Source organism: Paenibacillus sp. PL91 (assembly GCF_012935325.2).
Taxonomy (GTDB): Bacteria; Bacillota; Bacilli; order Paenibacillales; family Paenibacillaceae; genus Pristimantibacillus.
In genome coordinates, this window is record NZ_JABBYG020000005.1 from 1 (window position 1) to 57,671 (window position 57,671).

A 57,671-nucleotide genomic window follows, 5' to 3' on the forward strand; every position below is an offset into this window, starting at 1 on the left:
AGGCCCGTTGGTCAAGTGGTTAAGACACCTCCCTTTCACGGAGGTAACAGGGGTTCGAGTCCCCTACGGGTCACCATATTTTTTCTTTAACGACGCGGGGTGGAGCAGCCCGGTAGCTCGTCGGGCTCATAACCCGAAGGCCGCAGGTTCAAATCCTGCCCCCGCAACCAATTAAAATAATGATGTACACATGAATATGCCGTTGTAGCTCAACTGGTAGAGCAACTGACTTGTAATCAGTAGGTTGGGGGTTCAAGTCCTCTCGACGGCACCATTTTTTCCAAGATGCAGCTTGGCCTAGCCAAATCAGCATCGCAAACTGCTTTAATCGCTGGACATCATCGATATGCCGTTGTAGCTCAACTGGTAGAGCAACTGACTTGTAATCAGTAGGTTGGGGGTTCAAGTCCTCTCGACGGCACCATTTTTCCCAAGATGCAGCTTGGCTTAGCCAAACGAGCATCACAAACCACCTTAATTGGTGGACATCATCGATGTGCCGTTGTAGCTCAACTGGTAGAGCAACTGACTTGTAATCAGTAGGTTGGGGGTTCAAGTCCTCTCGACGGCACCATTTTTTTCGGGACGTAGCTCAGCTTGGTAGAGCACCTGGTTTGGGACCAGGGGGTCGCATGTTCAAATCGTGTCGTCCCGACCATTTTAAATCAATGAAATACATATAAAACCGCTATCCACAAGGTCTAATTGACTTTTGTGAATAGCGGTTTTTTTATGCCCCTATAGGGAAATATAAACGCAATATGTCGTCTCAGCGTCATATATCAATTGAACAAGGAGGGCATTGCTGTTGAGGTTTACTACGAAGTTCATGGCACTGTTCGCAGTGCTAGCATGGAGCTTATTAACTCCTTCTGCTGCTTTTGGGCAACCCGGTGCGTATCATTTTGGTTTTAAGAAAAGCGTGGACGGCCGATTGCCATCTATAGACGAGGAAGGCTTCAAACCTATTATTACGAAGCATGGCGCGTTGTTTCTTGGAGATACAAATCAAAAGGAGCTCTTTTTAACATTCGACAACGGGTATGAGAACGGCTATACTCCGCGAATTCTTGATGTACTGAAGGAGAAAAACGTCCCGGCTGTTTTTTTCGTAACGGGACATTATGTAAAGGATCAACCAGAGCTTCTAAAGCGAATGGTCATGGAAGGGCATATCATTGGCAATCACTCTTGGAGCCATCCGGATATGTCCCAGCTGTCGGAGGGAAGCATTAAGACGGAGCTCGACAAGGTGAAGGATCAGGTAGAAGTTCTCACGGGACAGAAGGAAATGAAATATCTTCGGCCGCCGAGAGGCATTTTTAACGAAAGAGTGCTTGCGGCAAGCAAACAATTCGGCTACATAAACGTATTCTGGTCGGTGGCTTACAAGGACTGGGATGTGAATGCGCAGCGGGGCTCCCAATTCGCTTATAACGAGGTGGTCAAGCAGCTGCATCCTGGCGCGATCATCTTGCTGCATTCGGTTTCCAAAGACAATACAGAGGCGCTCGGACGAATCATTGATGAAGCTAGGCGCCAGGGCTACGAGTTCAAGAGCCTAGACCAGCTTGGCACAGGCAGCCAATAAGGAAAAAAGCTTTAGTCCCTTCTAAGGGCTAAAGCTTTTTTGTTGTTCTGACAGCATTCGGGGAGCGGTGTACCTTTAAAAAACTGCCCTCCTTCTGTGGTTTACCGCATGTCTACCTTTTGTCATTTGAATTATAATGAACTAGAGTATGTCTAAGCTCGGTTACACCATGAAAGGGGTTGACGATGATCCATAACAATATGCGCAAAAAAATGATTCAGAAGCTTTTTTATTCCCTTTCATTGAAGCATAGAATTTGGCTGGCTTTTGTCATTTTAATCATGTTCGGCATTACGGCAACGGGCAGCATTGCGTATTTGATCGCATCGAAGGAAATTCAAAGCAATGCGCTTAAATCAAGCCAAGACACCGTGAACCAATCTGCCCAAATCGTAAACGAAAGGCTCAAAAACATCGGTATTGCGGTAAGGGCGCTCATGTTTAGCGATCCCTTCAAGCAGGTGATGACAGATGCGCAAAATAATGACCGCAGCCGTTATTATAAGACTTGGACGGCGCTGCAGGCGGTTTTCTCGCAGGTGAAATTCAACGACTCGATGATCGACAGTATTTTGATCGCTTCACCAATTGGAGATTATTATCATACCTCGAACGTTCGAAATACGTCGCAATCGTTTTATGAGTCTGATCTATATGACCATTTTAAGGAATTGAAACATGGCTTCTGGACGAAAGGGCATGAGGATTCTTTTTTTATGGATAAGCAGCCGGTCATTTCTCTAGTCGTTGAGGGCGTAAATGATATGGGTGAAATCGCATCGGACGTTTACGTCGTTATTAATATTAAGGAAGATGATTTGCTTGATTTGTTTATGGAAAATCTCTCGACCACGGATAAGCAATATTACTTTATTGATTCGGTTGGCGAAGCGATCAATCTGGCCCATTCCGCTAACGATCATACATTAACGAAGCAACCTGAATTTGTTCGGCAGTTGAATGAAGAGATGACGGGTTCTTTTTTTTATCGGGATAGCAGAAAGGAATTTTTGGTCAATTATTCTAGGCTGGAAGTAAAAGAGGATTGGATGATAGTCGGCATTCAATCGAGAAACGATCTGCTTGCGAAGCTGAACGGGATCAAGAAGGCGACCTCATACGTCATTCTTGGCTTTATGGTGCTGTCGTTATTCATTGCGAGCCACTTGAGCTATTTACTGCTTAGGCCGCTGTTTAGACTGCAGAAGCTGATGAAGCGTGTGGAGGAAAATGACCTTAGCGTACGTTTTGAAAGCGATTACAGGGATGAGGTTTCCCAGGTTGGCTTTCGGTTTAACCGCATGCTGGATGAAATCAAGCAGCTGATCAATGACGTGAAGCTGCGTGAGAAGGAAAAGCGAAAAGCCGAGATTAAAGCGCTCTCTGCCCAGATGGACCCTCATTTTTTCTACAATACGTTAAACACGATCTATTGCAAATCCGTGCTTGGCGAAAACAAAGATGCGAGTGAAATGATATTGGCTCTGTCGCAAATGTTCCAGCTTAGCTTAAGCGGTGGACGCGATTTGATTACGCTGCATGATGAATTGGATCATGTCCGCAAATATTTAGCCATTCAGCAATTGTCTTATGAGGATTTATTCGTCTGCCATATCGATGTGCAGCCTGAAGTGCTTGCGTGTATGATTCCGAAAATTATCGTTCAGCCGCTCGTCGAAAATAGTATTTTGCACGGCTTTCAAGACCGGATGTCAGGTGGGGAAATCCATATTTATGCCCGGGTCGAAGAAAATTGGCTCTATGTGAAGGTGGAGGACAACGGAACGGGACTGCAGCCAGAGAGCATCAAAGCGGATATCGCGAATCCGACGACTCTCAAAGAGGGTTATGCGCTGCGAAACGTATACCATCGATTGCAGTTATATTACGGGGATCGTCAGCGCATGGAAATAAGCAGCAGCGATGAAGGCGGAGCATGTATTGAACTTTGGATTCCAAGGTTAGGCGAAGGGGATGACTCAAATGAAGCAGCCGGTTAAATTGTGCATAGTCGATGATATTCGCAGCGTGGTGGATATGATCAGGCGTAAAATCCCATGGGAGCAGCACGGCATTGAGGTCGTAGGCAGCGCTATGAACGGAGAGGAAGGCTTAGACGTTATTCGGCAGACGATGCCCGATATTATTTTGACCGATATCCGCATGCCGAAAATGGATGGGCTGGAGATGACGCGAACCATATTGGAAATGCTGCCCCATAGCAAAATCATTATATTAAGTGCTTACACCGACTTTGAATACGCAAAGAAGGCGATCCAATACGGGGCGCTTGATTATGTCAAAAAGCCTTTTTCTATCGACGATATCGAAAAGGTCGTAGTAAAGGCCAAGGAAGCGTGGGAGAACGAAAAACGAGATCGGACCCATGTGATGGAGTTGGAAAAAAAGATGAAGGAGAGTCTTCCCGCGCTAAGGCAGGAATATATGTCTCTGCTTGTCCATCATCAGACAGACGAAGCGGATATCGCGCAGTGGTGGGGTTTTCTGGATCTCCCGCCTCTGGAAGCTCCATTTGCGGTTATGGTTATTCAGATTGATCAATTTACGGATAAGTTTGGCGACTTGGTCGTAAAAGAGCTGGAGCTTGCTAGGTTTTCCTTGCAAAACATCGTTGAGGAAACGATCAAGTCCCATACTACCGCAGTGGTTTTTCGAGAGGCGTTTAATCGATACGTATGTCTGCTGCATGTGAAATCCAAGGAGCGTCTAATCCAGATCGCGGATGCTTGCTGCGAAAATATTGCGAGCTTTACGAAGTTTACGATATCCATCGGTATCGGGCAAGAGGCAAATCAGGTCCGTGAGCTGCCTAAGAGCTATCAGCAAGCGCTTAGCGCGTTATCTTACCATTTCTATACGGGCGGAAACGGGGCATTCAGCTCTACTTTCGGCACGCAGGCTAGCTCTGCCGGATGGGTCTATTCGGTGGAAAGCGAAAATGAGTTTCTGTTCGGATTTCGCTCGGGCAATCGGGATAAAACTTTGCAGTGGCTGGACACGGTGTTCGGGGAAATGCAGAGCTTGGCGGTTTTGCCCGAACCAAGTGACGTAGAGCATCTCTTTCACGGTCTCTCGCTGCGGATGCTCAATGTTTTGCTGGAGAAGCTTCCCCGCGAGCAAATAGTGGAGTTTGAATCAAAGGTGAAGGAGGCAAGAAGCGAAAGCCGTGCTTCGCTGCTGGAATACCGGAAGTGGCTGTCCGAATTATGCGATATTGGCTGCCGGCTGATCGATAAAGAACGAGCAAGCGAATCTCAGAAAATCATTTATCGTTCCATTGACTATATCAAAGCGAACCTGAGCCAGGATCTGACGCTAGAGCATTGCGCAAGGCAAGCGAATTTGAGCTGGGGCTACTATTCAAATTTATTTAAAAAGGTGTCCGGAACGACCTTCCAGCAATTTGTAACGCAAGCGAAAATCGAGAGAGCAAAATCGATGCTGATCGATGATTATCAGGTACAAGAGATCGCCCAGGAGCTTGGCTACGAGCATCGTCGTTATTTTAGCGAGGTATTTAAAAAGCAAACCGGCCTGACGCCTACCGAATTTAAAGAAATCTCGATTGGAAGAAGCGCTCAGCCTTGAAGAAGGCGAGCAAAGAAACATGAAATATCTGCCCCTAATCGCAAGCTGGCCACATTACCTATCCGAGCGGGTTCTTTTATAGTTAAAGAGCAAGAAATAAAGATACTTCAAAAGGGAGGATTACGAATGTATAAAAAAATCGGAACGGTCGTGCTAAGCGTGTTTCTCGCTGTTGCTTTAGCGGCATGCGGCAGCGCGAACAACAAACAAACAGGAGCGGAATCCGGCGCCTCGAACAAACCTGCTGAATCGGATGCCGCCTCAGCCCCAGCTGATAAGGAGAAAAAAACAAAAATCGTCTATTGGACGGGGGATCGCCATGATATGGATTACATCAAAGAGGTCGTGCAAGCGTTTAACGAATCCAATCCCGATAATATCGAAGTAGAGATGGTCGTTAAAACCGATGATTATAATCAAGCGATCGATCTGGCCTTCGCATCCGGCCAAGCGCCGGATGTGCTTAGGGTGAAGGAGAATACAATCCAGCCCTATGTGACCAAAGGTTATTTAGCTCCGATTGACGACTTAATGACTGCGCAGATGAAGCAGCAATTTCCGCTTATTCAAGATTTTAACCAGATCGACGGCAAGGTCTATAGCCTTCCGAATTACGGTTCCACTTTAAGGCTAGTTTACAACAAAGAATTGTTCGAGAAAGCCGGAATTGCCGCTCCTCCTAAGAGCCTAACTGAAATGGTAGATGCAGCAAAAAAAATAACGGCAGTAGGCAAAGCGGACGGAGCTTACGGATTTGCATTAAATTTCAAAAGTCCGGAAAGCGCTCTCGGCCGTTCTGCCCGCGTCATTGCTGAAGTAAGCGGTTTTGGCGGTTTCGGGTATGATTTCAAAACAGCAAGATTTGATTTCAGCGGCTTCAAGGACATTATTGGGGCCTATAAGCAAATGTATGACGACGGCAGCACGCTGCCAGGCATGGAATCATTGGATATTGATCCGCTCCGCGCGCAATTCGCAGAAGGCAAGATCGGGATGTATATTTCCTTCTCCTCTGAGCCGGGCGTTTACAAAAATCAGTTCCCGGCTAAAATCGATTGGGCTGCAGCTCCTGTTCCAACGATCGATGGCACGATTAAAGGTGCAAGTTCATTCCTTGGCGGCCAATGGCTCGCTATAAACAGTTCTTCCAAAAATCAAGAGGCAGCTTGGAAGTTTATGGCGTATATGTATGCCGATCATATTTTGAAAGCGTACCATGAAAAAGGCTTTGGCATATCAATGGTTCCTTCCGTAGCAGCTGTTGCAAGCAAACCTGATATTAATGGGATCGAAGGCTTCTTGCCAACGGAGAATGACAGAACATGGCCGCTCGCGCCGACAGTTACGGTCGAAGGCATCAAACACAGCGACGCGTTTTTTAAATACATGTTGGGTGAAGGTGATTTGGATGCCATCATCAAGGACTTGAATATTAGATACAACGCGGCGCTTGATAAAGCGATTGCGAGCGGTGAGGCAAAGGCTGAGCCTAACCCGAATTTTGATCCTATGAAGCTTGGCGAAAAGTAGTTGCTTGATTAAAAGCGGGACTTGGAGGGTGGAGCTGAGACTCCGCCCTTTGTTTTTCTCCAAATGACAGATTGTACAGGAGTGGAAACGATGAATAAAGCGCGTCAGATTGGATTTTCCTACGTTTTCCTATTTCCGAGCCTTCTACTCACGCTCGTGCTCGGCATTTATCCGCTTGGCTGGGCCATTCGATATATGTTTTATGATTACAAAGGCTTCGGGGAAGCAAAATTCACCGGGCTATATAACTTTCGGAGACTGTTAGGCGATACCCAATATTGGGATTCCGTCTTGAATACGTTTGTTTATGCGGGCGGCAAGCTCATTATAACGATTCCGCTTTGCTTGGCGCTTGCCGTTATCCTAAACCAAAAGCTCAAGGGACGTAATTTCCTGCGGGCAATCTATTTTATGCCGACCATCATAAGCTCGGCCGTTATGGCCGTCGTATTTTTTATTATTTTCAACTCCTATAACGGCATTTTAAATCAATACCTGCTTAAGTTTCATATCATTTCCGAAAGAATCGATTGGCTTGGTCCGAAGCACGCCATGATGACGACGATTATAGTCGCCATATGGGGGGCCGTGGGAAATTATATGCTGTTATTTCTGGCAGGCCTTCAAAATATCCCGAATGACGTTTACGAAAGCGCCTCGCTTGACGGTGCCAATAAACGCCAGCAATTTTGGTATTTGACGATACCGATGCTTGGGCCTGTACTGCAAATCGTCATCATGCTTGCCATCATTAACTCGCTCAAAGGCTACGAGACCATTATGGTACTGACTGAGGGTGGGCCTATCGGCAAAACGGAAGTGATGTACTTGTACGTCTATAAGCTGTTCTTTCCAACGCCATCATCAGGGATCGTCGTCGACCAGCAGTTCGGTTATGGCAGCGCCGTAGGCTTCACTACAGCTGTTATTGTCGGCATCATCACGCTTTTATACCACCTATTGGCCAAACGAATGAATAAAATGCAATAAAGGAGGACGCTATGAAGACAGAAGCTATGCCTTATGTTCAGAAATACAATAAGCGAAAAAAGCTTCGAGTGGGCGGCTGGGGCTCACGAGCTCTGCTTTGGATCTTCTTGCTGGCAACAGCGCTCCTTATCGTATTTCCAATCGTCGTCACCTTGTTCGGATCATTCATGTCCAACGCGGAGCTTACGACTGGAGGAGCGATCTTGCCATCTGTGTGGCACATTGACAATTATAAGGAAGCTTGGGTTCAAGCCAATTTTTCGCGATTTACGTGGAACAGCCTCATGCTAAGCGGGACGACGACGATCGGAACGCTTATCGTAGCTTCAATGGCAGCTTATGTAGTGGAGCGGATGACATTTCCGGGAAAGGCGCTATTCGTGGCCTTGCAAGCTTCGACGATGTTTATTTCCATTGGCGCTGTCGTTATTAGGCCGCAATATGAGCTAATGATTAAGCTGCACCTGCACACCTCGTTATGGGGAGTTATCCTCATATTGATCAGCGGGCACGCCTATATTTTCTTTATTTTGCTCAGCTTCCTAAAGGGGATTTCCAGGGAGTTAGATGAGGCGGCACGGATAGACGGCTGCTCGAATGCAGCGATTTTTTGGAAAATTATTTTACCCCTGCTTAGACCGGGACTGGGCGTAGGCGCGCTATTCACGTTTTGCGGCGCTTGGAATGAATATTTGCGCCCGCTTGTCTTCACGATGAACACCCCCGACCTGCAAACGTTAACGGTAGGCTTGTCTTATCTGCGATACGGGGCGTCGGCCGCTGTTCAGACGCATTACATGCTGGCGGGTGCTTGCTTGTCCATACTGCCGCTGCTTGTCGTTTATATGATTGCTAACAAATCGTTTATGCAGATGACGGCGGGATCGCTCAAAGGTTAGGGAAAGAGGTTTGAGATATGGACATTAATCGGTTGAATCGACTTCGAACAAACGCCTGTTTGCCGGATTTTGCGGATGCGATGCTGCTGCTGCGCCGGGAAGCAGAAGAGGCTTCTCGGATAGCGTATGCCATTGGCCCAAAAGAGCATGGCGAATGGACGCATCAGTACCATTGTCACGATGACGGGGCGATGCTCATTTTCGATTGGCATAAGCCCTTGTCTCATCGGTGTCCGGTTTGCGGTAAAACTTGGACGGGAGAGCCATACGATTCGGCATGGACTTCAATAGTCCACACGCATATCGGACGAGCGGTTTACAATATGGCCTTGCTGCATATGATCGAGCCTGATAGAAAGCGGTTAGGGCAGATCAAATCTTTTTTGACCGCATATGCAACCTATTACGAGAGATATCCGGTTCACGGCAGCATTCCATACAACGGGCCAGGAAAGCTTTTTGCTCAAACGCTTGATGAGGCGCATTGGATAATGGATTTGTCGGTGGGCTTTCATTTCATCAGCGAGTACTTGTCTCCGGAGGAAAACACTTATATTCGGAGTGGTCTGTTGGAGCCCTGCGTCAGGTTCCTAATTGCGCATAAAGAAAAGCAGATTCATAATCATTCCGTGCTTATTACCTCTGCAATCGCGTCAATCGGCATATTGCTGAATGATGAAGCCATTATCCGCTGCGGCCTTGAAGGCGAGTATGGCTTATATGATCAAATCAGCCGGGGCCGCTTTGAGGATGGCTTATGGTACGAAGGCAACGTCCATTATCATTTTTATGCGTTCCAATCGCTGCTCCATTTTGCGCTGGTGGCAGAAGGTACGGCTTGGGAGCTTTGGCAGGCGGCAGGCTTGAAATCGATGTTTGATTACCCGCTGCATTTGATTTTGCCAAATGGGAGTATGCCCTCGCTGAACGATGCGGGCAGCAGGGCTGGCATTCATACGTACGCCCCCTATTATGAAATCGCGCTCGACATATTCGGTGACGAGATTTACCGTTCGCTGCTCAATACGGCTTATGGCACGGAATGGGCAGAAACGCCGTTCTCGGAAGCGAAGACTGTTCCCAGATGCTCAACAAACGCACTTCTATTTGGCAGAGAGCTTACGCCTATTGAGGGAAAGCGAGGCGATCGGTTATGGAAGGCCGCTCATCGCAATATTTCTTTGCCGGTAAGCGGGATCACGAAGCTGGTTAATCGCAAGCGCTGGCAGGCCATAATCAAGCATAGCAAATTTGGCGGCGAGCATGACCATATGGACCGATTAGGGTTGTCCGTCGTTTGCGGGAACACTCCGCTGCTTGTTGATCCTGGGACTACCGCCTATGGCGTTCCAGCCCATTACGGCTGGTTCAAGCATACATTCTCGCATAATACGGTAATCCTGAACGGGGCCGACCAGCCGCCCGCTGACGCGAGGATCATCCGTTTTGAAGAGCAGCCGTGGGGAGCATGGGCAGAAACGGCGGTGGATTGGCTGGGCGAGCAATACGAAATGAAGGATCGTATTCATTTGCCGCCGGAGCTTTGCCCTTGGGATCTGGAGGCCTACGAAGGGGCGGTTATCCACCGGATCAATGCGCTAACGGATGATTTTCTGCTGGACATGGTAAGGGTCACGGTACCTGGGCGCAGAGAGATATGCTTAGCCAATCATTTTAGCGGCATTCTGGCAGAAAGCGGAACAGCCAATTGGCAGCCGACCGATGACAGGCTAAGCGGGCTCGACCAGAAATGGCTGAAGCAAAAACGGAAGCTTGGCGTCGATGCGACAAATTCGTTTCATTATCGGATGGAGGAGGGCAGCTTGCGGCAGTTCATATGGAGCTCACACAAATGCGACATCTATACGGCTTTAACGCCCGACAATCCGCCGGAGCGAGACCGAACGTCCATCATCATGCGGGCGGATATTGATCAACGTATTGTATTTGTGCAAGCGCTGCTATATGATTCAGACCATAAGCCTGCTTTGGAAGCTATGGATCTTTTAACTGTAAGTATGCTGCCTGATCATGAATATCGCATCGTGATAGCGGCAGTTGGAGACAAGCAGGAGTACTCGCTCATTTGGCACGAAAGTGGAGCTAAGCTTGTTAAATGTTATTGAAAGAAAGGGAGGAAGGATAATGAGCAACATTGGGGAATGGGAAAACGCGGAGCCGGGAGTAACCCGTAAAATCTTGCAGCCTGGGAAGAGCCTTATGCTAATGGAAGTCCACTTTGAACAGGGGGCTGAAGGCTATGAGCACGCTCACCCGCACGAGCAGCTAAGTTATTGCCTAAAAGGTGCTATCGAATTTACGATTGACGGCGAGAAGCGGATTGTACGGCAAGGGGAATCTATCGTTATTCCGAGCGGAGCACGGCACGGGGTAAGAGCCTTGGAGGCTTCGGCTCTGCTGGACGCCTTTACGCCTCTGCGCGAGGACTTGATTAAATAATGCGAACTTAAATGGTTAATGGTGTAAAATGGAGCTATTCCAACGGTAGAAATGAACCGTGGGAGTAGCTCTTTTGTGTCTATTCTTCTTCTAAAGCGGCCTGGTATGGGCAGACTAAGTGTAAATTGTACCCAAATAGGATAATAAATACGTATAACCACCCGATAAATCGAAACGGAATTTAAAAAAGGAGCGCTGGATATGAAAAATTTGGCTTTAATGCGCGATCCGAAGCAGCGGAAATTATTGTTTAGCGCGGGCCTTAGCTGGCTGTTCGATGCCATGGAGGTCGGGATGATCTCGTTCATTGTGACCGCGCTCGCTGTGGAATGGAAGCTTGGCGCAGAGCAGGTTGGATTGCTGATGGCGATCAATTCGATAGGTATGGCGGTTGGTGCGGCGATATCCGGCTTGATGGCGGATCGTTACGGAAGACGTGCGATTTTGCTCTGGACGCTGCTCATTTTCTCGTTTGCAAGCGGGTTGTCAGCTTTAGCGACGGGCTTCGTCGTCCTATGCATACTGCGATTCGTTGCAGGGTTTGGGCTTGGCGGGGAGCTGCCTGTCGCTTCAACGCTAGTATCGGAGTCGGTGCCTGCGAAGGAAAGAGGACGAGCCGTCGTGCTCTTGGAGAGCTTCTGGGCATGCGGCTGGATCGTAGCGGCACTAATCGCCTTCTTTATCATACCTGAGTATGGCTGGAGGATGGCTTTTCTAATTGGCGTAGTGCCAGCTTTGTATGCCTTATATTTGAGAAGAGCCATTCAAGATTCTCCTCGCTTCACAGCACAGCGAGGGCGTAATCTATCATTCAGCGGTCGGATAAAATCATTATGGTCAGCGAAGCATCGAAGCGCAACGATTACGCTTTGGGTGCTATGGTTTACGGTCGTCTTTTCGTATTACGGCATGTTCCTTTGGCTGCCTTCGGTCATGGTGCTAAAAGGCTTTGATCTTGTGAAAAGCTTTCAATATGTCCTTATTATGACGCTTGCCCAGCTTCCGGGCTACTTCACTGCGGCTTATTTCATCGAAAAATTCGGGCGCAAGTTTGTGCTCGTTGCCTACTTGATGCTGACCGCTGGAAGCGCGCTATGGTTCGGCAATGCTGAAACGGAGGGCGCGCTGATCGCGGCCGGCATATGCCTCTCCTTCTTTAACCTGGGAGCATGGGGAGGGATGTATGCCTACACGCCTGAGCTTTATCCGACAGCCGTCCGCGGTACTGGAGTTGGATTTGCGGCTTCGTTCGGTCGGATCGGCGGAATAATCGGACCTTATCTTGTGGGCATGCTGGTCGCGCAGGAAATTGCGATTGCTAAAGTATTTATGATATTTTTTGTCACGATCATCATTGGAGCGCTGGCCGTGCTGTTTTTTGGCAAAGAAACGAAAGGGACGGACCCGGACAAAGAGTTCGGCAACACCGTCACTTAAAGCACCGGAAATTGGATAGAAAAACCCGCCTTGCCGCATAAGCTGCAGGGCGGGTTTTGCTCGTTAAGCACCGCTTACTTGTTTGGAGAAGAACGTTTTAAGCGCCTTATAAACCTCGCCTTTCTCCTTAATGACGGAGTACATAAATTTTTTGTGGCTAATATGCTTATACGCCGACATCAACGTGCTGCTTCGATTGTATTGGTTGACCTCGCCGTATCCGAACATATTGCTTCGCTCCATAAGCTGGCCGATCAGCTTCACGCAGCGCTCGTTATCTGAGGTCAGATTGTCGCCATCCGAGAAGTGGAACGGGTAAATGTTCCAATTGGAAGTTGGGTAGCGGCTGTCGATAACCTCGATCGCCTTCTGATAAGCAGAGGAGCAAATGGTGCCACCGCTTTCACCGCGGTTGAAAAACTCCTCCTCCGTGACCTCCTTGGCTTCCGTATGATGCGCGATAAACACGATCTCTACATGCTCATACTTGCGGCGCAGAAAGCGAGTCATCCAGAAGAAAAAACTGCGTGCGCAATATTTTTCAAAGGACCCCATGCTTCCTGACGTGTCCATGAGTGCAAGAATAACGGCATTGGATTGAGGCTTTACGATTTCATTCCACGTTTTATAACGAAGATCGTCAGGCGAGATGCCGCCAATGCCGGATTTGCCTGCGTTGGCGTTGCGCCGCAGGTTTTCGATCAACGTACGCTTTTTATCAATGTTGGACATAATGCCTTTTTTGCGGATATCGTGAAAAACAATTTCTGTCGTTTGTAGTTGATCCTTTTGCTTCTGCTCCAGATTAGGAAGCTCCAGTTCCTCAAAAAGCATATCCTCCAGCTGGTCGATGCTTATCTCGGTATCGACGACGTCCTCGCCTGGCTGATCGCCCGCGTCTTGGCCTTTACCCGGTCCCTTGGCTGCTTGCGGATCGACCCCCAGCACGTCGCCAACCTGTGAATCTCCATCGCCTTGTCCGACGTGCTGCTTCTTGTTGTAGTTGTATATAAAGTGGGATTCGTCGAGACTTTTAATGGGGACTTTGATTGTACGCCTGCCATCAGACAAAACGATGCTTTCGTCGGAAACCAGATCGGGAAGGTTTTGCTTAATTGCTTCGTGTACCTTTTCCTGATGTCGCGCTTGATCCTCATAGCCTTTGCGGTGGAGCGACCAATCCTCACGGGATACAACAAACAGCGGCTCTGACTCCATTTCCCTCACCTCATTCCATTAAATTCATGCTTCGGCAAACAAGATACCTGAAATAATGATTCCTTATTTCTTGTCTGTTACTCAATATATTCAAGAGCGGAGCGGTTATGTGAAGGAAAATTAGTCCATTTCTAGCAATCTACCGAATAGCTTGGTCCGCTCTACTTGACATTATGTCAAACAAATCAGCTGATTTTTAACCATTATGTATAATGTAATTTTTCGTGTGTGTTATATAATATGACATATATTCAACCGAACATATCTCATACCTAACATGAAAAGTGCCGTAAACGACGAGGAGGGATTTCATGGATCTATCCGAAGCTGCTAAACAGGCCGAAATCATTGTCGATCAAGTCTCCATGCATTTTGGCAAAAAAGGTCATGAGGTTACCGCGCTTGAACAGGTCAGCTTCAAAATCTATCAAAATGAGTTCGTTTCGCTCCTCGGCCCCTCCGGCTGCGGAAAGTCCACGCTGCTTCGTTTAATGGCCGATTTGCTTGAGCCAACCGATGGCCGCATTACGATTCAAAATGAGCATCCTCGTGAAGTTCGCCTCCGCCGAAAGTTCGGCATCGTCTTTCAAAATCCCACCTTGTTCGAATGGAGAACGGTTAAAGAAAATATTGAGCTTCCGCTTGAAGTGCTCGGGCAAAAAAAGTCGCAAAGCCATGCACTAACGGAGCAGCTTATCGAAATGGTTGGGCTCTCCGCCTTCAAAAATTACTACCCTTGGCAGTTAAGCGGCGGCATGCAGCAGCGAGTAGCCATTGCGCGAGCGCTTTCCTTAGACCCGCCTATTTTATTTATGGATGAGCCCTTCTCCGCGCTCGATGAATTTACGAAGGAGAAACTGCAGCTGGAGCTGCTGGACATTAAGCATAAAACGAACAAAACGATCGTGTTCGTTACGCACAGCATCCCTGAAGCCGTATTTCTGTCGAATCGCGTCATCATGCTCTCCGCGCATCCTGGAAGGGTCCATTCCATTATGGATATCGCGAGAGAGGAGGGCGATTCCATTCATTTTCGCGAAACGGAGCGCTTCCACGAAATGACGCGCAAGGTTAGAAATTGCTTTTACGAGGAGAGTGGCTTCCTTGATGAGCAGAAGGTTTAAAAGCTATGGCCAAGGCGCCGCGATTGCATTATGGGCGGCAATGGTTCTCCTATTATGGGAGGCTTCGGCATGGTTCATTGCGAATGTAGCCCCTATCATTAATCCCGCCTCTAAGCTGCCATACCTGCATCTTGTCATCGGCAATCTAATCGAACATTTTCCAACCTTGCTGGAGCAGGGTGCGATTACATTCGGCAATTCCATTACCGGCTTCCTAATTGGCTCGGCAATCGGCTTCCTTCTTGCCATTCTCATGAGCCTGTCACGAACTGTTGAACACACGTTGTCACCATATATGGTAGCTTCGCAAATGATTCCGATCATCGGTCTTGCACCCATTATTTACGGCATTATTCATGATGCAGCACTGTCACGGATTCTGATGGCAGGCTATGTCACCTTTTTCCCGGTTACGATTCAAGCACTGCGGGGGCTGCAAAGCATAAAATCCGAGCAGCTTGAGCTGATGCATGCCTACGCCGCTTCCACATGGACCTTATATATGAAGCTGAAGCTGATAGCTGCACTGCCAGGCGTTTTTGCGGGCCTAAAGCTATCCGCACCGCTTGCGATAACGGCGTCGATCATCGTAGAGCTAATGGGAGCGCCGGACGGAATCGGCGTTCTAATGGTCAGCTCGCTGTATTACGGCACGTCGCAGGTCTATATGTTCTGGTCAACGGTTCTCGTCAGTATGGCAATCGGCCTGAGCTTGTTTCTAATCATCAGCATGCTGGAGAGGTGGTTGACGCCATGGCAGCCGGAGTTTCGAGCGAAGGGGAGGGATGAAGAATGAAGGAATTGCTTGCGCCTCGCTCCGTTGACAGCCTTCCTTCCAAGCCTTCGACTTTCAAAATGAAAACAAGCTTTAATCGCAAGCGTCCCTCTTATTTGCTGCCGCTCGGGCTTGGCGTGCTATTTCTCGTCGTTTGGCAGCTTGAAGGCTTTCATCGGCTGTTTTCGCTAGAGCAATACCAGCTCCCGATTCCTTCATCGATTGCGGCTTCCATTCAGGAAAATATTGACGTGCTGTGGAGCTATTCCATGTATACGGGAAACGAGATGCTGGGCGGCTGCCTGATCGGATCGCTGCTAGGTTTCCTTGCTGCGGCCGCCGCCTCATGGTTTCCAAGGCTCGGAAGAGGTGGCATTACGCTTATGGCTTCCCTAAACGCCGTGCCCATCGTTGCGCTGGCGCCCGTGATGAATAATTGGTTCGGGGATGGCGTTGCCTCCAAAATGGCGATCGTGTCTATCATGACCATGGCGACGATGGCCGTTGCCGCCTTCAAAGGGCTGCGGTCGATCGATCCGACGTCCATAGAGCTTATGCATGCCTATGCAGCCGGAAAGCTGCAGGTCTTTATGAAGCTTCGCCTTCGGGCTGCGCTTCCGCATCTATTTACCGCTTTGAAAATCAATATGTCTACGAGCATTATCGGAGCGATCGTTGGGGAGTTTTTTATATCGTCCCGCGGTCTTGGATATTTGCTCTCCGACCAAATCAAGCTTGCGAACATGCCGCTTGCTTGGTCCTGCATCGTCATTGCGGCAGTGCTCGGCATTGTGTTGTACTATCTCGTTCAGCTCGTGGAACGGCTTGTTATTCCATGGCATGCAGCACAGCGAAAGCGGCAGAGGTAGCCGGAAAAGCTTGCTCGACTATGACGCGGCATCACGGGCTGAAAGCAGCTTATTTAAATATAGAGAATTGAAAATGGAGAGGAATGGTCTGCATGACAAGGAAAAGCCGTATGCTGCAACCCGTTTTTACCGCAATGCTCGCGATTTTGCTGCTTTCCGTTGCTGCTTGCGGCAACAATGCGAATGAGCCTGCTTCGGCAACAAATGAGCCGGCATCTGCCACAAACGAATCGTCTGCGACGGAGAAGCCTGCCGCTGAACCGCTCAAAAAAGTGAAAATCCAGCTGAAGTGGGTGCCCCAAGCGCAGTTTGCCGGTATTTTTGTCGCGAAGGCAAAGGGCTTCTACGAGGAGGAGGGGCTGGATGTCGAGATTATACCGGGCGGTCCGGACGTCGTGATCGAGCAGCAGGTCGTCAATGGCGCTGCAGATATAGGCGTTACGAGCTTCGACAGCCTGCTGGTGAACCGCGATAACGGGCTGCCGCTCGTATCGGTCGCGCAGGTGCTCCAAAAAAGCTCTTATCGCTTCGTAGCAAGCAAGGAGTCCGGCATTGACGAGCCGGCGAAGATGAAGGGCAAAAAGGTCGGCATGTGGACGGGCAGCCAGCAATTCCAAGTGCTTGCGTTCATGGAGAAAAACGGGCTTGATCCAAAGAAGGACGTTGAGCTGGTGAAGCAAGGCTTCACGATGGACCAATTTTTTAATAAACAGCTGGATGTTGCCGTCTCTACCATTTATAACGAATACCATGTCGTGCTTGAAAGCGGCGTGAAGGAAGAAGATTTATATGTTTATGATTTCGAGGATGCCGGCGTCGGGATGCTGGAGGATACGCTGATCGTGAAGGACGAGTGGCTAAAAGGCAACCGCGAGCTGGCTGTCAAAGCGATCAAAGCGACGATGAAGGGCTGGAATTACGCGATTGCGAATCAAGCGGAATCGGTCGATATCGTTATGAGCGCCGTAACGGAGGGAAGCACGACGAAGGAGCATCAGACGACGATGCTGATGGAGATGGCGAAGCTTGTGAAGCCGGAAGGGTTCTCGGAGGCGCAGGTAGGGTCGTTTGTCGATGACGCGGTGCAGCGGACCGTCGATATTGCGCTCAAATACGAGCTGATTAAGAAGGCGCCTGACCTGGCGGCGGCTGTCGACAAAACAATTTTGGAAGATGCGGCCAAGTAGGCGCATACGCTAGTCTATAACGATCGCGGATGGTCTCATCCGCGGTCATTACGACTATATGAGCGGCAGTCGCGAAGGAGGAGAAGCAGTCTATGGGCGTAAACGAGGCAGCAATGAATACGGAAGCGAAGGAAGAGCTGCTTGAGAAGGACCGCAAATATTTATGGCATCATATTTCTCCCCATAATGACAATCCGATGGTTATCGTATCGGGAGAAGGCAGCTGGATTACCGATATGGACGGCAATCGTTATTTGGACGGCATGTCAGGCTTATGGTGTGTCAATGTGGGTCACGGACGAGCGGAAATAGCCGATGCGGCAGCCGAACAAATGAAAAAGATTGCCTATTCCACGCTCATTCAGTCGCATGTCCCTGCGATAGAGCTGGCCGCCAAGCTGAATGAATGGCTGGAGGGCGAGTACCGCATCTTCTTCTCGAACTCGGGCTCGGATGCGAATGAGGTTGCTTTCAAAATCGGCCGCCAATATCACCATCAGCGGGGAAAGCCTTCCAAGCATAAGTTTATTTCGCGTCACCGCGCTTATCACGGCAATTCCATGGGCGCGCTAGGCGCAACGGGGCAAGCGCAGCGCAAGCTAAAGTACGAGCCGCTTGGCGTCGGCTTCACCCATGTGCCTCCCCCTTATTGCTACCGTTGTCCCTTTGGCCAAACGAAGGGTGCCTGCGAGACGCAATGCGCCAAAGCCTACGAGGATGCGATCATATGGGAGGGGCCGGATTCGGTCGCCGGCATTATCGTCGAGCCGGTCATAACGGGCGGCGGGATGATCGTGCCTCCGCAGGATTATTTGGCGAAGCTGCGCGCGATTTGCGATAAGCATGACGTGCTGCTCATCGTCGACGAGGTCATTTGCGGCTTCGGCCGTTCAGGTGAGAAATTCGGTCATCTCAACTTCGGTGTCCGTCCGGATATTGTGACGATGGCGAAAGGGATGACCAGCGCTTATTCCCCATTATCGGCAACGGCCGTATCGGCTGAAATGTACGAGAGCTTCAAAGAGAGCGGCCCGGATAGCCACTTCCGGCATGTGAACACCTTCGGCGGGAACCCGGTTTCCTGCGCGGTGGCGCTGAAAAATATTGAAATACTAGAGCGGGAAAACCTGGTAAGCCGCTCAGCCTATATTGGCAAAGAGCTTCTAAATCGGATCCATTCGCTTAAGGCGCATCCGAATGTAGGTGAAATAAGAATATTTGGCTCGGCGATCGGCATTGAGCTGGTGGAGGATAAGAAGACGAAGGAGCCGGCTTCTGCGGCGAGAGTAACGTCTATTTTATCAGGCTGCAAGCAAAAGGGCCTTCTCATTGGCAAAAATGGCGATACGGTACCGGGCTTTATGAATATTTTGACGATTAGTCCTCCTCTATCGACGACGGATGATGAAATCGTGTTCATTGCCGAGACGCTGCTGGAGGTTTTCGGGAACTGATGAGAGGAGCAGAAGACGATGAAGGAGACAACGGCAGCAGGCATTAATGCCAAGCGGCTGCATGAACGCATTTCTGAGCTGGCGCAAATCGGGAAAATCGGAGATACGGGCGTATGCCGCCTAGCGCTGTCGAAGGAAGACCTGGCAGGCGTGGAGCTTGCACGGAGCTGGATGATTGAAGCGGGAATGGAGACCCGCATTGATCCGTTCGGCAATTTGATAGGCGTGCTGTCAGGAATGGATTCCGCTGCGCCGGTCTTAATGCTTGGCTCTCATATTGACTCGCAGCCATATGGCGGAAGGTATGACGGCGTTATTGGCGTGCTGGGAGCAATTGAGGCGGTTCAGACGATGGTTGAAGCGGGCTTTCGGCCAGCCAGCAATATCGAGGTTGTCGCTTTTTGCGATGAAGAGGGCTGCAGGTTCAATAAAGGATTATTCGGCGTCCGTGGGATGACGGGGAAGCTTGAGGAAGGCGAGCTGGAGAGGACGGATAAGAACGGGATCACACGCAGGGAAGCGCTGCTGGAATTTGGATGCGATCCTGCTGCGTTCGATAGCTATACGTTCCAAGAAGGACGGATTGGCGCATTTTTGGAGCTGCATATTGAGCAAGGCCCGGTGCTCGAAGCGCAGGGCGAGCCAATCGGCATCGTCAGCGGCATATCAGGACCCGTCTGGTGGACGGTTGAAATGACAGGCTTCGCAGGGCATGCAGGCTCCGTTCCGATGCCGATGCGTCAGGATGCGCTGGTCGGCTGTGCGAAGGTCATCGTCGGTCTTAATGAATTGGCATCCCAGGAGGAAGGGGCGCCAACGGTCGGTACGGTTGGCTCTTTGTCGGTGTTTCCGGACTCCCGGAACATTATTCCAGAGAAGGTGAGCTTCACGGTCGATTTCCGGGATATCGATCTCGCCCGGAGAAACGCGCTGGAGGAGCAGCTGCTCGCGCTCATAAACGGTGCATGTCTCGACCATGGCTTAACGTATACGATTCGCGAGGATACGAGGAGCGATCCGCGCTATTGCGCGAGCGAGCTGAGAGCGATTATGCGGGAGCAGGCATCGGAGATGGGACTCGCGCCGCCAGAGCTAATGAGCGGTCCCTTTCATGATTCGCTTACGATGTCCTATGTATGCGATTATGGCATGATTTTTGTCCGCTGCAAGGATGGGATCAGCCACAATCCGAAAGAGTACGCCACACCCGAGGATATCGAGCTTGGCGTGGAGCTGCTTTACCGAACAGCTAGACAAATGAGCTTGCAGAAAGGGGAGGAGGGAAGTTGACAATCGTCAGGATTGGCTTGATCCAAGCCTCAAATGATTTGCACGGCGACGAGCCGGTAGAAGCCCATAAGCGCCTAGCCATTGAGAAGCATATTGGGCTTATTCGCGAGGCAGCGGCTAAGGGCGCTCAAATGATTTCGTTGCAGGAAATCTTTTATGGGCCTTATTTCTGCTCCGAGCAGAAGACGAAGTGGTATGCGGCTGCGGAGGAAGTGCCAAACGGGCTAACAACGAAGCTGTTTCAAGAGCTGGCAAAGGAGCTTGGCGTCGTCATCGTTCTTCCGATCTATGAGCGGGAAGGGATCGCCACCTATTACAACACGGCAGCTGTTATTGATGCGGACGGCGCATACCTCGGGAAGTACCGCAAGCATCATATTCCGCATGTAGCGGCTGGCGAGGGCACGAGCGGCTTCTGGGAGAAGTATTATTTTAAGCCGGGCAATATGGGTTATCCCGTCTTTGACACGGCTTTTGCCAAGGTTGGCGTATACATCTGTTATGATCGGCACTTTCCGGAAGGCGCGCGAGCGCTTGGATTAAACGGTGCTGAGATCGTGTTCAACCCTTCCGCTACGGTTGCAGGCACATCGGAGTATTTGTGGAAGCTGGAGCAGCCGGCGCATGCGGTGGCAAACGGTTATTACGTAGCAGCGATCAACCGGGTCGGAATAGAAGCGCCTTGGAATATGGGCGAGTTCTACGGGCAATCGTATTTGGTCGATCCGCGCGGGTCTATCGTTGCCATCGGCAGCAGGGATCAAGACGAGGTCATCATTGGCGAGATGGATAAGGAGCTCATTCGCGAGGTGAGGGACGTATGGCAATTTTACCGCGACCGCAGGCCGGAGACGTATGACAAAATCGTGAGCCTATAAGGAGGGTATGGACATGAGCATGACGGTCAATGCGGCGTTTATTCCGGTTGATTCGCTAAGGCGCAATTTTGCCGAGGCGAAGGCGGGGATGCGCCCGAAGGAAGCGATTGAGGAATCAAATCGATGTCTGTACTGCTACGATGCGCCTTGCATCCAGGCATGCCCGACCGGCATCAACATCCCTTCTTTTATTAAAAAAATCGCATCCGGCAATATGAAAGGGTCGGCGCGCGCCATTATGGAGGCGAATCCGGTTGGCGCTACCTGCTCGAGAGTTTGCCCAACGGAGGAGCTGTGCGAGGGCGCTTGCGTGTTGAATCGCTCGTCCAAGCCGATCATGATCGGGAATCTGCAGCGCTATGCGACGGATTGGGCGATCAAGAACGAGCAAAGCCTTTTCAAGGCCGGTCAAAGCAACGGCAAGTCTGTCGCGATAATCGGCGGCGGTCCAGCCGGCCTGTCCGCAGCGCGCGAGCTTGCGAGATTTGGCTTCGCCGTCACCATATTCGAAGCGAAGGAGCAGGCAGGAGGGCTCGATACGTATGGCATCGTATCGTTCCGTTTGCCGCAAAGCATATCGCTTTGGGAAGTCGAGCAGGTGAGGAATTTGGGCGTCGACATCCGGACGAATACGAGGGTTGGCGTTGATGTCCAAGTGAATGACCTGCTTGAGCAGTATGATGCGATTGTGCTGGCGATCGGCATGTCTAAGGTGCCGGATCTCGGCATCGAGGGCGAGCATTTAACAGGCGTATACGATGCGATCGATTTTGTGGAAGCGACCAAATCGGAGCTTTCGACTGCTTTCATCGGCAAGCGCATTGCCGTCATCGGAGCGGGCAATACCGCAATTGACGCCGCAACCTGTTCGGTGAGACTCGGAGCGGCAAACGTGAAGATGGTCTACCGCAGGACGAGAGAGGAAATGACCGCTTACGATTTTGAGTTTGAATTCGCGAAGCAGGATGGCGTGGAGTTTGTTTGGCTGAGCGCGCCAAGCAAAATTATCGGTGATGCGGACGGCAATGTCAAAGCGCTCGAATGCATGGAGATGAGGCTTGAAGCAGCAGTCGTTGGCGGCAGGAAAAGGCCGGTTCCCGTAGAAGGCGCAACCTTCGAGCTAGAGGTGGATGCGGTCATTAAGGCGATTGGGCAGACGCGGTACATGCCTTTGATCGAGCAGCTTGGCGTCGACCATAAGCGCGGCATCGTAACGGTGAATACCGAGACGTATCAGACCTCCAATTCCCGTATTTATGCGGCAGGAGACGTTATTTTTGGCGAAGGGCAAGGCGAGGCGATGGTCGTATCCGCAGCGCAGCAAGGGAAGCTGGCCGCCTTTTCCATTTTCAATACGCTAATCGCGAGGAGGGAACGTTATGGCTGATCTAAGGATTCAATTGGCAGGCATATCTTCGCCAAATCCATTCTGGCTCGCATCCGCGCCGCCAACGAATACCGGCTACCAGGTGCAGCGTGCATTTGAAGCGGGCTGGGGCGGGGCTGTATGGAAGACGCTTGGCGATCCGATCATCAACACGTCATCCCGTTTTGCCGCTGTTCATTTCAACGGACAGCGCGTGGCGGGCTTCAACAATATCGAGCTGATATCCGATCGACCGCTTGAGATCAACCTGAAGGAAATTTATGAAACGAAAAAAAGGTTTCCCGGCCATGCGGTCGTCGTTTCGCTGATGGTCGAGCCAAGGCGCGAGAAATGGCATGAAATTGTGAAAAAGGTCGAGGATATCGGCGTAGACGGGCTGGAGCTGAACTTCGGCTGTCCGCACGGCATGGCCGAACGGGGAATGGGGGCAGCGTCGGGACAGCAGCCGGATCTGGTCGAGATGCAGACGATGTGGGTCAAGGAGGTTGCGCGAACGCCGGTCATCGTCAAGCTTACGCCGAATATTACCGACATCACGGCAACAGCCAAAGCCGCTGTCCGCGGCGGAGCGGATGCGATATCGCTCATCAATACGATCAATTCGCTTGCGGGCGTAGATATCGACACCTGGAATACGATTCCGCATGTCGGCGGAAAAGGGGCGCATGGCGGCTATTGCGGTCCAGCCGTTAAGCCGATCGCGCTTAATATGGTTGCCGAATGCGCGCGCAATCCGCTGGTCGGCGTTCCGATCTCCGGCATTGGCGGCATATCGAGCTGGCGCGATGCGGTTGAGTTTTTGCTGATGGGCGCGACGGGGGTGCAGGTGTGCACGGCGGCGATGCATCATGGCTTCAGCATTGTAGAGGATATGATCGACGGCTTGAACAATTACTTGGACGATAAGGGATTAAAATCCGTCAATCAGCTGATTGGCAAATCGGTAGAGCGTTATTCGGACTGGGGCAATCTCGACCTGAATTATGCGGTCGTCGCGCGAATTGAGCAGGAGACGTGCATTGTGTGCAACAAATGCCATATTGCATGCGAGGATACCTCGCATCAGTGCATTGAGCGGCATACGGACGAAAATGGCGCGGCTTACCTTAAAGTTCGAGAGGAGGATTGCGTAGGCTGCAATCTTTGCTCCATCGTCTGTCCGGTGGAGGGCGCGATATCGATGATCGAGGTACCCGCCACGGAGCTGCCTCTTAGCTGGAATCAGCGGCAGGCGGCAATCGCGGCGCTAGGAAAAGGCAATGGAGATGGCGATGCCGATACGAAGGAGGCGGTGTAGCATGACGGCGAGGCTAATTAAAAATGGGACGGTCGTTACGGCGGCTGACACGTATGCAGCCGATGTGCTTATTAAGGAGGGCATCATCGCCAAAATTGGGTTGGACTTAACCGACGAGGCGGATGAGATAATCGATGCGTCAGGCAAATATGTGTTTCCCGGCGGCATTGATCCGCATACTCATCTCGAAATGCCGTTTGGAGGGACGGTTACGGCCGATGATTTTGCAACCGGCACAAGAGCGGCGGCATTCGGCGGTACGACAACAATCGTCGATTTCTGCTTAACGACGAAGGGGAAGCCGCTGAGTGAATCGATTAAGACGTGGCATAACAAGGCGAATGGAAAAGCGGTTATCGATTACGGCTTCCATCTGATGATCGGGGAAATAAACGATGAAGTGCTGGCTGAGCTTCCGGCGATTGTCAAGGAAGAGGGCATTACGTCCTTAAAGGTATTCATGGCTTACAAAAATGTATTTCAAGCGGATGACGGCACGTTGTTTCGGACGCTGCTCGCTGCCAAGGAGCTTGGCGCGATGGTCATGGTGCATGCCGAAAATGGCGACGTTATCGATTTTCTCATTCAGAAGGCGCTCGCGGAAGGGAATACCGACCCGATATATCACGCGCTTACAAGGCCTTCCATTATTGAAGGGGAAGCGACCGGACGTGCGGCGAAGCTGGCTGAGCTCGCCGGTGCAAGGCTGTACGTTGTGCATGTGACCTGCGCAGAGGCAGTGCAGCAAATTGCGGAAGCAAGAAATAAAGGCGTCGATATTTGGGGCGAGACCTGCCCGCAATATTTGGTGCTCGATCAGTCTTATTTGGAGAAGCCGGATTTTGAAGGAGCCAAATATGTATGGTCGCCGCCGCTTCGCGAAGCGTTCCATCAGGAGGTGCTGTGGAATGCGCTGAAGAGCGGTCAATTGCAGACGCTTGGCTCGGATCATTGCTCCTTTAATTTTGACGGGCAAAAGGATCTTGGTCTTGGCGATTTCAGCAAAATTCCAAATGGCGGCCCTGTCATTGAGGACCGCTTCTCTCTCTTTTATTCGGAAGGCGTTAATAAAGGTCGAATTACGCTCCATCAATTCGTTGATATCGTATCGACGCGTAATGCGAAGCTGTTCGGCTTGTTCCCGCGAAAGGGGACGATTGCCGTTGGCAGCGACGCGGATATCGTCATCTTCGATCCGTTAGCAGGGCGTACGCTCTCCGCGAAGACGCACCATATGAACGTGGATTACAATCCCTTTGAAGGGATGCAGGTGACCGGCGAGCCGATAAGCGTCCTGTCGCGCGGCGAATTCGTCATTCAGGACCGGCAGTTTGTCGGCGCAATGGGAGCAGGACGTTACTTGAAGCGAGCTCCGTATGCTGCGGCACACGCAGCTGCATCCGTATCAAAAGAAGAGATAAAGCGATAGCGCTGAAGGAGGCGAATGGCATGTCCGCTTATGAGCAATATGCAAAAGAGAAAAACAAAATCGATGCGTATATCAACCAGCAATATGTCATTTCTGGCGTTACAGAAGGCTTAAGCGGTGATTTGCTGGAGTTTAAGCATCCCGGCGGGGACCAAGCGACGCTGCTCGTGAAGACGGCGGATGCCCGGAAATATTTTGTCAATGTGCTCCTCAAGCAGTCTCCCAGCGCCTAATCGATTGGGCCGTGCACATATTCGTAAGCCCGGAGCGCGAGCTCGATCGTTAGCCGTTTGTCTTGCTCCATGAAATGATCTCCAAGCAGCGCAGCGAGCTTGTCCAGTCGATGGTAGAGTGTCTGCCTTGCGATGAATAACGCTTTCGCCGTCTCATGCTTGGAGCCGGACAGCTTCAAATAGACGTTTAACGTCTGCAGCAAATGGCCGTTTTTCTCCTGATCGCTGGCGACCACAGGGCCGATATATTCTTCCATTAAAGCGGGAAGGGCATCTGCTTTTTTGAGCGTGTAAATGATTTTGTGCAAATGCAAATCACCGTAGAACGGGGACGGAAGCGGTCCAATATCCTTCTGGATCGCAAGCGTTTCCTTGGCTGTCTCGTAGCTTTCCTGCACATTCGTCAACTGCTTGATATAGCTGCCGATGCCCATATGCGATGAGAAAAAGGACGTTTCATGTTGCTGCTCCGTCTTTTGCAGCCTCTGGATGGCTCGCATGAGGCGCTCCTTGAATGTGATGGCGCTCAGCTGGTCAAGCACGATGAATACAATATGTTCATGCAGCAGCAGAGGAAGGAGAAGGAGCCCTTCTCCTTCAAAAATAGCGCGTGCGACCATATTTTTCTGAATAAGCAGATTGTCATCGTCCTTATTGGTCCAAGTCTTGGATGGATTACTAAAATCAAAAAGGCAAACCGTTACGCCCGTTAGCTTGGCAGCTGGCCGAAGCGAGCGAATGTAGTCTTGCACCTCATTTGCCGAATGCTTGCCGCTCAGCCAATCCACCGACCAGAGGTCCTCCTTGTGGCGGCGCCGCTCCTCCATATACTTGGTACGCATCATTTCCTGGGCAATGGCCGTTGCTGCGCGATCCAACGCTAAAATTTGAAACTCGCTCAGCTCCAGCTTGCCTTGCAGCAGCAAATCGGCGAATAGGTGGTCAAGCGCTAATATCGGTCGATGGGCGATCATTCGCTTCTGCTGCGGCTCGGCGAACATTTTGCCATAAATCCATTGCTCATAGAAGCTGTCGGCTTTGGCTCTTGGCATATGTGGAATAAAATGCGGCTCAGCGCCTAGCGGGAAAAAGGCAACCTGCGCGCCTGTTGTTTGATGAAGCAGGCGAAGAAGAGACATCATGCCCTTGCCGGAGAGCAGCAGCTGATTAAGCTCTGTAGATAAAATCTCAAGTTCGGATACCATGCGATGATGCTGGTGAATGAAGTGGGCGTGAAGATCCTGCGTAATATCGATATAACGGACCTCTTCGTGGAAAAAAATGAGGGGAAAGCTCTCGCGCTTCGCGAGCTCCTTCATCTTATCAAACGGCTGCTTGGTGTAGAGGCCAAGCTCAATGCACAGGCCTGATGCGCCGCTGTCGATAAGCTGCTGGAGAAACAATAAGCTAAGCGCTTCATCATCATGCCAGCCGATGCCGGTGCACAGGATAAGCTCATGACCGTTTAATAGATGGCCGACTTGGGTTACTTCCATAATATGAACCCATTTTACGATGCGGTTCAGCGCCTCCTCGCTGGCGAAGGCTTCCGCTTTTTGAAACAGGGGACGCTCCAAAATTTCCTTTACCGTCAGCTGCAGCACCGTCTTCACCATAGGCAGTCACCGTCCATTTCGGATTTTAACGCTTTTAGACGATTATACAAGATTTCCAAAATGATTGATTGGAAAATTATGCGGGCAGATGTGGTCGGTCCCGCGCCGGTTGCCTTTTTCCATTCGCAGGCTGGAAGGATTCCTACTACGGGGAACTTGCATGCGAATGGCAAGGAGGGCATTGCAGTTTATACAAAGAAGATGATTACGTCTAGATACTTTTAGCAAAACAAGGAGGCGAAGCGTGATGGAGATCGGAGTGCCAAAAGAAATGAAAAGCCAAGAAAACCGTATCGCCATTACACCGGGCGGCGTCCATGAGCTTATGCGGCACGGTCATCAGGTGTTTGTGGAGAGCGGAGCGGGTGCCGGCTCGGGGATAACGGACGAGCAATTCGAAGCGGCTGGAGCAGTTGTTGTCCCATACCCGGAGGACGCTTGGAGCAAGCAGCTGGTGCTGAAGGTAAAGGAGCCACTTAAGGAGGAATTTTGTTATTTTCATGAAAAGCTGCATTTGTTTACGTACCTGCATCTGGCTGCCGAGCCGGAGCTGACGGAAGCGCTAATCCGGCATAAGGTAACGGCGATTGCATATGAGACGGTGCAATTAGCCGGCGGACAGCTGCCGCTGCTGACGCCGATGAGCGACATTGCCGGAAGAATGGCGGCGCAGCTCGGCGCTCAGTTTCTGGAGAAGACAAATGGCGGAAAAGGGCTGCTGCTGGGAGGCGTGCCCGGCGTCCGAAAAGGGCGTGTAGCGATCATTGGAGGCGGTGTAGTAGGAACTGGGGCAGCACAAATCGCGATTGGGCTTGGCGCTGACGTTACGATTCTCGATACGGACGCGGGCAGGCTGCGCTACTTGGATGAACGGTTTGGCGGGAGGGCGCATACGCTCGCTTCGACGAAGCTGCAGCTTGCGGAAGCCGTTGCCGCCTCAGATCTCGTCATCGGAGCTGTGCTTATTCCAGGCGCGCGGGCGCCGAAGCTGGTTGCGGAGGATGCCGTTCGGGCGATGGGAAGCGGTTCGGTCATTCTCGATGTGGCGATTGATCAAGGCGGCATCTTTGAAACGATAGACCGGATTACGACGCATGCGGCGCCGGTGTTCGAGAAGCACGGCATACTGCATTATGCCGTAGCCAATATGCCTGGAGCGGTGCCGGAGACAGCGACTGCGGCGCTTACGAACGCAACGGTTCCCTATGTGCTTGCGCTTGCGAATCTGGGTCTTAAGGATGCGGTGAACGCTTATCCCGCACTGCGCAGCGGCATTAATACGCTGTCTGGCTGCGTGACGCACGCTGCGGTGGCCAAAGCGCATGACATGAGGCATACGGAGCTGAACGAGTGCTTGCAGTCCATATCCGCTTAACAGAAGTGTCCTCTTAGCAGCTGCAATTGCAGCTGCTAAGAGGACACTTTTTTCATGTTAGGATAGGGAAAATGATTTTTAGCCTTAGTATGGTGCTCTTGCCGCTATAAAACTTGATTCACACGACTCAGCTTGCGGAATAGCACTAGCGAGGTAGCGGCACAGAGCAGCGCGCATAGGCCGATGAACAAATAGCCGGCTTGCAGCCCTGCGACGAGGCTTGCTTGTGCATCTCCGCTGCCGGCAAACAGCCGCTTCGTCCAGTCTGTAATAGCGCCTATCAATAGGTTGCCGATCACGCTGGCAATGCCCATCAACGTGACGGTAAACGTGATGGCGGTATCGGCGTTGTTAGGATAGCGTTTAGCAAGCAGCGCCATTACAGTTGGATAGATGGGTGCGATACCGACGCCGGCTAGTGCAAATAGAAAGGCGCCCGGCTCGCCTATCACAATCGCTGCTATCGAGCACAGGCCGGAGAAAGACGATAGTAGGATAAGTGATTTCGTATAGCCGATTTTGTCGGTGACAGGCCCAAGGACAAGCCGCGCAAGCATAAAGCAGAAGAAAAACGCAGAAAGCATTTTGGCCGACGCATCGCCGCTCCAGCCGTAGGCCTTCTCCAGAAAGTTTACGAGCCAGCCGCCAACGGCAAGCTCCGATATCACTCCGAAAGACAGCACAGCGACGATGAGCCAAGCCACTTTATCGCGTGCAAATTCCTTCAACGAGATGCGTTTCTCATGTCTTTCTTCATCGCCTGCATACCGTGCGAGCAGTCCAGGAAGCATTGGCAGGATCGAAAGAGCAAGCATCAGCATATACATCCCGCGCCAGCCGAGTGCGGAGCCGAATATGTCTACTCCCATCAATGATGCAGCGATGATTGGCGCGAAGGTCGAGCTCAGTCCATAAAAGAAGTGTGCGAGATTCATCATCGTGCCCGTGTTTTTAATGAAGATGCGAGCAGCCAGTATGGCGAGACCGATTTCGAGTATCCCGTTGCCGACATACATGAGGAAATATGCGGAAGAAAGAGTCGTATAGCTGGCTGCAAAATAGATGCACACACCCGATAACGCCATGGAGCCGAAGGCTAGTGCGAGCGTCAGCTTCATGCCTGCCTTGCGAGTAAGCCAGCCGGTAAAGCTGCACGCAAGCAAATAGCCGAGAGAGTTAAAGGCAAGCAGAATGCCGACCTGCAGCTCGTCAAGCTTTAAATCAGCCTGCATCCTTGGGAGAGCAGGCCCTTTAATATTTTCCGAGAAGCCAAAAACGAGAAAACCGCCAAAAACGACGATGAGCAGCAGGATGTAGTTTTTGGATAAAGTGGAAGTTAGGCGAGACACGGTTTGTTGACCTCCAAAATAGCGATTATAATGATAGAAGCAATTGATAGACGATAAAGCTGTTTTTAACTTTAACGCCATTCCTCGTGCAGCGCAAGGCTAGAGGCAGGGTGCATGCAGTAAACGATGCGTTGTGCCGGCACGAATGGTAATATAAATGATAGAATGATAGGCTGGCTTTTTTGATGAGCTAGGAAGGGATGTTTGGGACGAATGAAGCTATTTCATACCGCGGACTGGCATTTAGGCAAGCTTGTTCAAGGCGTATATATGACGGAAGACCAGCGTTATGTGCTGCAGCAGCTGCTGCAAGCAATTGAAACGGAGCGGCCGGATGCCGTTATTATTGCAGGGGATCTTTATGATCGTGCCGTGCCGCCTACAGAAGCGGTTGAGCTGCTCGACGAGCTGCTAGCACGTATCGTCATTGATCTAAATACGCCGGTGCTGGCGATTTCAGGCAATCATGACAGCCCCGACCGCATTAATTTCGGTACAAAATTGATGGAAAAGAGAGGCCTTTATCTCGTTGGACAGCTGAAGCAGGGGTTAAAGCCTGTCGTGCTGCACGATACATATGGGGAAGTGCATTTCCATCTTGTTCCATACGTTGATCCTGCTCAAGCTCGCTACCAGCTAGGCGAGGAGTCGATACGCTCCCATGACGATGCGATGCGCGTCATTACAGATAAGCTTACGGCGAGCATGGACCCAAATGCTAGACATGTGTTCATTGGGCATGCCTTCGTGACGGCAACGGGGGAACCGGAGCTTAATACGAGCGACTCCGAACGGCCCTTGTCGGTTGGCGGAGCCGAGCATGTGAGCGCTGCTTATTTTGAGAAGTTTCATTATACGGCGCTCGGCCATTTGCATCAGGCGCATTTCGTCAAAGACAATACGATAAGATATGCCGGATCTCCGCTCAAATATTCGATTTCTGAGGAAAACCATGTCAAAGGATATCTCGTAATCGAGCTGGATGAGGCTGGCGGCGCAGCGATTGAGAAGCGTGAGCTTCAGCCGCTGCGCAATATGCGCCGGGTTGCAGCTTCGATAGAAGAGCTGGAGAAGCACCCAGTCAATGAGGATTATGTATTCGTAACCCTTCTTAATGACAATCCCGTTCTCTTCCCGATGGAGAAGGTGCGTGCAATCTATCCGAATGCGCTTCATGTCGACCGTCGACAAACGCACAGCTTGAGCGTGGAAGGCGAAGCGGAAGCGGGCAGCAGCATCGGAAGACGAGAGGCCGATCCGGTTGAGCTATTTGCCGCCTTTTATCAGGAGGTCAAAGGACAGCCGCTTACGGATGCCAAAAAAGCGTTGTTTGCCGATACGTACGCAGAGCTGCTGCGCGAGGAAGGAGGGGCGCTATGAGACCGATTAAACTGACGATGACGGCATTCGGGTCCTATCGCGATACGGAAACGATCGATTTCAGCCTGCTGGAGGATCGCCGCTTGTTCGTTATTTCGGGGAATACGGGAGCGGGAAAAACATCAATATTCGATGCGATTTGCTTCGCTTTCTATGGAACGGCAAGCGGCGAGGACCGCTCGGACCCGCGTATGCTGCGCAGCCATTTTGCAGCTGAGGATACGCATACGGCCGTCATTTTTGATTTTGCGGTGGGCCGCAGAAGCTATTCGGTCATTAGACAGATGCCTCATCGCAAGGGCGGCAACAAAAGCGAAACGGGCGGCAAAGCCGAATTATATGAAACGACTAGCGGCGAGGCGATTCCGGCGGTGGATCGGTTTATACTCTCCGACGTGAATGCGAAGCTCGAGCAAATTATTGGGCTAACGAAGGAGCAGTTCAGCCAGATCGTCATGCTGCCGCAGGGTGAATTTCGCAGGCTGCTAACGTCCGATACGGATAACAAGGAAGAGATTTTGCGGCGTATTTTTCGTACGGAGCTATATGAACGGCTGGAGAGCCGCTTTCAACAGAAAAACCGAGGCTTGCAGGATCAGCTTAAGGAAGCAAAAGCGACGATGCATGTTTATATGAAGCAAGTGCAGGAGGCGCTCCCGGAGCGGGAGGAGAGCGAGCTCTCACGCGTTTTAAAGCAGGAAATATACAGTCCAACCCAGATGACGGAAGCGCTGGAGCATGAGTTCGAGTTCTATAAGGAGCTGGCAGGACAAGCGGCGGAGCAGAAGGAAGCGCTGGCGGTTAGGCTTGAAGGGCAGGAGGCGCAGCTGCGATCAGCCATTACGCTTAACAGCAAGCATGAGGAATATGATCGGAAGCGGGCTCAGCAGGAGCAGCAGGAAGCCCAAAAGGCTGATTATGCGGCGAAGGAGCAGCAGCTGGCCCTTGCGGAGAAGGCGGCACAATTGGCGCCTTATATGGAGCAGGCTGAGCGGGCAAGCACTGATGCAATTACGAGGCGGAATCAGCTTGCAGCAAGGCAAGCCGAGCTGCTGGCGGCCGAGCGCGAGCAAGCGATAGCTGCCGAGCGTTACGCGGCAGAGGAGCAGCGCGAGGAGGAGAGGCGCGAAGCCGAGCGCGAGCTGAGCAGGCTAACAGAGATGGTGCCGACTGTGAAGACGCTGGCAAGCCAGAAGCTTGCGATTGACAAGCTGATTCAAACGGAGAAAAGCTGCAGCGACAAGCTGCAGGCGGGTGAGGCTGCGCTAGCACAGCTTCGAGATGCGAAGCAAGCCGCACAGCTAAAGGTCAAGCAAATGGAACAGGATACGGCTGAATTGACCGAGATGCTGGACAAGCTGCGCCTGATCGAGCAGCAAGGGAAGCAGCTCAAGCGTTTAGTAGATGTAGAGAAGGAAATGTCACGTATTGCCCAGCTCGAGAGGGAGTTTGCGTTGTCGCTTGCCAAAGCCAAGCAGGAGCATGATCAGCTTGAAACCTCCTGGATCGAGGGGCAGGCAGCGCTGCTTGCCGCCCATTTGCATGACGGCAAGCCATGTCCCGTATGCGGCAGCGAGGAGCATCCCGACAAAGCGGTTACAACCGCCGAGGTACCTTCGCGGGAGCGGCTGCAGGAGGCGAAGGCGCAACTGAGCGCAGTGGAACGCGAATGGCTGGAAGCACGAGCGCAAATGGCGGCAGCAAGCGCGAATCGCGAGGAAGGCGCCAAAGAGCTGGCGGAATTCGGCTTGCAGGCAGTGATGCTGGAGGAACAAAGAGCGCAGCTGCTGCAGCAATGGCGCGTCCTAAAGGAGCAAACGGATAAGCTGTCGCTCCAGGCTAAGCAGCTGCCAGAGCTCAAGCAGCAGATCGAGCAGCAGGAGCAGCTTCTTGAGAAGCAGCTTCAGGCTAAGGAGCAGCTTCAGCAGGAGATGCAGCGTCTTGTCATCGAGCGAGCATCGCAGCATTCGGCAATGCAGAAGGAGCTGGAGCGTATTCCGGAGACACTGCGCTCGCCGGATAAGCTGAATGCCAAGCTGAATGAACAGCAAGCTGTCACCAGCCGTTTAAGTGCTGCGTGGAAAGCTGTTCAGGAGCAGCTTCAAAACATGACCGCAAAGCTGGCTGAGCAGAAGGCATACGCGGTTCAAGCTGTGCGTCAGCAGGAGGAGGCGGAGAGCAATAAGCAGCTTGCCGAGCATCGGCTGATGGAGGAGCTTGTGAAGGCAGGCTTTGAAACGGTTCAGCAATATCGTGAAGCAGCATTGACTGAAAAAGCAAGAGAGCTGCTTCGAAACGATATTTCTGCTTATCGAACCGCTGTTTCATTGTTGACGCAGCAGCTTGTGGAGCTGCAGGCTGAGCTTGCCGGCAAACCGAGGGTCGATCTCGTGCTGCTGAAGGGTCAGCTGGACGCATTGAAGCTGCAGCTGGAGCAAATGATTGCGGCCGCACAAACCGCTCTTCGTACCGCGCAAGCCACACAGCGCTTATCCGCGTTAATTAGAGGGGCGAATGAGCAGGTGAAGAGCCTTGAAACGAAGCTTGAGGAAGTGATGGACATCTTCCAAATGCTGAAGGGCGATAATGCGCTCAAAATATCGTTCGAGCGTTATATTCTAATCGAGTTTTTGGAGCAAATTTTGTATGCAGCCAACGCCCGTCTTCGCGACCTGTCGAATGGGCAATTCTCCTTGCAGAGAAGCGATCGCCTAGAAAATCGAGGAAAGCAAAGCGGCCTTGGACTCGATGTCTATGATGCCTATACGGGGCAAAATCGCGATGTGAAGACGTTATCCGGCGGCGAGAAGTTTAACGCCTCGCTGTGCCTTGCGCTTGGAATGACGGACGTTATTCAGTCTCATCTTGGCGGAGTGACCATAGAGATGATGTTCATTGATGAGGGCTTCGGCTCGTTAGATGAGGAATCGCTGCAGAAAGCCATAGCGGCGCTCGTCGATCTCCAAAAGGCGGGCAGGATGATCGGCGTTATCTCCCATGTGCAGGAACTGAAGGATGCATTCCCTGCTTGCCTTGAGGTCAACAAAACGAAGGAAGGCTTCAGCCGTACGAAAATAACAGTAAAATAATAATCAGACATCAGATGAAATAAAAAAAGCCTGCTTCATGCCCGCAAAGGAGGCTGAAGCAGACTGGCGCAACAAAGAGGAATGAGTTTTAAGCGACATTAGCAGCAATTGATGCAATGCCCGCAAAAAACAATCCGATCCCGCCTACAAAAACGAGAACGTTCAGGACAATGCCAACTACGCTGAATACTTTGCGGCGTTTGCTTGAGAAGGCGCCGATAATAGCCAAAATAAGTCCTACTAGCGAGATTAAGCCTGCGCCAAAGATGCAGAAGATGGCTATTACCATAGAAGCGAGTACCTCTTGTCCCAGCTCTTCGATAGACGCTTGAAAAGCGGCTGTATCCGCTGAAGGATCAGGCAGGTTGTTGTTCCCGATTTGATCGGCGAACGAGGAGCCTGATACAATAGCAATAATAAGCAAAACGACTGAAATTAAACCGATAATAAGGGATGCAATGCCAAGTCCAGAATGCTTCTTTGGACCTTCGTAAGGAGAAGGCTCGTTTGAGAAGACTGGTCTTGAGGCAAAAGGGTCGTTCTCGGGTGGAAGGTTAGTTCCATTGGTGCGTTCATTTTCCAAATTTATCATCTCCTTTACTAATTACGGTAAAATTATACACAAGTTTGAAAGGAATGAAAACTACATGTTTCCTAAATATTTTGCAATTGGCGCCATTAATGCGGCGCTTGCGATCGCGCTTGGCGCATTCGGTGCTCACGGATTAGAAAAACAATTGACGGAGCATTACCTTGAAGTGTTCGAAACGGGAGTAAGATATCATATGTACAGCGCTTTAGGATTAATGCTGATTGCGTTATTCGCTAAGCAAATCGGCTCAAGCAAGCTAGTATTGAACGGGGGCCGGCTCATTGTAGGCGGGACCGTACTCTTTAGCGGCAGCCTTTATGTGCTTGCAGTCAGCGGCTTTACCAAGCTAGGCATCATTACACCTTTGGGCGGCGTTGCTATACTTGCCGGCTGGGCATGCGTTATTGTTGCAGCAATAAAAAAAAGCTAATATGATATTGAAAAAAATGTAATATTTCGAGTTGCCGACATAATATACTGTAATGTAACAAAAAAACAAATAACTTTAGTAAATATTTCTATACCAGATCGATTGCATCGTTTATAATAAAGCGAACACTCACTTGACTCGAAAAAGAGGAAGGACGTTTGTGCGTGACGAAACGGATGGATGGTTTTCCTGAAAGAAACAAGCGACTTCAGCTCAAGCAATCAACGAACGGATCTATAATAATCAGCTGCCTGCTTGCAGCTCTTGCAGCGATTTGGATCGTGGTTGCCTTATTGTTGATTTCAAATCCGATGTACAAGTGGACGGCTACAGCCATTGCTGCTTCGCTACTCGTGACCGCAATAATTGTTTATATAAAACGCAATGTGACGATCAGCTTTCAAAACTATCATACGGCAATCGTTGAAACCTTGCTTCGTTCCGATGCCGTACCGCTTGCCATATTGAATAGAAGCGGCATCGTCATGGAGATGAACGAGGCGTCAAGCCGTACGCTTGGCTATCAGCGCTCCGAGCTTCTGGGAGAGCCCATCTCACGGCTAGTCGAGCCTGCCAGCCGCCAGCCTCTGCAGGATTCGCTGGAGCATGCCTTGCTAGGAGAAACGAAGCAGACGAACATTAACATCACGCATGGCTCCGGGTTTCCATTGGAGCTACAGGTGACATGCTCTCCAATGCTGCAGGATAACGAGGTAATCGGCACTGTTTTGATCAGTCAGGATTTAAGCGACCGTAAACGGAACGTTGAACGGATTCGCTATATGGCCTATTACGATGATATGACAGGCCTGCCGAACCGGACATTGTTTCAGATGAAGCTGACCGAGACGCTGGTCAGGGCTAAGGAAGAAGAACGGGTAGTCGGCATCTGTTATTTGGATCTGGACCGCTTTAAGCTCGTCAATGCATCCTTTGGACGCGAATTTGGCGATATTCTCCTTATGCAGGTTGCCGAGCGATTAAACAGAAACCTTTCCGACAACGATTTTGCCGCTCGCATGGAAGGTGATGAATTCGCCTTATTGTATTGCAATGTACAATCTGAGAAGCATTTGCTTGAGCTGTCGAAGCAGCTTCTGAGGTCGATTGAAGAGCCGTATGAGCTAAGCGGTTTTCCTTTACATATTACAGCGAGCATTGGTTCAGTAACGAACCGCAACGAGGATGACGATAGCTACGCGCTTATCAAGAAAGCCGATATGGCGCTTGTAAAGGTGAAGGAAAGCGGTAAAAATGATTGCCTGCTTTATTCGGAGAGCTGGAGCAATTCGTCGTTTGAACGCCTTACGCTGCAGCATGAAATGTACCGCGCCATACAGCGCGATGAATTTATTTTACATTACCAGCCGCAATATGATTTGGTCTCTGGAACGATGGTTGGCGTAGAGGCGCTAGTACGGTGGAATCACCCGCTCAAAGGAATGATACCGCCAGGAGACTTTATTCCTTTAGCGGAAGAGAGCGGAATGATCGTACAGATTGGCGACTGGGTGCTTGAAGAGGCATGCCGTCAGAACAAAGCGTGGCAAGACGCTGGGCTGCCGCCAATTCCGGTATCCGTCAACTTATCCATTAGGCAATTCGTTCAAAATGATCTAGCCAGCAAAGTATCTGCCGTGCTTGAGAAAACAGGTCTGGATGCTAAATATTTGGATTTGGAAATAACGGAGTCGATGACGATGGATGTCAGCCATGTGTCCCGGTGCTTGCTGGATTTAACGGATTTAGGCGTCAATATTAGCGTGGATGATTTTGGCACCGGCTATAGTTCCTTTCATTATTTAAAAAACTTTCCGATTGATCGATTGAAAATTGATCGGTCGTTCGTTCGGGATATTCAGCAGGATCCAAGCGATGCGGAGATCGTGGCTGCCATTATCGCAATGGCTCACAATTTGAACATACAGGTCATCGCTGAAGGCGTGGAGACAGAAGGCCAGATGGAGTTTTTAAGAAAGCATAAATGCGATGAAATGCAAGGCTACTTTTGGAGTCCTCCCGTTACAAGCGACAGTATCGAACTCATGCTTACACCCGGCTACATATAAAAACCGTTCATTGGCTGCTTTAGGACAGTCATTGAACGGTTTTTTTTAGTGCTTATTAATAGGTGAAATCTTCAACTTCATTTAAACGGAACGTATAAACCTGCTTCTCGTCTACATGGTACACCGTAATGATATTTTCGGCTTCATCCATATTAATGATTCTGCAAGGGATGTTGAGCTTGATGCCAAGGCCTTTGTTTACGATCAGCCTAACTAAGGTGTTGTTTTTCATGATTGCTCTTATTTTGTCAAAATAGCTTAAAGTCTCAAACGAAGGCGCTTCAAGCTTGTCTGCGCTTTTTGCATGGGATTTCACTTCGTTGCTTTCAACTGCTTGTACAGGGACGTCTTGCGTAGCTGCTGCGTTCTGTTTCCGCTCATCGATGAGCTCGCCTAGCTTAATGCCTGACAATATGCGAAAATCAACGAGTTCCGAATGATTATTTAACGCATGAAGAAGCTTCTCTAACGCAACAGCATTATTACTTCCTTCAACAAGCACCTCAATATTGAAAACAAAAGATGACTGATTGAGGGATGAGGGATGTTTTTCCATAGGACCTCCGGAAGGTTTTGTATAGTACTAATATACCACTAATATAGCTAATTCATATAGTCATATTTAATGAGCATTTATCCAACACTGTAAAAAAATTTCTGCATATAATGATGATGCAATGCCTCTTATTCATGAACCGAAGGGGGTGGATCCTATATGATGCGAATGGTTCCTTTTACACTGGAGAATGGGGAAACCGTTCTTGGCGTTGAAGTGAAGCTGCCCAAAACAACTTTGCTCGCCATTATGACGGACAAAGGATATATTATGTGCGGTGCGCTTGATGTGTCTCTGTTGAATGAGAAGCTTAAGGACAGGGAAATCGTAGCCGGCCGTGCGGTTGGCGTACGAACGCTGGAGGAGCTGATGGAAGCTCCATTGGAGTCAGTCACCTACACAGCAGAAGAGAAGGGCATCGTAGTAGGGATGAAGGGCTCGGAAGCGCTAAAGCTAATGGTATAATGGGAAAGAAAAAAGCCCTAATCAGCTTTGCGGCAATTTGGTTTGCCAAGCGCTTCTGATCAGGGCTTACACTCGTTTCTTTCCTTATTCGAAAAGCTTGCGCAAATTGACATCGTATGGTGCCTGCACAATACCTTTTTCAGTAATGATAGCTGTTACATATTCGTTAGGCGTTACATCGAAGGCAGGATTGTAAACCTTGATCCCTTGCGGTGCCGTACGTTTGCCGAAGCCTTCTGTTATTTCTTCCGCATTGCGTTCCTCGATCGGAATTTCTGCGCCGGTAGGCGTTTCCAAGTCGATCGTTGACAGCGGGCTGGCCACATAGAATGGAATGCCGTGAGCTTTCGCCAGAACAGCAACGCTGTAAGTCCCGATTTTGTTGGCGACATCGCCGTTTGCGGCAACGCGGTCGGTACCGACGATAACCGCATCGACCCAGCCTTTAGCCATTATCATACCCGCCATATTATCGCAGATGAGCGTCACATCTACGCCAGCCTGCTGCAATTCAAATGCAGTCAAGCGTGCTCCTTGCAGCACAGGACGAGTCTCATCCGCATATACGCGAAGCGTGATGCCGCGCTCAAGAGCGAGGTAGAACGGAGCAAGCGCCGTACCGTATTTGGCTGTCGCAAGTCCGCCGGCGTTGCAGTGGGTAAGCACGCCCATATCATCCTTGAACAGCGAGAGTGCGTGCTCGCCGATCAAGCGGTTCGTTTCTTCATCTTCGCTTTGAATAGCGATGGCTTCCGTAAGCAAAGCGGCTTTGCTCTCTTCAAGAGACAAGCCCTGCTGAAGGAGGGCAGCGGCAGCCGCCTTCATGCGATCAAGCGCCCAGAACAGGTTAACCGCGGTAGGCCGCGATGTAGCCAAGTACTCTGCTTGTTTGCGAACCTGTGCGAGCCAACCATCTAGCGACTGCTCATCGCGGCTGCCGAGAACGACGCCGTATGCGGCTGAAATCCCGATAGCCGGCGCTCCGCGAACTTTTAGATGGCGAATGGCTTCCCATACATCCTCTGCCGTAGTTAAGGGCAAATATACGATTTCCTCAGGCAGCAGCCGTTGGTCTAGCAGGTCGAGCCTGCCTTCTGTCCATATAACCGATTGCAAGCCTGCATAATTTGTTGTCATGATGTCAATTCCTCTCTGTCTTCATTCATTTGCTTGCTGCGGTTATAGCAGCATCGATTACTTCTTCTATGGACTTCGCCTTTCGGTTGCTGCGAATTAGCGACGTCCCAATTTCAAGCGCTAGTCGTTGTGCCCGCTCGCGAGCTGCGTCATCCGGAATGCGGTCAATGTCAACGACATGCGATAAGCCGACGATTCGGCGAACAATTTTGCAGCCGGCAAAGCCTATAGCATCTTGAAGCAAGCGATTCATGTAATAGTCCTGATAAGCGGGCGTAGATGAAGCGATGCGGTCTAACCCTTGCTCATTCCATAGTGCGCGGAACTTTTGATCGAACAATTGCCAAACATCGCGCACGGTGTCCGTCAAATAACGGCGGAAGTCGCTGCGCTTGTCCGAATCGGCGGTCCAATGCTCTTGGCCGGCAAAGTTAAGAAGCAAATTTGCGATAACCGCGCCGATATCGAACCCGATAGGACCGTAATAGGCAAATTCAGGGTCGATGACCTTTGTGGATTCCGGCGTTACAAATACACTACCCGTATGAAGGTCCCCATGAAGCAAAGCTTGAGCGTTTGTCAAAAATTTTTCCCGCAAAATAGCTACTTCCAAATGAAGCTCCTGATCCTGCCAAAGCGCTTCAGCGGCATCTCGGATGGCTGGATCAAAGCTGTTGTTAGGCGAGTCTGTATAAGGATCGTCAAAAATAAGATCTTCCGTTATTTTGCACAGCTCCGGATTAATAAAGGCTTTCACGCGAAGCTTCTTTTCCTGCTGGTTCAGTCCGAGATCCGAGGTGAAAAATAACGTGCGGGCGATAAACGTGGAAATATCGTCTGCAAATTTCGGATAGCGCGTTCCGCCGATCAGCCCTTGCCGCATAATAATATGATCGCTTAGATCCTCCATGATCGTAAGGTAGAGCTCGGGGTCATACTTGTAAACGGCAGGAACGAGACCAGGAGCAAGCTCGCCCTCCAAAATAAGCTTCTCGCTCTCAATACGCGCGCGATCAAGCGTAAGCGGCCACGACTCACCTACAACTTTAGCATAAGGCAGGGCTTGCTTCATAATGAGGCTTTTGCCGCTGGCAGAGTCTGTGATGTGGAAAACCAAATTTAAATTGCCGTCGCCAATTTCACGACTTGTTAATGCAGCCCCCTCAGGGAAAAAACCGTCGAGTGAAAGTGCTATTTGAATGGCTTCTTGTTCAGTTAATGGATGATATGCAGACATGGCTGTCCACCTCCGGTTCATAGTAGTCGGGCAGCAATGCCCAGTATTCATCTCAACATAGTATAATGGATATTATTTCGCCTTGGAATACCCTCGTTTGATATAATGTTATCTATTATAGACAAGTTGGATGGAGGAAGCATGATGACTGCATTAAATAACGAACAGCCAATCGCTTTGAAGGAGTGGGCTGTAAGCGTAAAGGCGCTGGCAGAAGGGAAGCAAATTATCGTAATGCGCAAAGGCGGGATCATTGAAGAAACGCGTGATTTTCAATTGATCAGCCCGAACTTCTACTTCATGCCGGCTTACGAGCACCAGAAAAAGCATCTATTGAAAGAACAATACGCTGATGATATGGACGAGACGCTTGCGGATTGGTCTTCGGAAATGGAGACGATCAAGCTTGAATCGTACGCCGAGGTCGTCCAAGACATTGAAATAACCGATCAGGAGACGCTGGATCGTTTGCGCGATTTGCATATATGGACGGATACGTTTGCCGAGGAAAGATTGCGTTGGAAGCGAACCAAGCCACTGCACGTATTGCTTCTTCGAGTATACCGCTTGGCGGCGCCAATAGAAATACCTATGCGTGCTGCTTATAACGGATGCAAATCTTGGGTAAGACTGGAAGATGAGTTTACTGCTCCTGAACGGACCCCTGTACTGGAAGCAAAGGAATTTGACGCCGAGGTTCAGAAAATCAAGCAGGCTCTCGCGTAAATCAATGCAATGATTAATTTGGCGATGCTATACCTAGAATTGATATTCTCTTTTGCTTTGAAATAAGGAGCACATATACTGATATTAACCTTTTTTATCTTCTAAAAAGAGACATATTCAGCAAAACAGGGCATCTCGCATTGATTTATAACAAAAACTATATTAAAATGATTATTGAGAATCATTGAGAATCACTCTATATAGAAAGTTTAAATCTATGTAGGCGTGGCAGAGCGAATTAAACCAACCTTGGAGGGATCAGCATATTATGGCAACGCATTTTGTCATCGAAGGCCTGAAAGCGGCTATCGACGGAAAAGAGATTTTAAAAGGAATTAACCTTGACATTAAAGGCGGAGAAATTCACGCGATCATGGGCCCTAACGGTACCGGTAAATCCACACTGGCATCCGCTTTGATGGGTCATCCTAAATATGAAGTAACAGAAGGCAAAGCTGTTTTGAACGGCGAAGACATCCTTGAAATGGGCGTTGACGAGCGTGCTCTTGCCGGCTTGTTTCTAGCAATGCAATACCCAAGCGAGATTCCAGGCGTAACAAATTCCGACTTTTTGCGCAGCGCGCTTAATGCACGCCGCGGCGAAGGCAACGAAATTTCCCTAATCAAGTTTATCCGTCAAATGGAAAGCAAGATGAAGGATCTCGAAATGAACGCTGAGTTCGCTCACCGTTACTTGAATGAAGGCTTCTCCGGCGGCGAGAAAAAACGCAATGAAATTTTGCAAATGATGCTGCTTGATCCAAAAATCGTTGTTCTTGATGAGATCGATTCCGGTCTTGACATCGATGCGCTTCGTATCGTTTCGCAAGGCGTAAACGCAATGCGTTCGGAAGATCGCGGCTTCCTTATCATTACTCACTATCAGCGTTTGCTTAACTATATTACTCCGGATTTCGTACACGTTATGATGCAAGGCCGCATTGTTAAATCAGGTGGTCCTGAGCTTGCAGAGCGTCTGGAAAACGAAGGTTATGATTGGGTTAAAGAAGAACTTGGCATCGTAGATGAAACGGTCGGCCAGGCCTAAGCGGAGAAGGGGGCATTACGAATGAGTACACAACTATCGACGCAGGCCAACCGTCAAGCTGCTGAAGCGCTGGCACGCAGCAAAGGCGAGCCGAATTGGCTCGTTGAACTACGTGGAGAAGCGGCAGAGCTTGCCGGAACACTCGGTTGGCCAAAGCCGGAGAAGGTTCGGATTGAGCGTTGGAACTTAAACGCAGTCGGCACCTATGAGCAGCCAACATCGGTTGACGCGATCAGCGATCTTCCAGAGGTTGTTCGTGAATTGATTACAGAAGGAACTGAAAATTTGCTGGTACAGCGTAATTCCGGCACAATTTGGAATCAGTTCTCAAGCGAATATGCTGGCAAAGGCGTTATTTTTACCGATTTGGAGACGGCTTGCAAGGAGCATGGCGAGCTCGTTCAAAAATATTTGTTCCAAGCGGTTGCGAAGGACGAAGACAAGCTGACAGCACTTCATGCTGCACTTTGGAATGGCGGAGTATTCGTCTACGTTCCGAAAAATGTTGAAGTAGAGCTTCCGCTACAAGCTATTTTCTACAACGATAATGCAGAAGCGACGTTTGCTCCGCATATTCTTATTGTTGCAGACAATAATAGCCGAGTGACATACGTGGATTGTGTAGTATCCGAGCCAGGCGCAAGCAGCGCCCCGTTCGTACATCCATCCATCGTAGAAATATTCGTGAAGCCAGGCGCTCACGTTCGTTTCAGCTCTATTCACCATATGGGCGAGACCGGCGTTGATATGTCGATCCGCCGTTCCATCATTGAAAACGATGGACAGATGGAATGGATCATCGGCGATCTGAATGACGGCAACACGTTGTCGGATACGAAATCGATTCTGAAGGGCACAGGCTCCACTTCGGATGCGAAGGTAATCAGCGTCGGCAAAAACGCCCAGCAAAACAGTTTGACAACACAAGCTGTTCACTTCGGCAAAAGCTCCGACAGCAACATGGTAACCCGCGCCGTAATGAAGGATTCCGCTTCAGCGATTATTAACGGCATTACAAAAATCGAGAAGGGTGCGACGAAAGCGAACGGTGTACAAACCGAGAAGGTGCTCATGCTGAGCCCGAAAGCGCGCGGCGACGCCAATCCGATTTTGCTTATAGATGAAGACGATGTAACTGCCGGTCATGCGGCAAGCGTAGGGCAAGTTAACCCGGAACAGGTCTATTACCTGATGTCACGCGGTATATCTAAGCAGGACGCTGAACGTTTAATTATTTACGGCTTTTTAGCTCCGGTCGTATCGGAAATTCCGGTCGAGGCGGTACGCGGGCAGCTTCAGCGTTTGCTCGAAAGGAAGCTAGAGGGATGAATATAAATGCGATTCGGGAGCAGTTCCCGATATTGCATCAAGAAATAAACGGGCACCCGCTCGTTTATCTGGACAGCGCGGCATCTTCGCAGAAGCCGCGCTCCGTCATTGATGCGGTTAAACGGTACTATGAGTTGGATAACGCGAACGTTCATCGCGGTGTGCATACACTCGGTTCCAGGGCGACTGACGCCTATGAGGGAGCGCGCGAGAAGGTAGCGAAATTGCTGAACGCGGGAGCGCCAGAACAAATCATATTTACACGCGGAACGACAACGGGTCTGAATCTGGTTGCTTCCAGCTATGCACGCTCGGTGTGCAAAGAAGGCGACGAGATTGTTATCACGCCTATGGAGCATCATAGTAACTTAATCCCTTGGCAGCAAGCGGCTAAGGCGACTGGCGCAACGTTGAAATATATTCCTATGCAGCCTGACGGAACGATCTCGCTTGAGGACGTAGAGAAGACGATCACGCCGCAAACGAAGGTGGTCTCGATCACCTACGTATCGAATGTGCTCGGCCTTATTAATCCGATCAAGGAAATTACGCGAATTGCTCACCGCAATGGTGCTATAATGGTTGTAGACGGTGCGCAAAGCACGCCGCATATGAAGATTGACTTGCAGGATTTAGACGTAGATTTTTATGCGTTTTCCGGTCATAAAATGTGTGGTCCTACGGGCATCGGCGCATTGTATGGCAAGAAATCGCTGCTGAACAATATGGAACCGATCGAGTATGGCGGCGAAATGATCGATTTTGTTGATCTATATGAGTCCACGTGGAAAGAGATTCCTTATCGCTTCGAAGGCGGTACTCCCATTATTGCGGGTGCTGTCGGACTTGGAGCGGCAATCGACTTTTTGCAAGAAATCGGACTTGATGAAATCGATCAGCATGAGAGACGTTTGGCAACATATGCTTACGAGAAGCTGTCGTCACTCGAGGGGATTACCTTGTACGGGCCTAAGGAAAATCGTGTTGGACTCGTAACCTTCAATTTGGAGGATGTACATCCGCATGACGTAGCGACCGTACTGGATTCCAAAGGTATCGCGGTGCGCGCAGGCCATCATTGCTGCCAGCCGCTTATGCGCTGGCTGAATGTATCGGCAACGGCAAGAGCAAGCTTTTATCTATATAATACGGAAAATGACATTGACCGCTTAGCCGATGCATTACTACAAACGAAGGAGTTCTTCGGTCATGCAATTGGATGATTTATATCGCAGAGTAATTATGGATCATTATAAAAACCCTAGAAATCGCGGCACGATGAATGAAGAATCGGTTACGATCAACCTGAACAACCCAACCTGCGGCGATCGCATTTCGCTACAGCTTCAAGTTGTAGATGGCAAAGTTTCCGATGCGAAATTTAGCGGCGAAGGCTGTTCGATCAGCATGAGCTCCGCATCGATGATGACAGAGGCGGTAAAAGGGAAATCCTTTGACGAGGCGCTTGCCATGGCTGAGAAGTTCTCGGCTCTAATGAAGGGCGAACCGGTTGAATTTGACGAATATGAGGAATTGGATGCACTTTCGGGGGTAAACAAATTTCCTGCACGAATCAAGTGCGCGACTCTTGCGTGGAACGCCTTGCGCAAAGGAATCGAGCAGCAGCAAGAATCACATTAAACTAGATTTATGAGGAGCGTGAATGACCATGGCTAAATCAATGCCGGAAATGGAAGATTATAAGTATGGTTTCCGTGACGAGCACAAAGCCGTATTCGAATCAGGCAAAGGATTAACGGAAGAAATCGTTCGTACGATTTCGGAAATTAAAAACGAGCCGCAGTGGATGCTTGATTTCCGCTTGAAATCGCTTGAGCAGTTTTTCAAAATGCCGATGCCTAAATGGGGCGGCAACATGGATGAGCTTGATTTTGACGACATCCAATATTATGTACGTGCTTCCGATAAGCAAGGCAAGACTTGGGAGGAAGTTCCTTCCGAGATTAAAGAAACGTTCGACAAGCTGGGTATTCCAGAAGCTGAGCAAAAGTTTCTTGCCGGCGTATCGGCTCAATACGAGTCCGAGGTCGTATACCACAGCATGCAAGAGGATCTTGAGAAGCAAGGCGTTATCTTTACCGATACCGATACAGCGCTTCGCGAATATCCAGATCTGATGAAAGAATATTTCGGAACGATTATCCCTCCGAATGATAATAAATTCGCTGCTTTGAACAGTGCGGTATGGTCGGGCGGCAGCTTCATCTATGTGCCAAAAGGCGTAAAATGTGAAGTTCCATTGCAAGCCTACTTCCGCATCAACTCCGAGAACATGGGCCAATTCGAGCGTACGCTCATCATTGCCGATGAAGACAGCTCGGTTCACTATGTAGAAGGCTGTACGGCTCCGGTATACAGCACGAACTCGCTGCATAGCGCAGTTGTTGAGATCCTGGTTAAGAAAAATGCTCGAGTTCGTTACACGACGATTCAAAACTGGGCACCAAACATTTATAACCTTGTTACAAAACGTGCGGTAGCTGATGAGAACGCGACAATGGAATGGGTAGATGGAAACATCGGCTCCAAGCTGACGATGAAGTACCCAGCCGTTGTTCTACGCGGTCGCGGCGCAAAAGGCATGGTATTGTCGATTGCCGTTGCCGGCAAAGGCCAGCATCAGGATGCAGGCGCTAAAATGACTCACCTTGCACCTGACACAAGCTCGACGATCATTTCGAAGTCGATCAGTAAACATGGCGGTAAAGTAACGTACCGTGGACTTGCATCGTTCGGACGCAACTCTGACGGCGCAAAAGCAAACATCAAATGTGATACGCTCATCCTCGATAATGAATCGACTTCGGATACGATTCCTTATAACGAGATTTTGAACGATAACATCACGCTTGAGCATGAAGCAACCGTATCGAAGGTTTCTGAGGATCAATTGTTCTACCTCATGAGCCGCGGTCTGAGCGAAGCGGAAGCAACGCAAATGATCGTAATGGGCTTCATCGAGCCGTTCACGAAAGAGCTGCCGATGGAATACGCGGTAGAGATGAACCGTTTGATCAAGTTCGAGATGGAAGGCTCCATCGGTTAATAAAAAGTAGTAAATTACTGAATCCGTAGATATTTTCTACGGGTTCTTTTTTTATTTTATGAGGTGAAAAAACATGCTGTAGAAGCACATTCTATTAATCTATGAAAATTATGCTTAATTTGATTAGGTGTTTTTTCAAAGAGTCCAGATTTTCTACACGATTGCCCCTCCGCAATAACCTCTTTATTGAAAAATGGTTAAAAGTCTACTAGGTTGCTAGGTATAAGTCCTTCCAGCTAGAAGCACTTTCACGTAGGATATTTCAAATCCCAAGGAGGTGCTGTTTTGAAGTATTGTACAAGAAAAAAGTCTAAAAAATGTTGTTACAAAAAAAAGGTTGTAGTTGTCTGTAAGCCGAAAAAACATGCAAAGAAAAATATTATTGTGAAAAAGAAAATCGTAAGGGTCACTTGTCCAACACCAGTTGTTAATGTCACTCCTGTACCGGGACCTGCGGGACCACAGGGGCCTCAAGGCGTACAAGGCGCACAAGGAATTCAAGGGCCTCTTGGCCCAGTAGGACCTCAAGGCGTAACGGGTCCTCAAGGACCTGCCGGAGGGATATCGGATTTTGCTTTCCTATGCAGCACTTCAGCACAAACTGTTGCAGCAGCGCCTGTCCCAGGTGGGCAAGGAGGGGCAGTGACCTTTACTGATTCACTTATAAATGCTACAGCCCTTACGTTTGCTCCTCCATCAAGTATTGTTATTAACGAGACTGGAACTTACAATATTAGCTGGGAAGTATTCCCAACTGCCGGCGACAGTGCATTTGGATTGTTCTTTGATCCTGCAGGTGCGGCACCAGCTGCATTGGTTCTTTGCAGCAATTATGGCTCAGGTGCAGGCAATAATCCTTACCAAGGGCAAGTTGTCGCTCAATTAACAGCAGGCGGTGTTTTAACGCTGAATCGCATTGACAATATGGGTGCTCAAACACTACAAAATGCTATCGGTGGAGGTACACCGACCGTAAGTGCTTCTATTGTTATTGAAAAATTAGCCTAATTAATTCAGTTAATAGTAGAAAACAAAATTAGAAATTAAGGTTCCATCAGTTGACTAGTAGTTTTAAAAGATCAAGCCTCTGCAAAGGGGCTTGTTCTTTTTTTTTGGGTTTATCGTTTAAGAGATGAAGGAAATAGTTTTTCTTAATGGAAAAACAAAAAACCTCAACGTCGATCTATGATCGATATTGAGGTTGATCGGCGAAAGCCTACATATGAACTTGCTGGATCTCATATTCACGCTCAATCGACATGTCAATGAACTGATCGTCAACTTGAATGAGCGGACGGAAAAATTCGGTTGGGTGGGTCATGACAATAATGCCGATCTCACCGCTTACCAGCTCTACGCGCTTGCCGATGAAATTTGGCATCATATGCTTGATGAACGTATGTGTCGTAAAAGGATCAAGCTCGTTGAAGCTCAGACGGTACAGTTCCTTGAGTACGAACAGCAAATCGCGTTTCTGCTGATACACACGCTGAGAGATCATCGCACTGTAAATATCGACTACAGATATGATTTTGGATACTGGATGGATCTCGTCGCCGCTTAAGCCGTGAGGGTATCCAGTGCCGTCATTTCGTTCGTGGTGCTGCAGCGCGCCAATCGCTACGTATGGCTCGCTGATGGAGCTGGAAATAATATCATGGCCGTAGATCGTATGCTTCTTCACTTCTTCGTATTCTTCATTAGTAAGACGTCCTGGTTTATTTAAGACGCTTTCCGGGATACGGCATTTTCCAATATCGTGCAGAAAGCCTGCTTTGCCAATTTGAATGGCTTCTTCATTAGAATACCCAACCCAAGTGGCTAGGTAGTAGGAGAGCATGCCTACCTGCACGGAATGCTGGTAAGTGTAGTCGTCCTTGGTGTTGAGCAACAGAAGCATAGATACGACATCACGTTCTAATTGAAGATTGCCGAGCAAAGGATCAAGCATGGACGATACTTCTTCATCGTCGATTTCACCTTGATTCAGCGCTTTCGCGAACAGCCCTTCAATGTTTTTGACAGCGTTTTCGTATATAGGCTGCATAGTAGGCAGCCATTTTGGATTCACTGTAGATTCTAGGGTTCGAGGCGAGGCTTCTTCGCTGGCTCTCTCGTCGATATCGACATATTCAATCTGATGCTGAAATAACCTTGATATTTCTTGTTCATATACGGTTGTTCCTTTGGAGAGTACATGAAGTCCGTAATTGTTAAATGTATCATTGCTTAATCGGTCTCCATTGATTAATTCTGTTACATGAACCCTCATCAAGACACCTCTATTAACTGTAGTAACTAATGTACCTACAATAGTAGCAATGAATGAATGGATTGGCAATAAGAGGATTCTAAGATAAAGACTAAATACCTAATATTTCCGCATAAATAGCTCTTGCTTTTGTTAATTCATCGGTACCTTGAACGATAGCGCGGCCATCGCTGAATAGGATAAAAGTCAAGGTATCTGAAACAGCAATGCGCAGCAAGAAGCGATTTGTCGTGACGGTGCCGATCGGCTTCAACCTGATGGACAGCTCATCCAAGTTAAGCGCGACCGGTTGGTTTGGTGTAATTTGCACGGAATGGCGGCCGCAAAGGGACGCTGCAGCTGGTTCAGAGACACGCTCATCGAGAAACTCGAACTGCTTCTGTCCGCAGCAAAGACAATCACCGCGCTTCGCATTGGCAACCGATACTGGCATCCAAGCATGGTTCCAGAGATCGACCTGAAACAGCGTGCGATGCAGCGATTTCCTGTTTCCAGAGAGCAGCTTGATCGCTTCGGTTGCTTGTACGGAACCAATAATATCTACGATCGGCGAAATAACGCCCGCAGTCTCGCATGTATCCGTCGTACCGGGCGGGGGCGGTTCATTAAATAGGCAGCGATAGCAAGGCGACTCCGAATCATTTGGGAGAATGGTCATCGTCATGCCCGACGCGCCAACAGCTCCGCCATAAATCCAAGGAATGGTATTTTTTGCACAATAATCATTAATAAGGTATCTGACAGAAAAGTTATCGCTGCCGTCAATAATGACATCAACGTCTCCCAGCACTTCCTCTGCATTTACTGCTGTCAAATCGGCTACGACGGGCTCAACCGTGACGGAGCTGTTAATCGCCCGCAAATGTACAGCCGCAGCCTGCGCTTTAGGGAGAAGAGCGAGTACATCCTGCTCCGTATAAAGCATCTGTCTTTGTAAATTGCTCCATTCAATAATATCCCGGTCTATTATTCGAACATATCCGACGCCAGATCTTACGAGGTGCTGAGCGATGACGGAGCCAAGAGCACCCATCCCAACGACAGCTGCGCGACTGCCTGCAAGCTGCTGCTGTCCTTGCTCCCCGACTGGCGTGAACCGGATTTGTCTTGCATAGCGAGCAGAGCTTGAAGAAGCTGGTGTTTTGGAGACGGCTGTTTCAAGCCCTTCTTTATTTGGTTTGTTCATCTTATATAATCTCCTTAAGAGCTTCATGAATTCATAGCTTCAAAAAAAGCTCGCTAAAAATCGGATAAATGCTCGGTCGGATTCCAAGGGCCGAGTTGATGACCCTTCCATTCGGAGCCGTCCTCCCAAATCTCTTTTTTCCATATAGGTACGATTTGTTTTAGACGTTCAATGGCATATCTGCTCGCCTCATAGCAGCTATCTCGATGGGGGGACGACACAGCGATAACGACGCTGGTCTCCGCTAAACCGACTACTCCAATGCGGTGGCTGATCGCGCATAAAGCGCCCTGCCAGCGCTCGGCGATTTCATCGCCGATTTGCTGCATAGTCGCAACGGCCATAGGGGCGTAGGCCTCATATTCCAGCCTCACTGTACGCTGGCCATGCGTCCATTCGCGCGTTGTCCCAACGAAAGCGATGGCGGCGCCGTGCTCGGGCACAATCACTTTAGCAAGCACGTCATCCGAGCTAATGACGTCGGAAGTTACGACAAAGCGAGGAGCAGCCTCTCTGGCTGGCTTCTGCAGCTCCTCGCCGCCAGAGACTGGGGGAAGCAAAGCAAGCTCATCCGAGGCATGCAAAATCGTATCCTCGGCAGCGTAGGCATGGTTTCGAGCGATAAACGCAATTTGAATTAATGCTTTATGCTCGGCATATTCAGCAGAAATGGCTGCTTTCAGCTCGGCGGCACTCATCCGATCGACATCGGATTGCAGCGTTATGGACGGGACTCCGAGACGCTCGGGAAGCCCGGCAAATAGTTTGATTGTCCAAATATATTTCATGGCATAAAACCTCTCATCGTTTAGGCTCAAAGCTGTTTATAGAATATCATAATTCAAAAAAAAATGTTATGCTGTTACATAGACAGAAAGGAAGTGAGATTCATGCCGACATTGACGGATCGTTTTGGACGGGTACACGATTATTTGCGAATTTCAGTAACGGATCGTTGTAATTTGCGATGTTTGTATTGCATGCCTGAGGAAGGAATGGAATTCACGGAATCTGAAAATTTGCTATCCTATGATCAAATTGTAGAGGTGGTCGAAGCGGGTGCGGCGCTTGGCATTACGAAGCTGCGCATTACGGGCGGAGAGCCGCTTATTCGTCCGGGTTTGGACGGTTTGATTAGCCGATTATCTGCCATTTCCGGCATTCGCGATATTGCATTAACGACCAATGGGATTTTTCTAGCCAAGCAAGCAGAAGCGCTTCGAGCAGCAGGCTTGAATCGCGTTAATATAAGTTTGGATACGCTAGACGCCGCCAGATTTCGCTTTATCGCGAGGCGTGGCGAATTAAAGCGCGTGATGGAAGGAATCGAAGCAGCCGCAGCGGTGGGCTTCGATCCAATTAAGCTGAACTGCGTGCTTCTAAAGGAAGTCAACGAGGACGAAATTGCCGCATTTCTTAAGCTTGCCTACGAGCAGCCGATGCATGTCAGATTTATAGAATATATGCCGATCGGCCATGCCGATGAAAATTGGAAAAAACACTATTTGCCGCTTTCCCGCGTACTGGAAGTAGCGGAGCAAGAGGGTTATGCGATTAGCCGCGGGCCTAATGTGCACGGTAACGGACCTTCGGACGACTGGCAAATGAAGGGCGGACGTGGCTCGTTTGGGCTCATTCACCCGATAAGCGACCATTTCTGCAGCAACTGCAATCGGCTGCGCTTAACGGCTGACGGATCAATAAAACCATGCCTTTATTGGGTGGATGAATTGAATGTCAAGGATGCCTTCGGACATCCGGAAGAAATGCAGCGTTTGCTGCTGAGAGCGATGGATATTAAACCAGAAAACCACGAGATGGCGGCCAAGCTGGCGGATGGCGTGCAATCCCACATGCCTACGGAGAGGCGCATGTCACAAATAGGGGGCTGATGATTACCGATGCAAGAGATCAGAATCGAGCATTTTGAGCTGGGCTTGTCTGAGACTAGCCCAGCCGAGATGGCTGAGCTAGCAGGAGCAAGCTTCCCCATAGCGGATAGAGTGCCAGAGACGGCAGGAGAAGCGTTTGATTGGCATGGATGGTATTTGGGGTGGCTTCAGCATGCGGGCAAGTCTGATGCAGCTATTAAGCCCACACATTTGATTGTTGAGGCAGCAGATACTTTTGAAGCAAAGATCCCTTGGGAGCAGCTTGATCAAGCTGCCGTATTATATCAGCTAGAAGGCGAGCCCTTGAAGAAGACAGGGCCTATTCGTCTTTATGTACCTAATGGAAGCAGCAAATGCTTAAATGTGAAGAGTATCGTCAAGCTTAAAATAGTGAACCATACAGCAATTGATCAAGAAGAAGCGACTTATGGATTCAAGCATACATTTTCTGCTGATGAATTGCGTAAGAACAGATAGAGCGACTTTGCGGCGCTTACACGAAGCAATGAGGAGGCGTGCATGAATTTGACGGACAACTTTCGTACACGGGTAGTGCTCCTTCATAGCAACGATATACATAGCCGTCTGGAGCATGCCGCCAAAATAGCTTCCTTCATCGCGGAGGAGCGGCGGACCTACGGCAGCGACCAAGTGTTAACCGTAGACTGTGGCGATCATATGGATCGGATGCGGATAGAAACGGAAGGCAGCGACGGAATCGTAAATGTAGAACTGCTGAATGATGCAGGCTATGAAGTCATTACGCTTGGCAATAATGAAGGACTGACTTATTCCTTTCAAACGATAGCGGACGCATACGTTAATCGAGCGAATTTTGCAGTTGTGTGCGCTAATATGCGCGATTCCTCAACTGGCGAACAGCCGGATTGGCTTCTCCCGAGCACCATTGTTGATAAAAATGGACTGCGCATCGGGATCATTGGCGTTACTGCGGCCTTCAATGATTTTTATTCGCTGCTTGGCTGGCAGGTGTCAGATCCCTTTGAAGAGGTGAGAGTGCAAGCTCTCAAGCTAAGAGAGCAGGTTGATGTATTGATCGTGATGTCTCACCTTGGCATAACCTCGGATCGTCTAATGGCGGAGAAGCAGCTGGGTATCGATCTCATTTTAGGAGCGCATACCCATCATTTATTAGAGGAACCGATTGTCATCGGCGACACGACCATTTGCGCAGCCGGCAAATTCGGGGAGTACATCGGACGGGTAGAAATCGGGTTCGACTCGGTATCTGCCCGTCCTCTGTTCCGCGCAGCTTGCGTGCCTACGTCCGCTTTTGTAGAGCATCCAGATGCTGCAGCCATCATCAGCAGTTATCGCAAGTCGGGCCAGCAGCGACTAAGCCGGGTGATTGCGAAGCTTGCAGAACCGCTGCCTGCCAGAATTGACCGTGAATCGCCGCTCAGCAACCTGCTAGCCGCTGGCTTGCGGCGCTGGGCGGATGCCGAGATTGGCATCGTCAATGCGGGTCAACTGCTTGGCGGCCTGGCGCAAGGAGAGGTGACAGCAGGTGAGCTGCACGCTCTCTGCCCGTCGCCGATCAATCCTTGCAGGATGACGATCGCCGGAACAGATATAAGGGCAGCGCTGGAGCAAGCGCTGCTGCCTGAATTTATTAACAAGCCGATCAAAGGCTATGGCTTTCGCGGCGAAGTGCTCGGTACGCTTGCCATAGATGGCTTGTCCGTCACTTATGATTCAACGAGGCCGCCGATGAGCAGAATTATCAAAGCGGAAGTAAACGGAGCTCCGCTTGCTGATGAACGGATTTATACGATTGGCACGATTGATATGTTCAGCTTCAAGGCGGGTTATGAGTCTTTAGCCAATGCCGTTCAATTCACCTATTATTTGCCGGAATTTATTCGAGACGTTATAGCGGATCAGCTTCTAAATTTTTCCGCTATTGCCGAATGCCGTCAAGTACGATGGAGCGATGTATCGAAATAGTAAATTAAATGCCGATTTCCGGCAAAATATGTCGAAAAAATAGTATAAAATGGTTGCGATTTTCTCGTTTTTCCCGTACATTAACATTACGAACGGCTTTTTCCGATGTAATAGTTAGCATATCTTTTTATGGGGAAGGATCGAGAAAATGCGTTTGTTGCCAATTGCGAGATGCAGGCCAGGTATGAAGCTTGCCAAAAAAATATTTTCTCAGGAAGGCCTCGTCCTTCTCGGCGAAAACATAGAGCTGACTGATCGTCTAATTTCCCGCTTGGAGCAATGCGGGATTCAATATGTTTATATAGCAGATCCGAGAACGGACGATATTGTATTGCCTTCCTTAATCAGCGAGGAAACGATGAAGTCCGCTCTCAAAGAAATTAGAACGAGTTTCCGAGAGATGATGGATCGGCCGAAAAGGAAGAAGGGTGTTACCTACCCTTACATCGCCCAGCCATTCAAGCAAATGATGAATATGATCATCGATGATCTGTCAAGCCATAAGGACGCCATGATCATGCTGATGGACATGAGCTCCGTCGATCATTATTTGTATCAGCATTCCTTGAATGTTTGCGTCTATACGACGCTGCTCGGCATGTCGAACGGCTACTCGAAGGAGGAGCTTACGACGCTTGGCATGGGTGCGCTTCTGCATGACATCGGCAAAACGCAAATTGCGATCGATGTGTTAAGGAAGCCCGGATCCCTCTCGAAAGAGGAATTCGAGGCGATGAAGCAGCATGCGAAAATCGGCTACGAGCTATTGAAGGATGAGCCTAACCTCCCGCTGCTAGTAGCCCACTGTGCTTTCCAGCATCATGAGCGTATTGACGGAAGCGGTTATCCGCGCGGCATCAAGGGCAATGAGATTCATGATTATGCAAAGTGGATCGGGCTTGTTGATTCGTACGATGCGATGACAACAAATCGGGTCTATAGCTCGCCAATGCTTCCTCATCATGCGATTGAGCGGTTGTACGCAGGAACTGGGACCCTTTATGAGCAAAAAATGGTTCAGCTGTTCCGTGACAAGGTAGCTATTTATCCAATCGGGATAACAGTTAAGCTGCAATCGGGCGTATCGGGTATTGTCGCGGATCTTAATCACTCTTATCCGCATAGGCCGATTGTACGCGTCTTGTATAATGAAGCGGGAGAAGAGCTTGCATGTCCGTATGAAGTTGATTTGTCGAAGCAGCTGACGATGATGATCGTAAGCGTAAATGACGACTCTGCTGAAGTACAGCATGCCTCTGGTATTTAATTGATGATGAGCGTGGGGAGCCGATGTGGCTCCTTTTTTCTTCTTTTTTTTTTCGTTTTATTTGCTTCCTTCGCAGTCGCGCATTACAATAAAACAAGAATGTTTCATTCCAGATAATAAGTCAGGTGCTGAAGAAAATGAATACAATAGATTTGCAACAAACAAGTAGACCGCTATCCGCATTATCGCCTATGAATGATCCGTGGGATCCCATTCGTTCGCTGCAGCAATATGGAAGACATCGTTTGACAAGCGTGGAAATGACCGTTTCGAACCTCTGCAATATGCGGTGCGAGCATTGCGCCGTTGGTGATACACTCGTAATATCCGAACCCGCCAAGCTGCCGCTTAAGCAGATGCTGGACCGACTGGACGAAGTGGAGCATTTAGAGACGATCAGCATAACCGGCGGGGAGCCCTCCTTCTCTGATCGGACAGTACGCGAATATATGGTACCGCTGCTTCAGTATGCCCGCAGCCGCGGCATTCGTTCTCAAATCAATTCGAATGTAACGCTTCCATATAGCCGGTATGAGCAGCTCGCCCCTTATCTCGACGTTATGCACATCTCGTTTAACTATACGTCTCCGGAAGATTTTCACCAAATCGGATTCGCTAAAGCAGGGCACCACGTGTCGCTAGAGGCGGCAACCAAGCTTTACGAGAGAATGATCGACAACACGCGCCGTCTCAGCGAGACCGGCGTACTCGTTTCTGCGGAATCGATGATCAATTATAGAACGTATGACAAAATCGATGAAATCCATAAGCTGATCGTGGATATGGGCTGTCAGCGGCATGAGGTTCACCCGATGTATCCGAGCTCCTTCGCGAAGGATTTGCCAGTGCTTACTCGCGAACAAATGCTGGAGGCTATCGATCGGCTCCTGCAGGCAAGAGACAAATCGATCTGGATGCTGTTCGGAACGCTGCCCTTCTACCAATGCAGCGACAACCCTCTCGAGCGCAAGCTGCTGAGAAGATTATCGGAAGAGCCGAATGTGACGATCCGCAACGATCCGGACGGCCGAAATCGGTTAAACGTCAATTTGTTTACCGGCGATGTATTCGTAACGGATTTCTCCGACGTTCCTGCTTTTGGCAACATTGGCAGCTCGAAGCTGGAGGATTTATTCGATAAATGGCTCGGTCATTCGCTTGCCCAAAGCGTGAATTGCCATTGTCCGGCCGCGGCATGCTGCGGACCTAATTTGCTCGTTAAGGATATGTACTATAAGGATGTTAATTTCCATGCACGCAGCGCGGTGATCGACTAGCTTGCTGGAAAGCAATTTATTCAGGCTTAATAGCGATTTAAGACGCATATAGAATAAGAGAGAGGAGGAGAAGCTGTTGTCGATCAAGACAATCATATTTGTTGGACTGGGATTGCTGCTGCTCTATCTGTTTTTTACAGTAGGAGCGCCGTTCCTGCTTGCGCTTGTCGTAGCGATTTTTCTTGAGCCGCTGAACCAGCTTTTTATGAAAAAGTTTCGAATGAACCGGCTCTTGGCGGCGACGATATCAAGCAGCTTGTTTACGATTATTCTCATAGGCTTAATCGCGCTGCTAGGGGTCAAAGTTGTAGCTGAGCTTATCGCTTTCTTCAAAAAAGTGCCGAACTATTTTGAAAATGCGAATGAAATGGTTGACGATCTGATGGTGCAGGCTCAATCGCTATATCAAAATTTCCCGCCTGATGCGATTGAAACGCTGGAAAACTGGCTAATGGGATTAACAAGTACACTGACCAAAATGGTAGGCACCTTGTCTAATACCGTTATTGCGTTCGCTTCCAGCATTCCAGGCATGTTTATCTTCTTTATCGTTTTCTTAGTCGCAGTATACATGATGAGCTTCAGTCTGAATACGATGAAGGCCACCGTCCTGTCGTTGTTTGAAGAGAAGTCGCAGCCGCAAGTAAATGACTTGCTTAACAATCTCAAAAAGTCGATTTTCGGCTT

At 49.7% G+C, this 57,671-nt stretch carries 49 protein-coding genes and 6 tRNA genes (1 of these 55 running past the window's edge); 45 read left to right on the forward strand and 10 right to left on the reverse strand.

Features of this window, described 5'->3' with window-relative positions; translation table 11 throughout:
* Nucleotide 1: 1 nt before the first annotated feature.
* From HI950_RS13350 to HI950_RS13420, 15 genes are all read left to right on the forward strand, one after another.
* A tRNA-Glu gene (locus HI950_RS13350) sits at nucleotides 2-76 on the forward strand.
* A gap of 17 nt (nucleotides 77-93) precedes the next feature.
* Nucleotides 94-170: transfer RNA gene (locus HI950_RS13355), tRNA-Met, on the forward strand.
* 28 nt (nucleotides 171-198) lie between these two features.
* Nucleotides 199-274, forward strand: a tRNA-Thr gene (locus HI950_RS13360).
* A gap of 74 nt (nucleotides 275-348) precedes the next feature.
* A tRNA-Thr gene (locus HI950_RS13365) sits at nucleotides 349-424 on the forward strand.
* A 74-nt stretch (nucleotides 425-498) separates the two neighbouring features.
* A tRNA-Thr gene (locus HI950_RS13370) sits at nucleotides 499-574 on the forward strand.
* 7 nt (nucleotides 575-581) lie between these two features.
* Nucleotides 582-658: transfer RNA gene (locus HI950_RS13375), tRNA-Pro, on the forward strand.
* A 171-nt stretch (nucleotides 659-829) separates the two neighbouring features.
* Nucleotides 830-1,591, forward strand: coding sequence for a delta-lactam-biosynthetic de-N-acetylase (gene pdaA / locus HI950_RS13380; protein WP_169085545.1), 762 nt, complete (start codon nucleotides 830-832; stop codon nucleotides 1,589-1,591).
* A gap of 185 nt (nucleotides 1,592-1,776) precedes the next feature.
* Complete coding sequence (locus HI950_RS13385; RefSeq protein WP_169085435.1) at nucleotides 1,777-3,591, forward strand: cache domain-containing sensor histidine kinase; 1,815 nt, start codon at nucleotides 1,777-1,779, stop codon at nucleotides 3,589-3,591.
* Entirely contained in the window at nucleotides 3,575-5,200 is a 1,626-nt protein-coding gene (locus HI950_RS13390) for a response regulator (RefSeq protein ID WP_223285275.1), read from the forward strand. Before HI950_RS13385 ends, HI950_RS13390 begins: the two co-directional genes overlap by 17 nt.
* A gap of 126 nt (nucleotides 5,201-5,326) precedes the next feature.
* Complete coding sequence (locus HI950_RS13395; protein ID WP_169085431.1) at nucleotides 5,327-6,730, forward strand: ABC transporter substrate-binding protein; 1,404 nt, start codon at nucleotides 5,327-5,329, stop codon at nucleotides 6,728-6,730.
* A 90-nt stretch (nucleotides 6,731-6,820) separates the two neighbouring features.
* Nucleotides 6,821-7,720, forward strand: a complete 900-nt coding sequence (locus HI950_RS13400) for a carbohydrate ABC transporter permease (protein ID WP_169085429.1) — start codon at nucleotides 6,821-6,823, stop codon at nucleotides 7,718-7,720.
* A gap of 26 nt (nucleotides 7,721-7,746) precedes the next feature.
* Nucleotides 7,747-8,619, forward strand: coding sequence for a carbohydrate ABC transporter permease (locus HI950_RS13405; RefSeq protein WP_187768092.1), 873 nt, complete (start codon nucleotides 7,747-7,749; stop codon nucleotides 8,617-8,619).
* A gap of 17 nt (nucleotides 8,620-8,636) precedes the next feature.
* Nucleotides 8,637-10,745 (forward strand): heparinase II/III domain-containing protein, encoded by a 2,109-nt coding sequence (locus HI950_RS13410; protein ID WP_169085425.1) that lies wholly within the window; start codon nucleotides 8,637-8,639, stop codon nucleotides 10,743-10,745.
* A gap of 19 nt (nucleotides 10,746-10,764) precedes the next feature.
* Nucleotides 10,765-11,079: a cupin domain-containing protein gene (locus HI950_RS13415; RefSeq protein WP_169085423.1), complete on the forward strand. Its 315-nt coding sequence runs from the start codon at nucleotides 10,765-10,767 to the stop codon at nucleotides 11,077-11,079.
* A gap of 201 nt (nucleotides 11,080-11,280) precedes the next feature.
* Nucleotides 11,281-12,516, forward strand: a complete 1,236-nt coding sequence (locus tag HI950_RS13420; RefSeq protein ID WP_169085421.1) for an MFS transporter — start codon at nucleotides 11,281-11,283, stop codon at nucleotides 12,514-12,516.
* 63 nt (nucleotides 12,517-12,579) lie between these two features.
* On the opposite strand, the gene yhbH is transcribed toward HI950_RS13420, so the two are convergent.
* Nucleotides 12,580-13,734 (reverse strand): sporulation protein YhbH, encoded by a 1,155-nt coding sequence (gene yhbH, locus HI950_RS13425; RefSeq protein WP_053377346.1) that lies wholly within the window; start codon nucleotides 13,732-13,734, stop codon nucleotides 12,580-12,582.
* Nucleotides 13,735-14,045: 311 nt separating this feature from the next.
* On the opposite strand from yhbH, the gene HI950_RS13430 reads away from it, so the two are divergent.
* The 11 genes from HI950_RS13430 to HI950_RS13480 all read left to right on the forward strand — a co-directional run bounded on the left by HI950_RS13430 (nucleotide 14,046) and on the right by HI950_RS13480 (nucleotide 25,657).
* A complete protein-coding gene (locus HI950_RS13430; protein ID WP_187768086.1) occupies nucleotides 14,046-14,858 on the forward strand; it encodes an ABC transporter ATP-binding protein in 813 nt (270 codons plus the stop codon).
* Complete coding sequence (locus HI950_RS13435; RefSeq protein WP_169085419.1) at nucleotides 14,842-15,654, forward strand: ABC transporter permease; 813 nt, start codon at nucleotides 14,842-14,844, stop codon at nucleotides 15,652-15,654. Before HI950_RS13430 ends, HI950_RS13435 begins: the two co-directional genes overlap by 17 nt.
* On the forward strand, nucleotides 15,651-16,502 hold the full coding sequence (locus HI950_RS13440; protein ID WP_169085417.1) for an ABC transporter permease: 852 nt from the start codon (nucleotides 15,651-15,653) through the stop codon (nucleotides 16,500-16,502). The genes HI950_RS13435 and HI950_RS13440 overlap by 4 nt, the downstream gene beginning before the upstream one ends.
* Before the next feature lie 92 nt (nucleotides 16,503-16,594).
* A complete protein-coding gene (locus tag HI950_RS13445) occupies nucleotides 16,595-17,689 on the forward strand; it encodes an ABC transporter substrate-binding protein (protein ID WP_169085415.1) in 1,095 nt (364 codons plus the stop codon).
* 92 nt (nucleotides 17,690-17,781) lie between these two features.
* A complete protein-coding gene (locus HI950_RS13450; RefSeq protein WP_317618353.1) occupies nucleotides 17,782-19,143 on the forward strand; it encodes an aspartate aminotransferase family protein in 1,362 nt (453 codons plus the stop codon).
* An 18-nt stretch (nucleotides 19,144-19,161) separates the two neighbouring features.
* Nucleotides 19,162-20,433 (forward strand): M20 family metallo-hydrolase, encoded by a 1,272-nt coding sequence (locus HI950_RS13455; protein WP_169085413.1) that lies wholly within the window; start codon nucleotides 19,162-19,164, stop codon nucleotides 20,431-20,433.
* Nucleotides 20,430-21,311, forward strand: a complete 882-nt coding sequence (locus tag HI950_RS13460; protein WP_169085411.1) for a nitrilase-related carbon-nitrogen hydrolase — start codon at nucleotides 20,430-20,432, stop codon at nucleotides 21,309-21,311. Before HI950_RS13455 ends, HI950_RS13460 begins: the two co-directional genes overlap by 4 nt.
* A gap of 19 nt (nucleotides 21,312-21,330) precedes the next feature.
* The gene (locus tag HI950_RS13465) at nucleotides 21,331-22,698 is read left to right on the forward strand and encodes an NAD(P)-dependent oxidoreductase (RefSeq protein WP_169085539.1); all 1,368 of its coding nucleotides are present in this window, start codon (nucleotides 21,331-21,333) and stop codon (nucleotides 22,696-22,698) included.
* Complete coding sequence (preA, locus tag HI950_RS13470) at nucleotides 22,691-23,995, forward strand: NAD-dependent dihydropyrimidine dehydrogenase subunit PreA (protein WP_169085409.1); 1,305 nt, start codon at nucleotides 22,691-22,693, stop codon at nucleotides 23,993-23,995. Before HI950_RS13465 ends, preA begins: the two co-directional genes overlap by 8 nt.
* Before the next feature lies 1 nt (nucleotide 23,996).
* Nucleotides 23,997-25,424 (forward strand): dihydropyrimidinase, encoded by a 1,428-nt coding sequence (gene hydA / locus HI950_RS13475; protein ID WP_169085407.1) that lies wholly within the window; start codon nucleotides 23,997-23,999, stop codon nucleotides 25,422-25,424.
* Nucleotides 25,425-25,444: 20 nt separating this feature from the next.
* Entirely contained in the window at nucleotides 25,445-25,657 is a 213-nt protein-coding gene (locus HI950_RS13480) for a hypothetical protein (protein ID WP_169085405.1), read from the forward strand.
* On the opposite strand, the gene HI950_RS13485 is transcribed toward HI950_RS13480, so the two are convergent.
* Nucleotides 25,654-27,273 carry a PucR family transcriptional regulator gene (locus HI950_RS13485; protein WP_169085403.1) on the reverse strand — a complete coding sequence of 540 codons (1,620 nt, stop codon included), beginning with the start codon at nucleotides 27,271-27,273 and terminating at the stop codon, nucleotides 25,654-25,656. The genes HI950_RS13480 and HI950_RS13485 overlap by 4 nt on opposite strands.
* A gap of 247 nt (nucleotides 27,274-27,520) precedes the next feature.
* Here HI950_RS13485 and ald point away from each other — a divergent pair, with 247 nt between their 5' ends.
* A complete protein-coding gene (ald, locus tag HI950_RS13490; RefSeq protein ID WP_169085537.1) occupies nucleotides 27,521-28,648 on the forward strand; it encodes an alanine dehydrogenase in 1,128 nt (375 codons plus the stop codon).
* A 104-nt stretch (nucleotides 28,649-28,752) separates the two neighbouring features.
* Here ald and HI950_RS13495 read toward each other — a convergent pair whose 3' ends face one another.
* Entirely contained in the window at nucleotides 28,753-29,997 is a 1,245-nt protein-coding gene (locus tag HI950_RS13495; RefSeq protein ID WP_317618354.1) for an MFS transporter, read from the reverse strand.
* 213 nt (nucleotides 29,998-30,210) lie between these two features.
* On the opposite strand from HI950_RS13495, the gene HI950_RS13500 reads away from it, so the two are divergent.
* Together HI950_RS13500 and HI950_RS13505 are read left to right on the forward strand one after the other, a co-directional pair.
* The gene (locus HI950_RS13500; RefSeq protein ID WP_169085399.1) at nucleotides 30,211-31,377 is read left to right on the forward strand and encodes an exonuclease SbcCD subunit D; all 1,167 of its coding nucleotides are present in this window, start codon (nucleotides 30,211-30,213) and stop codon (nucleotides 31,375-31,377) included.
* Nucleotides 31,374-34,466: an AAA family ATPase gene (locus HI950_RS13505; protein ID WP_169085397.1), complete on the forward strand. Its 3,093-nt coding sequence runs from the start codon at nucleotides 31,374-31,376 to the stop codon at nucleotides 34,464-34,466. The genes HI950_RS13500 and HI950_RS13505 overlap by 4 nt, the downstream gene beginning before the upstream one ends.
* An 88-nt stretch (nucleotides 34,467-34,554) precedes the next feature.
* Here the strand turns inward: HI950_RS13505 and HI950_RS13510 are convergent, their stop codons facing one another.
* Nucleotides 34,555-35,049, reverse strand: a complete 495-nt coding sequence (locus HI950_RS13510; RefSeq protein WP_169085395.1) for a hypothetical protein — start codon at nucleotides 35,047-35,049, stop codon at nucleotides 34,555-34,557.
* 64 nt (nucleotides 35,050-35,113) lie between these two features.
* On the opposite strand from HI950_RS13510, the gene HI950_RS13515 reads away from it, so the two are divergent.
* Both HI950_RS13515 and HI950_RS13520 read left to right on the forward strand, forming a co-directional pair.
* Nucleotides 35,114-35,488 (forward strand): DUF423 domain-containing protein, encoded by a 375-nt coding sequence (locus HI950_RS13515; protein WP_169085393.1) that lies wholly within the window; start codon nucleotides 35,114-35,116, stop codon nucleotides 35,486-35,488.
* 164 nt (nucleotides 35,489-35,652) lie between these two features.
* Nucleotides 35,653-37,557: a putative bifunctional diguanylate cyclase/phosphodiesterase gene (locus HI950_RS13520; RefSeq protein ID WP_317618355.1), complete on the forward strand. Its 1,905-nt coding sequence runs from the start codon at nucleotides 35,653-35,655 to the stop codon at nucleotides 37,555-37,557.
* Between the two features lie 55 nt (nucleotides 37,558-37,612).
* Here the strand turns inward: HI950_RS13520 and HI950_RS13525 are convergent, their stop codons facing one another.
* Nucleotides 37,613-38,113, reverse strand: coding sequence for a hypothetical protein (locus HI950_RS13525; protein WP_169085391.1), 501 nt, complete (start codon nucleotides 38,111-38,113; stop codon nucleotides 37,613-37,615).
* A 159-nt stretch (nucleotides 38,114-38,272) separates the two neighbouring features.
* Between HI950_RS13525 and HI950_RS13530 the strand changes: the two genes are divergently transcribed.
* Nucleotides 38,273-38,578, forward strand: coding sequence for a YunC family protein (locus tag HI950_RS13530; RefSeq protein WP_169085388.1), 306 nt, complete (start codon nucleotides 38,273-38,275; stop codon nucleotides 38,576-38,578).
* Nucleotides 38,579-38,662: 84 nt separating this feature from the next.
* Here HI950_RS13530 and mtnA read toward each other — a convergent pair whose 3' ends face one another.
* The gene (gene mtnA / locus HI950_RS13535; protein WP_169085386.1) at nucleotides 38,663-39,715 is read right to left on the reverse strand and encodes an S-methyl-5-thioribose-1-phosphate isomerase; all 1,053 of its coding nucleotides are present in this window, start codon (nucleotides 39,713-39,715) and stop codon (nucleotides 38,663-38,665) included.
* Nucleotides 39,716-39,740: 25 nt separating this feature from the next.
* Entirely contained in the window at nucleotides 39,741-40,952 is a 1,212-nt protein-coding gene (gene mtnK, locus HI950_RS13540) for an S-methyl-5-thioribose kinase (protein ID WP_169085384.1), read from the reverse strand.
* 141 nt (nucleotides 40,953-41,093) lie between these two features.
* Between mtnK and HI950_RS13545 the strand changes: the two genes are divergently transcribed.
* The 7 genes from HI950_RS13545 to HI950_RS36410 all read left to right on the forward strand — a co-directional run bounded on the left by HI950_RS13545 (nucleotide 41,094) and on the right by HI950_RS36410 (nucleotide 48,130).
* Nucleotides 41,094-41,678: a DUF1802 family protein gene (locus HI950_RS13545; protein ID WP_223285276.1), complete on the forward strand. Its 585-nt coding sequence runs from the start codon at nucleotides 41,094-41,096 to the stop codon at nucleotides 41,676-41,678.
* Nucleotides 41,679-41,946: 268 nt separating this feature from the next.
* A complete protein-coding gene (gene sufC / locus HI950_RS13550; RefSeq protein WP_053377322.1) occupies nucleotides 41,947-42,726 on the forward strand; it encodes a Fe-S cluster assembly ATPase SufC in 780 nt (259 codons plus the stop codon).
* Nucleotides 42,727-42,747: 21 nt separating this feature from the next.
* Nucleotides 42,748-44,055: a Fe-S cluster assembly protein SufD gene (gene sufD, locus HI950_RS13555; protein ID WP_169085382.1), complete on the forward strand. Its 1,308-nt coding sequence runs from the start codon at nucleotides 42,748-42,750 to the stop codon at nucleotides 44,053-44,055.
* Nucleotides 44,052-45,278 (forward strand): cysteine desulfurase, encoded by a 1,227-nt coding sequence (locus HI950_RS13560; protein ID WP_169085380.1) that lies wholly within the window; start codon nucleotides 44,052-44,054, stop codon nucleotides 45,276-45,278. Before sufD ends, HI950_RS13560 begins: the two co-directional genes overlap by 4 nt.
* Nucleotides 45,265-45,696: a Fe-S cluster assembly sulfur transfer protein SufU gene (gene sufU, locus HI950_RS13565; protein ID WP_053377319.1), complete on the forward strand. Its 432-nt coding sequence runs from the start codon at nucleotides 45,265-45,267 to the stop codon at nucleotides 45,694-45,696. Before HI950_RS13560 ends, sufU begins: the two co-directional genes overlap by 14 nt.
* A gap of 28 nt (nucleotides 45,697-45,724) precedes the next feature.
* Nucleotides 45,725-47,122, forward strand: a complete 1,398-nt coding sequence (gene sufB / locus HI950_RS13570) for a Fe-S cluster assembly protein SufB (protein WP_169085378.1) — start codon at nucleotides 45,725-45,727, stop codon at nucleotides 47,120-47,122.
* Between the two features lie 285 nt (nucleotides 47,123-47,407).
* Nucleotides 47,408-48,130 (forward strand): collagen-like protein, encoded by a 723-nt coding sequence (locus HI950_RS36410; RefSeq protein WP_169085376.1) that lies wholly within the window; start codon nucleotides 47,408-47,410, stop codon nucleotides 48,128-48,130.
* 208 nt (nucleotides 48,131-48,338) lie between these two features.
* Here the strand turns inward: HI950_RS36410 and HI950_RS13580 are convergent, their stop codons facing one another.
* The 3 genes from HI950_RS13580 to HI950_RS36670 form a co-directional block, all read right to left on the reverse strand.
* Complete coding sequence (locus HI950_RS13580) at nucleotides 48,339-49,394, reverse strand: HD-GYP domain-containing protein (protein WP_169085374.1); 1,056 nt, start codon at nucleotides 49,392-49,394, stop codon at nucleotides 48,339-48,341.
* Between the two features lie 91 nt (nucleotides 49,395-49,485).
* Nucleotides 49,486-50,580 (reverse strand): ThiF family adenylyltransferase, encoded by a 1,095-nt coding sequence (locus HI950_RS13585; RefSeq protein WP_169085372.1) that lies wholly within the window; start codon nucleotides 50,578-50,580, stop codon nucleotides 49,486-49,488.
* A gap of 53 nt (nucleotides 50,581-50,633) precedes the next feature.
* Nucleotides 50,634-51,368: a molybdenum cofactor biosynthesis protein gene (locus tag HI950_RS36670; RefSeq protein ID WP_169085370.1), complete on the reverse strand. Its 735-nt coding sequence runs from the start codon at nucleotides 51,366-51,368 to the stop codon at nucleotides 50,634-50,636.
* Nucleotides 51,369-51,470: 102 nt separating this feature from the next.
* Between HI950_RS36670 and moaA the strand changes: the two genes are divergently transcribed.
* The 6 genes from moaA to ytvI form a co-directional block, all read left to right on the forward strand.
* On the forward strand, nucleotides 51,471-52,472 hold the full coding sequence (moaA, locus tag HI950_RS13595; protein WP_169085368.1) for a GTP 3',8-cyclase MoaA: 1,002 nt from the start codon (nucleotides 51,471-51,473) through the stop codon (nucleotides 52,470-52,472).
* 9 nt (nucleotides 52,473-52,481) lie between these two features.
* Nucleotides 52,482-52,949 carry a hypothetical protein gene (locus HI950_RS13600; protein ID WP_169085366.1) on the forward strand — a complete coding sequence of 156 codons (468 nt, stop codon included), beginning with the start codon at nucleotides 52,482-52,484 and terminating at the stop codon, nucleotides 52,947-52,949.
* Nucleotides 52,950-52,991: 42 nt separating this feature from the next.
* Nucleotides 52,992-54,440, forward strand: a complete 1,449-nt coding sequence (locus HI950_RS13605; RefSeq protein ID WP_169085364.1) for a bifunctional metallophosphatase/5'-nucleotidase — start codon at nucleotides 52,992-52,994, stop codon at nucleotides 54,438-54,440.
* A gap of 148 nt (nucleotides 54,441-54,588) precedes the next feature.
* Nucleotides 54,589-55,707, forward strand: coding sequence for an HD-GYP domain-containing protein (locus tag HI950_RS13610; protein ID WP_169085361.1), 1,119 nt, complete (start codon nucleotides 54,589-54,591; stop codon nucleotides 55,705-55,707).
* A gap of 137 nt (nucleotides 55,708-55,844) precedes the next feature.
* Entirely contained in the window at nucleotides 55,845-56,984 is a 1,140-nt protein-coding gene (gene yfkAB, locus HI950_RS13615) for a radical SAM/CxCxxxxC motif protein YfkAB (RefSeq protein WP_169085359.1), read from the forward strand.
* Nucleotides 56,985-57,060: 76 nt separating this feature from the next.
* Nucleotides 57,061-57,671, forward strand: partial view of a sporulation integral membrane protein YtvI gene (gene ytvI / locus HI950_RS13620; RefSeq protein WP_169085357.1) — the 5' portion only. Its footprint extends 421 nt past the window's final position; 611 of the gene's 1,032 nt are visible here — the first part of the coding sequence; the start codon lies at nucleotides 57,061-57,063; the stop codon falls past the right edge of the window.

Bases quoted from the DNA above. Each gene is read 5' to 3' on its own strand.
- pdaA (WP_169085545.1), top strand. From the start codon at position 830: ATGGCACTGTTCGCAGTGCTAGCATGGAGCTTATTAACTCCTTCTGCT.
- HI950_RS13385 (WP_169085435.1), top strand. From the start codon at position 1,777: ATGATCCATAACAATATGCGCAAAAAAATGATTCAGAAGCTTTTTTAT.
- HI950_RS13390 (WP_223285275.1), top strand. From the start codon at position 3,575: ATGAAGCAGCCGGTTAAATTGTGCATAGTCGATGATATTCGCAGCGTG.
- HI950_RS13395 (WP_169085431.1), top strand. From the start codon at position 5,327: ATGTATAAAAAAATCGGAACGGTCGTGCTAAGCGTGTTTCTCGCTGTT.
- HI950_RS13400 (WP_169085429.1), top strand. From the start codon at position 6,821: ATGAATAAAGCGCGTCAGATTGGATTTTCCTACGTTTTCCTATTTCCG.
- HI950_RS13405 (WP_187768092.1), top strand. From the start codon at position 7,747: ATGCCTTATGTTCAGAAATACAATAAGCGAAAAAAGCTTCGAGTGGGC.
- HI950_RS13410 (WP_169085425.1), top strand. From the start codon at position 8,637: ATGGACATTAATCGGTTGAATCGACTTCGAACAAACGCCTGTTTGCCG.
- HI950_RS13415 (WP_169085423.1), top strand. From the start codon at position 10,765: ATGAGCAACATTGGGGAATGGGAAAACGCGGAGCCGGGAGTAACCCGT.
- HI950_RS13420 (WP_169085421.1), top strand. From the start codon at position 11,281: ATGAAAAATTTGGCTTTAATGCGCGATCCGAAGCAGCGGAAATTATTG.
- yhbH (WP_053377346.1), bottom strand. From the start codon at position 13,734: ATGGAGTCAGAGCCGCTGTTTGTTGTATCCCGTGAGGATTGGTCGCTC.
- HI950_RS13430 (WP_187768086.1), top strand. From the start codon at position 14,046: ATGGATCTATCCGAAGCTGCTAAACAGGCCGAAATCATTGTCGATCAA.
- HI950_RS13435 (WP_169085419.1), top strand. From the start codon at position 14,842: ATGAGCAGAAGGTTTAAAAGCTATGGCCAAGGCGCCGCGATTGCATTA.
- HI950_RS13440 (WP_169085417.1), top strand. From the start codon at position 15,651: ATGAAGGAATTGCTTGCGCCTCGCTCCGTTGACAGCCTTCCTTCCAAG.
- HI950_RS13445 (WP_169085415.1), top strand. From the start codon at position 16,595: ATGACAAGGAAAAGCCGTATGCTGCAACCCGTTTTTACCGCAATGCTC.
- HI950_RS13450 (WP_317618353.1), top strand. From the start codon at position 17,782: ATGGGCGTAAACGAGGCAGCAATGAATACGGAAGCGAAGGAAGAGCTG.
- HI950_RS13455 (WP_169085413.1), top strand. From the start codon at position 19,162: ATGAAGGAGACAACGGCAGCAGGCATTAATGCCAAGCGGCTGCATGAA.
- HI950_RS13465 (WP_169085539.1), top strand. From the start codon at position 21,331: ATGACGGTCAATGCGGCGTTTATTCCGGTTGATTCGCTAAGGCGCAAT.
- preA (WP_169085409.1), top strand. From the start codon at position 22,691: ATGGCTGATCTAAGGATTCAATTGGCAGGCATATCTTCGCCAAATCCA.
- hydA (WP_169085407.1), top strand. From the start codon at position 23,997: ATGACGGCGAGGCTAATTAAAAATGGGACGGTCGTTACGGCGGCTGAC.
- HI950_RS13480 (WP_169085405.1), top strand. From the start codon at position 25,445: ATGTCCGCTTATGAGCAATATGCAAAAGAGAAAAACAAAATCGATGCG.
- HI950_RS13485 (WP_169085403.1), bottom strand. From the start codon at position 27,273: ATGGTGAAGACGGTGCTGCAGCTGACGGTAAAGGAAATTTTGGAGCGT.
- ald (WP_169085537.1), top strand. From the start codon at position 27,521: ATGGAGATCGGAGTGCCAAAAGAAATGAAAAGCCAAGAAAACCGTATC.
- HI950_RS13500 (WP_169085399.1), top strand. From the start codon at position 30,211: ATGAAGCTATTTCATACCGCGGACTGGCATTTAGGCAAGCTTGTTCAA.
- HI950_RS13505 (WP_169085397.1), top strand. From the start codon at position 31,374: ATGAGACCGATTAAACTGACGATGACGGCATTCGGGTCCTATCGCGAT.
- HI950_RS13515 (WP_169085393.1), top strand. From the start codon at position 35,114: ATGTTTCCTAAATATTTTGCAATTGGCGCCATTAATGCGGCGCTTGCG.
- HI950_RS13525 (WP_169085391.1), bottom strand. From the start codon at position 38,113: ATGGAAAAACATCCCTCATCCCTCAATCAGTCATCTTTTGTTTTCAAT.
- HI950_RS13530 (WP_169085388.1), top strand. From the start codon at position 38,273: ATGATGCGAATGGTTCCTTTTACACTGGAGAATGGGGAAACCGTTCTT.
- mtnA (WP_169085386.1), bottom strand. From the start codon at position 39,715: ATGACAACAAATTATGCAGGCTTGCAATCGGTTATATGGACAGAAGGC.
- mtnK (WP_169085384.1), bottom strand. From the start codon at position 40,952: ATGTCTGCATATCATCCATTAACTGAACAAGAAGCCATTCAAATAGCA.
- HI950_RS13545 (WP_223285276.1), top strand. From the start codon at position 41,094: ATGATGACTGCATTAAATAACGAACAGCCAATCGCTTTGAAGGAGTGG.
- sufC (WP_053377322.1), top strand. From the start codon at position 41,947: ATGGCAACGCATTTTGTCATCGAAGGCCTGAAAGCGGCTATCGACGGA.
- sufD (WP_169085382.1), top strand. From the start codon at position 42,748: ATGAGTACACAACTATCGACGCAGGCCAACCGTCAAGCTGCTGAAGCG.
- HI950_RS13560 (WP_169085380.1), top strand. From the start codon at position 44,052: ATGAATATAAATGCGATTCGGGAGCAGTTCCCGATATTGCATCAAGAA.
- sufU (WP_053377319.1), top strand. From the start codon at position 45,265: ATGCAATTGGATGATTTATATCGCAGAGTAATTATGGATCATTATAAA.
- sufB (WP_169085378.1), top strand. From the start codon at position 45,725: ATGGCTAAATCAATGCCGGAAATGGAAGATTATAAGTATGGTTTCCGT.
- HI950_RS13580 (WP_169085374.1), bottom strand. From the start codon at position 49,394: ATGAGGGTTCATGTAACAGAATTAATCAATGGAGACCGATTAAGCAAT.
- HI950_RS13585 (WP_169085372.1), bottom strand. From the start codon at position 50,580: ATGAACAAACCAAATAAAGAAGGGCTTGAAACAGCCGTCTCCAAAACA.
- HI950_RS36670 (WP_169085370.1), bottom strand. From the start codon at position 51,368: ATGAAATATATTTGGACAATCAAACTATTTGCCGGGCTTCCCGAGCGT.
- moaA (WP_169085368.1), top strand. From the start codon at position 51,471: ATGCCGACATTGACGGATCGTTTTGGACGGGTACACGATTATTTGCGA.
- HI950_RS13600 (WP_169085366.1), top strand. From the start codon at position 52,482: ATGCAAGAGATCAGAATCGAGCATTTTGAGCTGGGCTTGTCTGAGACT.
- HI950_RS13605 (WP_169085364.1), top strand. From the start codon at position 52,992: ATGAATTTGACGGACAACTTTCGTACACGGGTAGTGCTCCTTCATAGC.
- HI950_RS13610 (WP_169085361.1), top strand. From the start codon at position 54,589: ATGCGTTTGTTGCCAATTGCGAGATGCAGGCCAGGTATGAAGCTTGCC.
- yfkAB (WP_169085359.1), top strand. From the start codon at position 55,845: ATGAATACAATAGATTTGCAACAAACAAGTAGACCGCTATCCGCATTA.